Origin of the sequence: Microbacterium sp. NPDC056234 (assembly GCF_042267585.1) — a bacterium.
GTDB lineage: Bacteria > Actinomycetota > Actinomycetes > Actinomycetales > Microbacteriaceae > Microbacterium.
Genome location: NZ_JBHJTE010000003.1, coordinates 420,834 through 477,397, shown reverse-complemented (window position 1 = coordinate 477,397; position 56,564 = coordinate 420,834). Strand labels below are relative to the sequence as shown.

General features: G+C 68.1%; 50 protein-coding genes and 4 tRNA genes (1 of these 54 only partly in view). 31 read left to right on the top strand and 23 right to left on the bottom strand.

From position 1 onward, the window contains the following. Window positions 1-311 carry the 5' portion of an HNH endonuclease gene (locus tag ACFCYE_RS11615; protein ID WP_376178859.1) on the bottom strand. It extends 256 nt beyond the left edge of the window, so the window shows 311 of its 567 coding nt (coding positions 1-311); the start codon lies at window positions 309-311; the stop codon falls past the left edge of the window. Window positions 312-363: 52 nt separating this feature from the next. After that, complete coding sequence (locus ACFCYE_RS11610; protein WP_376178857.1) at window positions 364-1,119, bottom strand: AAA family ATPase; 756 nt, start codon at window positions 1,117-1,119, stop codon at window positions 364-366. A gap of 341 nt (window positions 1,120-1,460) precedes the next feature. Here ACFCYE_RS11610 and ACFCYE_RS11605 point away from each other — a divergent pair, with 341 nt between their 5' ends. Then, complete coding sequence (locus tag ACFCYE_RS11605; RefSeq protein WP_376178855.1) at window positions 1,461-1,682, top strand: helix-turn-helix domain-containing protein; 222 nt, start codon at window positions 1,461-1,463, stop codon at window positions 1,680-1,682. Further along, window positions 1,672-2,955: a HipA domain-containing protein gene (locus tag ACFCYE_RS11600; protein WP_376178853.1), complete on the top strand. Its 1,284-nt coding sequence runs from the start codon at window positions 1,672-1,674 to the stop codon at window positions 2,953-2,955. The genes ACFCYE_RS11605 and ACFCYE_RS11600 overlap by 11 nt, the downstream gene beginning before the upstream one ends. Before the next feature lie 207 nt (window positions 2,956-3,162). Here the strand turns inward: ACFCYE_RS11600 and ACFCYE_RS11595 are convergent. The 3 genes from ACFCYE_RS11595 to ACFCYE_RS11585 all read right to left on the bottom strand — a co-directional run bounded on the left by ACFCYE_RS11595 (window position 3,163) and on the right by ACFCYE_RS11585 (window position 3,486). Next, a tRNA-Phe gene (locus tag ACFCYE_RS11595) sits at window positions 3,163-3,235 on the bottom strand. Between the two features lie 72 nt (window positions 3,236-3,307). Next, window positions 3,308-3,381, bottom strand: a tRNA-Asp gene (locus tag ACFCYE_RS11590). 32 nt (window positions 3,382-3,413) lie between these two features. Next, window positions 3,414-3,486, bottom strand: a tRNA-Glu gene (locus tag ACFCYE_RS11585). A gap of 335 nt (window positions 3,487-3,821) precedes the next feature. Here ACFCYE_RS11585 and ACFCYE_RS11580 point away from each other — a divergent pair. Further along, window positions 3,822-5,135 (top strand): peptidoglycan DD-metalloendopeptidase family protein, encoded by a 1,314-nt coding sequence (locus ACFCYE_RS11580; RefSeq protein WP_376178851.1) that lies wholly within the window; start codon window positions 3,822-3,824, stop codon window positions 5,133-5,135. A gap of 66 nt (window positions 5,136-5,201) precedes the next feature. Here the strand turns inward: ACFCYE_RS11580 and ACFCYE_RS11575 are convergent, their stop codons facing one another. Continuing rightward, the gene (locus ACFCYE_RS11575; RefSeq protein WP_376178849.1) at window positions 5,202-5,693 is read right to left on the bottom strand and encodes an inorganic diphosphatase; all 492 of its coding nucleotides are present in this window, start codon (window positions 5,691-5,693) and stop codon (window positions 5,202-5,204) included. 100 nt (window positions 5,694-5,793) lie between these two features. On the opposite strand from ACFCYE_RS11575, the gene tilS reads away from it, so the two are divergent. Further along, entirely contained in the window at window positions 5,794-6,786 is a 993-nt protein-coding gene (gene tilS, locus ACFCYE_RS11570; protein ID WP_376178847.1) for a tRNA lysidine(34) synthetase TilS, read from the top strand. Between the two features lie 12 nt (window positions 6,787-6,798). Here tilS and ACFCYE_RS11565 read toward each other — a convergent pair whose 3' ends face one another. After that, complete coding sequence (locus tag ACFCYE_RS11565; protein WP_376178845.1) at window positions 6,799-7,335, bottom strand: DUF937 domain-containing protein; 537 nt, start codon at window positions 7,333-7,335, stop codon at window positions 6,799-6,801. Window positions 7,336-7,420: 85 nt separating this feature from the next. On the opposite strand from ACFCYE_RS11565, the gene hpt reads away from it, so the two are divergent. The 10 genes from hpt to ACFCYE_RS11515 all read left to right on the top strand — a co-directional run bounded on the left by hpt (window position 7,421) and on the right by ACFCYE_RS11515 (window position 16,271). Further along, window positions 7,421-7,972 carry a hypoxanthine phosphoribosyltransferase gene (gene hpt, locus ACFCYE_RS11560; RefSeq protein ID WP_376178844.1) on the top strand — a complete coding sequence of 184 codons (552 nt, stop codon included), beginning with the start codon at window positions 7,421-7,423 and terminating at the stop codon, window positions 7,970-7,972. A 161-nt stretch (window positions 7,973-8,133) separates the two neighbouring features. Beyond that, a complete protein-coding gene (ftsH, locus tag ACFCYE_RS11555) occupies window positions 8,134-10,149 on the top strand; it encodes an ATP-dependent zinc metalloprotease FtsH (protein ID WP_376178842.1) in 2,016 nt (671 codons plus the stop codon). A 2-nt stretch (window positions 10,150-10,151) separates the two neighbouring features. Continuing rightward, on the top strand, window positions 10,152-10,760 hold the full coding sequence (folE, locus tag ACFCYE_RS11550; protein ID WP_376178840.1) for a GTP cyclohydrolase I: 609 nt from the start codon (window positions 10,152-10,154) through the stop codon (window positions 10,758-10,760). After that, the gene (gene folP, locus ACFCYE_RS11545) at window positions 10,757-11,566 is read left to right on the top strand and encodes a dihydropteroate synthase (protein WP_376178838.1); all 810 of its coding nucleotides are present in this window, start codon (window positions 10,757-10,759) and stop codon (window positions 11,564-11,566) included. Before folE ends, folP begins: the two co-directional genes overlap by 4 nt. Next, complete coding sequence (gene folB / locus ACFCYE_RS11540; protein WP_376178836.1) at window positions 11,563-11,940, top strand: dihydroneopterin aldolase; 378 nt, start codon at window positions 11,563-11,565, stop codon at window positions 11,938-11,940. Before folP ends, folB begins: the two co-directional genes overlap by 4 nt. After that, window positions 11,940-12,509, top strand: a complete 570-nt coding sequence (gene folK / locus ACFCYE_RS11535) for a 2-amino-4-hydroxy-6-hydroxymethyldihydropteridine diphosphokinase (RefSeq protein WP_376178834.1) — start codon at window positions 11,940-11,942, stop codon at window positions 12,507-12,509. Before folB ends, folK begins: the two co-directional genes overlap by 1 nt. After that, on the top strand, window positions 12,506-13,000 hold the full coding sequence (locus ACFCYE_RS11530) for a DUF3180 family protein (protein WP_376178833.1): 495 nt from the start codon (window positions 12,506-12,508) through the stop codon (window positions 12,998-13,000). Before folK ends, ACFCYE_RS11530 begins: the two co-directional genes overlap by 4 nt. Next, window positions 12,951-13,547, top strand: coding sequence for a PH domain-containing protein (locus ACFCYE_RS11525; RefSeq protein ID WP_376178832.1), 597 nt, complete (start codon window positions 12,951-12,953; stop codon window positions 13,545-13,547). The genes ACFCYE_RS11530 and ACFCYE_RS11525 overlap by 50 nt, the downstream gene beginning before the upstream one ends. Further along, window positions 13,544-15,592, top strand: a complete 2,049-nt coding sequence (locus ACFCYE_RS11520) for a PH domain-containing protein (RefSeq protein ID WP_376178830.1) — start codon at window positions 13,544-13,546, stop codon at window positions 15,590-15,592. The genes ACFCYE_RS11525 and ACFCYE_RS11520 overlap by 4 nt, the downstream gene beginning before the upstream one ends. Then, window positions 15,582-16,271 (top strand): Rossmann-like and DUF2520 domain-containing protein, encoded by a 690-nt coding sequence (locus tag ACFCYE_RS11515; RefSeq protein WP_376178829.1) that lies wholly within the window; start codon window positions 15,582-15,584, stop codon window positions 16,269-16,271. Before ACFCYE_RS11520 ends, ACFCYE_RS11515 begins: the two co-directional genes overlap by 11 nt. Before the next feature lie 3 nt (window positions 16,272-16,274). On the opposite strand, the gene ACFCYE_RS11510 is transcribed toward ACFCYE_RS11515, so the two are convergent. Continuing rightward, window positions 16,275-18,077: a DUF2207 domain-containing protein gene (locus ACFCYE_RS11510; RefSeq protein WP_376178828.1), complete on the bottom strand. Its 1,803-nt coding sequence runs from the start codon at window positions 18,075-18,077 to the stop codon at window positions 16,275-16,277. Window positions 18,078-18,133: 56 nt separating this feature from the next. Here ACFCYE_RS11510 and lysS point away from each other — a divergent pair, with 56 nt between their 5' ends. Next, window positions 18,134-19,657 (top strand): lysine--tRNA ligase, encoded by a 1,524-nt coding sequence (gene lysS / locus ACFCYE_RS11505; protein ID WP_376178826.1) that lies wholly within the window; start codon window positions 18,134-18,136, stop codon window positions 19,655-19,657. A 13-nt stretch (window positions 19,658-19,670) separates the two neighbouring features. Here lysS and ACFCYE_RS11500 read toward each other — a convergent pair whose 3' ends face one another. Continuing rightward, window positions 19,671-20,795, bottom strand: coding sequence for a DUF4192 family protein (locus ACFCYE_RS11500; protein ID WP_376178824.1), 1,125 nt, complete (start codon window positions 20,793-20,795; stop codon window positions 19,671-19,673). A gap of 143 nt (window positions 20,796-20,938) precedes the next feature. Between ACFCYE_RS11500 and ACFCYE_RS11495 the strand changes: the two genes are divergently transcribed. The 3 genes from ACFCYE_RS11495 (at window position 20,939) to ACFCYE_RS11485 (ending at window position 23,403) form a co-directional block, all read left to right on the top strand. Then, window positions 20,939-21,115 (top strand): hypothetical protein, encoded by a 177-nt coding sequence (locus ACFCYE_RS11495; RefSeq protein ID WP_264155805.1) that lies wholly within the window; start codon window positions 20,939-20,941, stop codon window positions 21,113-21,115. An 82-nt stretch (window positions 21,116-21,197) separates the two neighbouring features. Continuing rightward, a complete protein-coding gene (cls, locus tag ACFCYE_RS11490) occupies window positions 21,198-22,652 on the top strand; it encodes a cardiolipin synthase (protein WP_376178822.1) in 1,455 nt (484 codons plus the stop codon). A 19-nt stretch (window positions 22,653-22,671) separates the two neighbouring features. Continuing rightward, window positions 22,672-23,403, top strand: coding sequence for a hypothetical protein (locus ACFCYE_RS11485; RefSeq protein ID WP_376178820.1), 732 nt, complete (start codon window positions 22,672-22,674; stop codon window positions 23,401-23,403). A 6-nt stretch (window positions 23,404-23,409) separates the two neighbouring features. On the opposite strand, the gene ACFCYE_RS11480 is transcribed toward ACFCYE_RS11485, so the two are convergent. After that, window positions 23,410-24,408, bottom strand: coding sequence for a diacylglycerol/lipid kinase family protein (locus ACFCYE_RS11480; protein WP_376178818.1), 999 nt, complete (start codon window positions 24,406-24,408; stop codon window positions 23,410-23,412). Window positions 24,409-24,480: 72 nt separating this feature from the next. Here ACFCYE_RS11480 and serS point away from each other — a divergent pair, with 72 nt between their 5' ends. The 4 genes from serS (at window position 24,481) to ACFCYE_RS11460 (ending at window position 28,056) form a co-directional block, all read left to right on the top strand. Beyond that, window positions 24,481-25,776 (top strand): serine--tRNA ligase, encoded by a 1,296-nt coding sequence (gene serS / locus ACFCYE_RS11475; protein WP_376178816.1) that lies wholly within the window; start codon window positions 24,481-24,483, stop codon window positions 25,774-25,776. Beyond that, the gene (locus ACFCYE_RS11470; RefSeq protein WP_376178814.1) at window positions 25,773-26,612 is read left to right on the top strand and encodes an HAD family hydrolase; all 840 of its coding nucleotides are present in this window, start codon (window positions 25,773-25,775) and stop codon (window positions 26,610-26,612) included. The genes serS and ACFCYE_RS11470 overlap by 4 nt, the downstream gene beginning before the upstream one ends. Window positions 26,613-26,686: 74 nt before the next feature. Continuing rightward, window positions 26,687-26,771 (top strand) — tRNA-Ser (locus ACFCYE_RS11465). Window positions 26,772-26,793: 22 nt separating this feature from the next. Beyond that, a complete protein-coding gene (locus tag ACFCYE_RS11460; RefSeq protein WP_376178812.1) occupies window positions 26,794-28,056 on the top strand; it encodes an LCP family protein in 1,263 nt (420 codons plus the stop codon). A 72-nt stretch (window positions 28,057-28,128) separates the two neighbouring features. Here the strand turns inward: ACFCYE_RS11460 and ACFCYE_RS11455 are convergent, their stop codons facing one another. Beyond that, the gene (locus ACFCYE_RS11455; protein ID WP_376178811.1) at window positions 28,129-29,136 is read right to left on the bottom strand and encodes a LacI family DNA-binding transcriptional regulator; all 1,008 of its coding nucleotides are present in this window, start codon (window positions 29,134-29,136) and stop codon (window positions 28,129-28,131) included. Window positions 29,137-29,305: 169 nt separating this feature from the next. Here ACFCYE_RS11455 and ACFCYE_RS11450 point away from each other — a divergent pair, with 169 nt between their 5' ends. From ACFCYE_RS11450 to rhaS, 4 genes are read left to right on the top strand one after another with little or no spacing between them, the layout of a single operon-like run. After that, window positions 29,306-30,823 carry a sugar ABC transporter ATP-binding protein gene (locus ACFCYE_RS11450; protein WP_376178810.1) on the top strand — a complete coding sequence of 506 codons (1,518 nt, stop codon included), beginning with the start codon at window positions 29,306-29,308 and terminating at the stop codon, window positions 30,821-30,823. Beyond that, on the top strand, window positions 30,820-31,845 hold the full coding sequence (locus ACFCYE_RS11445) for an ABC transporter permease (RefSeq protein ID WP_376178808.1): 1,026 nt from the start codon (window positions 30,820-30,822) through the stop codon (window positions 31,843-31,845). Before ACFCYE_RS11450 ends, ACFCYE_RS11445 begins: the two co-directional genes overlap by 4 nt. Further along, the gene (locus ACFCYE_RS11440; protein ID WP_376178806.1) at window positions 31,842-32,879 is read left to right on the top strand and encodes an ABC transporter permease; all 1,038 of its coding nucleotides are present in this window, start codon (window positions 31,842-31,844) and stop codon (window positions 32,877-32,879) included. The genes ACFCYE_RS11445 and ACFCYE_RS11440 overlap by 4 nt, the downstream gene beginning before the upstream one ends. Window positions 32,880-32,908: 29 nt before the next feature. After that, complete coding sequence (gene rhaS / locus ACFCYE_RS11435; RefSeq protein ID WP_376178804.1) at window positions 32,909-33,958, top strand: rhamnose ABC transporter substrate-binding protein; 1,050 nt, start codon at window positions 32,909-32,911, stop codon at window positions 33,956-33,958. Between the two features lie 95 nt (window positions 33,959-34,053). Here rhaS and ACFCYE_RS11430 read toward each other — a convergent pair whose 3' ends face one another. The 3 genes from ACFCYE_RS11430 to ACFCYE_RS11420 all read right to left on the bottom strand — a co-directional run bounded on the left by ACFCYE_RS11430 (window position 34,054) and on the right by ACFCYE_RS11420 (window position 38,346). Continuing rightward, a complete protein-coding gene (locus ACFCYE_RS11430) occupies window positions 34,054-35,463 on the bottom strand; it encodes a rhamnulokinase family protein (protein WP_376178802.1) in 1,410 nt (469 codons plus the stop codon). Beyond that, a complete protein-coding gene (locus ACFCYE_RS11425) occupies window positions 35,460-37,496 on the bottom strand; it encodes a bifunctional aldolase/short-chain dehydrogenase (protein WP_376178800.1) in 2,037 nt (678 codons plus the stop codon). Before ACFCYE_RS11425 ends, ACFCYE_RS11430 begins: the two co-directional genes overlap by 4 nt. An 88-nt stretch (window positions 37,497-37,584) precedes the next feature. Then, on the bottom strand, window positions 37,585-38,346 hold the full coding sequence (locus tag ACFCYE_RS11420; protein WP_376178798.1) for a DeoR/GlpR family DNA-binding transcription regulator: 762 nt from the start codon (window positions 38,344-38,346) through the stop codon (window positions 37,585-37,587). Between the two features lie 80 nt (window positions 38,347-38,426). Here ACFCYE_RS11420 and ACFCYE_RS11415 point away from each other — a divergent pair, with 80 nt between their 5' ends. Then, window positions 38,427-39,239, top strand: coding sequence for an SDR family NAD(P)-dependent oxidoreductase (locus ACFCYE_RS11415; protein WP_376178796.1), 813 nt, complete (start codon window positions 38,427-38,429; stop codon window positions 39,237-39,239). Between the two features lie 70 nt (window positions 39,240-39,309). Here ACFCYE_RS11415 and ACFCYE_RS11410 read toward each other — a convergent pair whose 3' ends face one another. Both ACFCYE_RS11410 and ACFCYE_RS11405 read right to left on the bottom strand, forming a co-directional pair. Continuing rightward, window positions 39,310-40,743, bottom strand: a complete 1,434-nt coding sequence (locus ACFCYE_RS11410) for an FGGY-family carbohydrate kinase (protein ID WP_376178794.1) — start codon at window positions 40,741-40,743, stop codon at window positions 39,310-39,312. Continuing rightward, a complete protein-coding gene (locus ACFCYE_RS11405) occupies window positions 40,740-41,807 on the bottom strand; it encodes an NAD(P)-dependent oxidoreductase (protein WP_376178792.1) in 1,068 nt (355 codons plus the stop codon). Before ACFCYE_RS11405 ends, ACFCYE_RS11410 begins: the two co-directional genes overlap by 4 nt. 65 nt (window positions 41,808-41,872) lie before the next feature. Between ACFCYE_RS11405 and ACFCYE_RS11400 the strand changes: the two genes are divergently transcribed. Beyond that, complete coding sequence (locus tag ACFCYE_RS11400; protein WP_376178790.1) at window positions 41,873-42,625, top strand: DeoR/GlpR family DNA-binding transcription regulator; 753 nt, start codon at window positions 41,873-41,875, stop codon at window positions 42,623-42,625. A gap of 44 nt (window positions 42,626-42,669) precedes the next feature. On the opposite strand, the gene ACFCYE_RS11395 is transcribed toward ACFCYE_RS11400, so the two are convergent. Both ACFCYE_RS11395 and ACFCYE_RS11390 read right to left on the bottom strand, forming a co-directional pair. Then, window positions 42,670-43,974, bottom strand: a complete 1,305-nt coding sequence (locus tag ACFCYE_RS11395) for an MFS transporter (RefSeq protein ID WP_376178788.1) — start codon at window positions 43,972-43,974, stop codon at window positions 42,670-42,672. Window positions 43,975-44,118: 144 nt separating this feature from the next. Beyond that, window positions 44,119-44,673, bottom strand: a complete 555-nt coding sequence (locus ACFCYE_RS11390) for a TetR/AcrR family transcriptional regulator (protein ID WP_376178786.1) — start codon at window positions 44,671-44,673, stop codon at window positions 44,119-44,121. Between the two features lie 63 nt (window positions 44,674-44,736). Between ACFCYE_RS11390 and ACFCYE_RS11385 the strand changes: the two genes are divergently transcribed. After that, window positions 44,737-46,107, top strand: coding sequence for a carotenoid oxygenase family protein (locus ACFCYE_RS11385; protein WP_376178784.1), 1,371 nt, complete (start codon window positions 44,737-44,739; stop codon window positions 46,105-46,107). Window positions 46,108-46,117: 10 nt separating this feature from the next. On the opposite strand, the gene ACFCYE_RS11380 is transcribed toward ACFCYE_RS11385, so the two are convergent. The 3 genes from ACFCYE_RS11380 to ACFCYE_RS11370 form a co-directional block, all read right to left on the bottom strand. Further along, a complete protein-coding gene (locus ACFCYE_RS11380) occupies window positions 46,118-46,948 on the bottom strand; it encodes an alpha/beta hydrolase (RefSeq protein WP_376178783.1) in 831 nt (276 codons plus the stop codon). A 69-nt stretch (window positions 46,949-47,017) separates the two neighbouring features. Continuing rightward, on the bottom strand, window positions 47,018-48,181 hold the full coding sequence (rhaI, locus tag ACFCYE_RS11375) for an L-rhamnose isomerase (protein WP_376178781.1): 1,164 nt from the start codon (window positions 48,179-48,181) through the stop codon (window positions 47,018-47,020). A 2-nt stretch (window positions 48,182-48,183) separates the two neighbouring features. Further along, complete coding sequence (locus ACFCYE_RS11370; RefSeq protein WP_376178780.1) at window positions 48,184-48,552, bottom strand: L-rhamnose mutarotase; 369 nt, start codon at window positions 48,550-48,552, stop codon at window positions 48,184-48,186. Between the two features lie 162 nt (window positions 48,553-48,714). Between ACFCYE_RS11370 and ACFCYE_RS11365 the strand changes: the two genes are divergently transcribed. Together ACFCYE_RS11365 and ACFCYE_RS11360 are read left to right on the top strand one after the other, a co-directional pair. Then, window positions 48,715-53,796, top strand: coding sequence for a lamin tail domain-containing protein (locus ACFCYE_RS11365; RefSeq protein WP_376178778.1), 5,082 nt, complete (start codon window positions 48,715-48,717; stop codon window positions 53,794-53,796). Between the two features lie 39 nt (window positions 53,797-53,835). After that, window positions 53,836-54,618, top strand: coding sequence for a nucleotidyltransferase domain-containing protein (locus ACFCYE_RS11360; RefSeq protein ID WP_376178776.1), 783 nt, complete (start codon window positions 53,836-53,838; stop codon window positions 54,616-54,618). Here ACFCYE_RS11360 and ACFCYE_RS11355 read toward each other — a convergent pair. Both ACFCYE_RS11355 and ACFCYE_RS11350 read right to left on the bottom strand, forming a co-directional pair. Next, a complete protein-coding gene (locus ACFCYE_RS11355) occupies window positions 54,615-55,526 on the bottom strand; it encodes a carbohydrate ABC transporter permease (RefSeq protein WP_376178775.1) in 912 nt (303 codons plus the stop codon). The genes ACFCYE_RS11360 and ACFCYE_RS11355 overlap by 4 nt on opposite strands. Next, window positions 55,523-56,419: a carbohydrate ABC transporter permease gene (locus tag ACFCYE_RS11350; RefSeq protein WP_376178773.1), complete on the bottom strand. Its 897-nt coding sequence runs from the start codon at window positions 56,417-56,419 to the stop codon at window positions 55,523-55,525. Before ACFCYE_RS11350 ends, ACFCYE_RS11355 begins: the two co-directional genes overlap by 4 nt. Between the last annotated feature and the right edge of the window lie 145 nt (window positions 56,420-56,564).

The following is a 56,564-nucleotide window of genomic DNA, read 5'->3' as shown; positions in this document are numbered from 1 at the left end:
GGCCCAAGGAAGAATAGATGCTCCGCCGGATCGTCAACGTATGGATTGATGAACTCTGAGCTTGCGTCGTACTTCGAAGACTTACGCTGGTTGCACCCAGAGCAGGCCAGCGTGAGATTGTTCCACGACACCACGAGCTCTGGAAACATACTCTTTGGGTAAATATGCTCGATATCGCCGAACGATACGGCCAACATCCGCGCCTCGCAATAGGCGCACTTTCCTGCAGTCTCAGCGATTAGAGCAGCTTTAATGTCCGCGTGGCTCCAGGGGAAGTCTTCTGGCCGGACGCTATGAAAGCCTCTGTCCATGTTTCGGCAGACCTTTCGAGAATTTCTGGAGGCTCGGATTTGGCCAATCGCTTCAACGGTCAATCCCGCTCTGACGCGACTCGATCGCTGTTGCGACGGCGTCCGTTACGTCGGGCATGCTGACCTTCAAACCCGCGGACTCTAGTCGAGAGAGCAGATCCTCAAGAGAAATCGGATGCTGGCCACTTGTGAACTCGGTGAGGATCTCTTCTAGATCGTGCTCGGCCCACACGGGTAGGGTGACTTCGACGCCGAGCACCTCGTTTAGGACTTCATCGGCGGTAAACGCCTGATCTTCAAGATTGATTCGCTGAGAGAAAACTGAGCCTTCCGTTGTCCGGCGGAGCGCGTAGACAACGGCCTCGCGTGTGGACGTGACTACGAAAGGGCTGTGTGTTGAGACGACGAAGCGAACAGTCGGGAATGCTTTGAGCAGATCTGGCACGAGCGTGCGCTGTAGGGATGGGTGCAGGTGGTTCTCGGGCTCATCGAAACACACGGTGAATGCTTCGGGATAGTCAACCGCGTGAAGGTATATCTGCCAACTCAGAGTCACTATCGCTGACAGGCCACCGGAAGCTCCCTCCAACGCGAAATCGCCACTTTGTGTATCAACGATCAGTTCACCCTGGTCAACGTAAAGTCGTTTGAAGCCCAGGCTTTGCGGAAACAAACGCCTGAGGATATCTTGAAAACCGACCCACACTGCGGCGGCCTGTGGATCCCCGACAACCGCCGAGTTACCTTCGCCGTACGTAGCAGCCGCAACAAGTGCTTCTTTGATGAGAGTGCTTGGCGGTTTAACCATCTAGTAGGCGTGGAGATGGTGAGGGGGAGACGAGTCCGCTGAGGAGCGCCCGGACCGCAGCGGAGCGAGGACCGGACGCACCGCAGGCGGGCCCGTCTCCCCTTCTACCGGCCGCTAGGCCGGCCTTGAATGAGTAAAAAAAGTTCTCACAGCTCTCGTCCGTGAGTTCTGAGCCGACCATGCCGGCACGTTGGTGGTCGCTCGCGGACGCCACGCAAGATCGAGTGGTGGGTGGTCGCGTGCTCGGCGACCCCAGAAGCGTGCGTTATAAGTCACTTCCCATTGTGTGCGTTATAAGTCACAAGTATGATTGTGCGTTATAAGTCACATGTGAGGTGAAGATGGAAGTACGCGCTGCATCCGACTTCGGGGCGCTCGTTGCTGATCGCCGCGAAGCTCTGAGTCTGTCTCAAGCTGAGCTCGCGCGCCGCGCCGGCGTCACTCGCGAGTGGGTCGTGCGGCTGGAGAACGGGTCCACGACCGTCACGCTCTTCCGGCTCATGCGCGTTCTCCGAGAGCTCGGCCTCGTCGTCGACGTCAGCGAGGTCGACGATGTCGAGTGAACTATTCGCGTATCTCGATGGCGAAGCGATCGGCGTCGTCGAGCAGTCGGCTGGCGGCGCCTTGTCCTTCACCTACGACGCTGACTACCGGTCCCGGCGCGACGCGACACCGCTCTCACTCTCCATGCCGCTTGTGCGCGCCGGGCACAAGAACAAGCCGGTGCGCGCTTTTCTGCAGGGGTTGCTTCCCGACAGTCCGGGCCGGCTCGCGGAGCTCGGACGCGAGTATCGTGTCAGCGCCAGCAATCCTTTCGCTCTGCTTTCTCACGTTGGTCGTGATGCGGCCGGTGCGGTGCAGCTGCTTCCGTCTGGAGAGGCGAGTGCTGACGCAGCCGAGCGTCACGGCGATGTGAGAGAACTCTCCGATACCGATTTCGCCGAGCTCGTGGCGGATCTTGTCCGCAACGGTGATACCTGGGGGAGGCGCACGGATGACGCCCGCTGGAGCCTTCCCGGTGCGCAGCCCAAAGTCGCGCTGTTCCGCACCGAGCAGGAGCGATGGGCGGTGCCGCAGGATTCGACACCGACCACGCACATACTGAAGCCAGCGGTCGCGCCCTATCCGGACCATCACATCAATGAGTTCATGACGATGGCTGCGGCGCGAGAGCTGAGGCTTCACGTCGCTGACGACTTCTTGGTGACCACCGAACGTGGACACGCGGTGTTCGTTTCCACGCGCTACGACCGCCGACTCGAAGACGGGAGTTGGCATCGACTCCATCAGGAAGACCTCTGTCAGGCGCTGAGCGTGCCGCCGGACATGAAGTATCAGTCCGAGGGCGGACCGGGAGTCGCCGCGATCGCCCGCCTCATCAACTCTCTGCCTGACGCCGAGGACCGACGAGGCAACGCAAGACAGTTCTACGAGGCTCTCGTGTTCTCGGTGGCGTCTCTCGGCATCGACGCGCACGCGAAGAACTACTCGCTTCTGCTGCGGCGCGATCGTGCCACGCTCGCCCCGCTCTATGACCTCGGCAGTTACGCTCCGTATCTCTCCGTCGACGGCGGTAACCCGAAGATGGCCATGTCGATCGAGGGCGAGTACAGCGCGCGGCGGATCACCCTCGATTCGCTGGTCAGGGTGGCGGCGCGGGTCGGCCTCGACCGCGATTGGGCTGAGGCGCGCGCCCATGAGATCGCGGACGGCATCGTGGGCGCCTACGCTGCGGCGGCGGATGCTGCGCGAGCGCAGCTCGGCGACGACCCGTTCGTCGGACGGATGGTCGACAGCATCCATGAGTACGCGTCGTCGCGTGGCTGGAACGCGTGAAGACCGGCACAAAACCGGCACAACCTCTCGGAGAGCGCGTCTTGTCCCGCCGTGCTTGCGCAGGGTCGGGAGTTCTGCTCTTCCAGCGACCGGGTCGGAACAGCCCAGGGGAGTGGCTGAAAACCAGCCCGCACCAGGGCAAAGCAAAACCCCCGCCATGTAGAAGCTAGGCGAGGGTTTCTAGGATCACTGTAATGATGACCCGTGTGGCTCCGACGGGCGTCGATCCCGTGACCTCACGATTTTCAGTCGTGCGCTCTACCAACTGAGCTACAGAGCCTCGCGGCACGTTCACAACCTGCCGCGTCTTAGACGACAGGCCCTCTTCGAAAAAAGGGCCTGTCGCTCAGAGCGACCCTGACGGGACTTGAACCCGCGACCTCCGCCGTGACAGGGCGGCACGCTAACCAACTGCGCTACAGGGCCATAACTATTCAATTGTATCGGATCCGCAGGAGTGACCCCAACGGGATTCGAACCCGTGCTACCGCCGTGAAAGGGCGGCGTCCTAGGCCGCTAAACGATGGGGCCGAAGTCTGTCCCGGAGGACTTCCTTGCCGACGCTCAAGCATAAAGGATGCTTTGACGAAAACGCGAATCGAGGGCGCGCCCTCTTACCGATCGGGCGTGTCGGGAGGACGATGGATGCCGTGAGTCGTGTCGCTTCAGGCGAACCCGCGCCGCAGGTGAACGTGCGCGACCACTGTTGCAGATGTGACACTTGTTGTTAGTGTGACATCTGTGAAACCGGCGGAAGGAGCCGTGTGAACGAGAAGGTTGCGGACGATGCTGCCCGAGCGGCGTCCGAAGACTGCGACTGCGCGCCCAACGCAGCCGAACGCACTGCCCTGTGGCAACGCGGCTCGATGACCCGACGCGCGGCGATCGGCGTCGGCGCGCTCAGCGTCGTCGCCCTCAGCGCTTTCGGCATCACCAACGGAGTGAACGCCGCGCACGCGGCCGAGTACCCGAGCTGGGACGACGTCCAGCGGGCGATGCAGAGCGAGGCGGCCAAGGCCGGCGAGGTCAAGCGCATCGAGGGGCTCATCGCCGCCCTCACGCAGAAGGTCGCGGAGACGCAGGCCGCGGCCGAAGCGGCATCCAACGAGTTCTACGAGGCGCAGCAGGCATTCTTCGACGCAGCCATCGAGGCGGACGAGCTCCAGGCGCAGGCCGATGAGCAGTCGGAGGCCGCCGACGCCGCCGCCACGAAGGCCGGACAGGTCGCCGCGCAGCTGTACCGCAACGGCGGAGACGACACCGCCCTCCAGCTCTTCTTCGCCGGCTCCGCCGCGGATGCCGATCAGCTTCTGTCCAAGCTCGGCACGATGGACAAGCTGCTCGAGTACAACCAGACCGTCTACGACGACGCCGTCGCAGCGCGCAACTCCGCGCAGCAGCTCAGCGATCAGGCCGTCGTCGCCCGCGAGGAGCGCGATCGTCTCCAGAAGATCGCCGAAGAGAAGATGGTCGCCGCGCAGAACGCCGCCGACGCGGCGCAGGCCGCGCTCGATGAGCAGTCCGCGAACCTCGACACTCTCCAGTCCCAGCTTCTTGCTCTCAAGGAAGCCACGGCAGCGACCGTCGCCTCCTACCAGAAGGGCGTCGAAGAGCGCCGCAAGGCCGAAGAGGCACGCAAGGCCGAAGAAGCGCGCAAGCGCCGCGAGGCCGAAGAAGCCGCTCGACGCGCTGCCGAAAGCGGCGGTGGAGGCGGCGGTGGCGGTGGAGGCGGCGGCGGTGGCGGTGGAGGCGCGCCGACCTCGAGCGGCTGGGTCCGTCCGCACGGCGGCTACCGCTCTTCCGGTTACGGCCGACGCCCCGTGAAGTGCTCGAACGGCAACTGCTCCTCCAGCTTCCATCGCGGCGTCGACCTCGCCAACGGCTGCGGCGCACCGATCTACGCCGCCGCATCCGGCGTCGTCGATGCGGCCTTCTACAACGGCGGCTACGGCAACTACATCCGCATCCAGCACGGTGGCGGCAGCGCCACGGGCTACGCGCACATCCGCTCCGGCGGCTTCGCGGTGCGCAGCGGTCAGCACGTCTCGGCCGGACAGATCATCGCCTACGCCGGCAACACCGGCAACTCGCTGGGCTGCCACCTGCACTTCGAGGTCTACATCGGCGGCTCTCCCATCAACCCGATCGGATTCATGGCGGACCGCGGCGTCAGCGTCTGACCCCGCCCACGAGAAAACCCCCGGTCCGCGTCAGCGGAACCGGGGGTTTCTTCTACCGGCTGAGGGTCAGTGACCCTGTTCGCCGAAGCGGACGATCGCCTCGTCGAGAATGCGCTGCGCTTCCGCGGCGTCCCCCCAGGCGTCGACCTTGACCCACTTGTTGGGCTCGAGGTCCTTGTAGTGCTCGAAGAAGTGCTCGATCTCCTTCTTCGTGTAGTCGGCGAGGTCGCCGATGTCCTGGATGTGCGCCCAGCGTGGGTCCTTGGTCAGCACGGCGACGAGCTTGTCGTCGCCACCGGCCTCGTCGCTCATCTTCAGAACGGCGACGGGACGCACGTTGACGACGACGCCCGGGTAGATCGCGTGGTCGAGCAGGACCAGGACGTCCAGCGGGTCGCCATCCTCTCCGAGCGTGTTGTCGAAGTAGCCGTAGTCGGCCGGGTAACCGAACGTCGTGTACAGGACGCGGTCGAGGTGCACTCGTCCGGTCTCGTGGTCGACCTCGTACTTCACGCGGCTGCCGCGCGGGATCTCGATGACGGCGTCGTGTGCGCCCATGCGTGTGCTCCTCAGAAAAGACGGTTGGATGCCGCGGACAAGCCTACTTCGCGAAAACCGACTCGCGTGAGATCGGGTGGACGACGGCTACCGTGGAGGTGTGCCCTCGCTGAATCCCGCCGTCGCAGAGATCCGCCTCGCCGTCCGAGCCGCGCTCGCCGAGCTTGCGGACGGATCGACCGTGATCGTGGCGCTGTCGGGCGGCGCCGATTCGCTCGCGCTCACCGCGGCGACGGTGTTCGAAGCGCGCTCGCGCGGGATGAACGTCCTCAGCCTGACGGTCGATCACCAGCTGCAGGAGGGGTCCGACCGAGTGGCGGCGACCGCCGCTGTGACGGCGGAGCACATCGGAGTGGACGATGCGCTGCAGACCAAGGTCGACGTATCCGGGCGCGGTGAAGGTCTGGAAGCAGCGGCGCGCGCCGCCCGATACGCCGCCATCGGCGGGATCGCGCGCGCCGAGCGTGCGGACGCGGTCCTGCTCGGACACACCCTCGACGACCAGGCGGAGACCGTGCTGCTGGGACTCGCCCGCGGGTCCGGAGCGACGAGTCTGCAGGGCATGGCCCCGTCTCGTGAGGACGAGGACGGCATCCGCTGGATCCGTCCGTTGCTCGCAGTGCGCCGGGCGACGACCAGGGCGTTCTGCGCGGCCTCCGAGCTGGAGGCCTGGGACGACCCGCACAACACCGAGGCGCGCTTCGCGCGGGTGCGGGTGCGCGACCGGGTGCTTCCCGTGCTCGAGTCGGAACTCGGACCGGGCATCGCGCAGGCGCTGGCTCGTACGGCCGAGCAGCTCCGGGAGGATGCCGAGGCCTTCGACGAGATGATCCACGAGACCATCGAGGACATCGTCGAGCATGCCGAGGCCGGCATCTCCGTCAGCGCCGCGGCCCTTGCCGCCAATCCGGCGGCGCTGCGCAACCGCATCATCCGCCTCGTGGTCGACAGCGAGTTCGGTGCGAGCCTGACCCGCACGCAGACGCTCGAGGTCGCGCGCCTCGCCACCGACTGGTCCGGTCAGGGCCCGATCGACCTGCCGGGGTGCGCGGCGCAGCGCCGCGGCGGGCGGATCGTGTTCACCGCGCGCTGACCGCGCGCCGACCTACTTCTTGCCGCCGAACAGGCCGCCGAGGATTCCGCCCAGGTCGATCCCGCCGCCGGTGCCGCCCTGCGCGCCGCCGCCCAGGATCCCGCCGATGATGTCGCCGAGTCCACCGCCGGACGCCTCGCCGGATGCGCCGGTCTTGTCCGACTTGCTCTGGGTGGCGTTCGCGATGAGGTTCATCACGATCGGAGCCAGGATCGGCAGGAGCTTGCCGAAATCGATGCCCGCGGTCTCCTTCGACTCGGTGAGCTTCGTGGTGACCTCGGTCTGCTTGTCGCCCAGCACGTGCTCGACGATCTTGTCGCCGTCGGCCTGATCGATGTCGTCGACCTTGGCGGGCGTCGCACCCCCGTGCTTCTGCAGGGCCTTCTGGATCGCCGCTGACCCCTCCGAGCTCTCGGCGTTCTTCGCCAGACCGGTCAGCAGGACGGCACCGCCCTCCTCGACCGCCTTCTTCGCCTCGTCGGGTGACACCCCCAGCTTCGCGGCGATGTCGTCGATCGGAACCTGCTTGAGGATGTCATCGAGAGCCATGCGAAATCCTTCCTTCGGGGCGTTCGCCCTGGTCACGGCTCACATTAGTGCCGATGCGCCCGCATCCGTCACATAAAATCGATCCATGCGCGCCGCCGAGATCCAGGACGACCTTGCACAGATCCTCGTCACAGAGGAGGAGATCCAGGCCAAGCTCGCCGAGCTGGCGGCCAGGGTCGCCGAAGACTACGCCGGCAAGGACCTGCTGCTCGTCGGCGTCCTCAAGGGCGCGATCATGGTGATGGCCGACTTCGCCCGGGCGCTGCCGTTCCACGCACCGATGGACTGGATGGCCGTGTCGAGCTACGGCTCCAGCACCAAATCCAGCGGTGTCGTCCAGATCCGCAAGGACCTCGACACCGACCTGCACGACAAGCACGTCCTGATCGTCGAGGACATCATCGACTCGGGCCTGACGCTCAGCTGGCTGCTGGAGAACTTCGCGTCCCGCGACCCCGCCTCGATCGAGGTGCTGGCGCTGCTGCGCAAGCCGGAGGCGGCGAAGGTCGAGATCGACTGCAAGTACGTCGGCTTCGACATCCCGACGGAGTTCGTGGTCGGGTACGGGCTCGACTACGACGAGCGCTACCGCAACCTGCGTGACGTCGCCGTGCTCGCACCGCACGTCTACTCCTGACGACATCCTGATCGCAGGTCGCACCTCGGCCTCGGCATCCGACGTCCTCTGCGAGCTCCGGGGAGCGGCGCCGCATCCTGTGAGCCGCACCGGCGTGCGGCTGTCCGCCGTGGGCGAATCACAGCGGCCGCCAAGCGGTCGGGCGGTACGCTGAACCCATCATGGATGTGAAGAAGATCACCCGGAATCCCCTGATCTACGTCGCGCTCGTCGGCGTGCTCCTGTTCAGCGGATTCCTGCTGATCTCGAATCTCGGGGCGCCGAAGCAGATCACGGTGCAGCAGGGGCTCGAACTGCTCGCGGGCGATACGGTCACCGAGGTGACCAACACCGACGGCGATCAGCGTGTCGACATGACGCTCTCGAAGGAGTTCGAGGGCGCCAAGGACGTGCAGTTCTACTACGTCGACGCACGAGGCGACCAGATCGTCGAGGCCATCGACGCGGCAGACCCCAAGGACGGCTTCACCGACGTCGTGCCCCGCGCCACGTGGTTCGACAGTTTCCTGTCGCTGCTCATCCCGCTCGTCCTGCTCGGCCTGCTGTTCTGGTGGCTGCTGAGCTCGATGCAGGGCGGCGGCGGCAAGGTCATGCAGTTCGGCAAGTCCAAGGCCAAGCTCGTGAGCAAGGAGACTCCGACGGTCACCTTCGTCGACGTCGCCGGTGCCGACGAGGCCATCGAAGAGCTCCAGGAGATCAAGGAGTTCCTGCAGGATCCCGCGAAGTTCCAGGCCATCGGTGCCCGCATCCCCAAGGGCGTGCTGCTGTACGGCCCTCCTGGTACCGGAAAGACTCTGCTCGCCCGTGCCGTCGCAGGCGAGGCCGGCGCCCCGTTCTACTCGATCTCGGGATCCGACTTCGTCGAGATGTTCGTCGGTGTCGGTGCCTCGCGCGTGCGAGACCTGTTCAACCAGGCCAAGGAGAACGCCCCGGCGATCATCTTCATCGATGAGATCGACGCGGTCGGGCGCCACCGCGGCGCAGGCATGGGCGGCGGCAACGACGAGCGCGAGCAGACCCTGAACCAGATGCTCGTCGAGATGGACGGCTTCGACCCGAACGCCAACGTGATCGTGATCGCCGCGACGAACCGCCCCGACATCCTCGACCCTGCCCTGCTGCGTCCCGGACGCTTCGACCGGCAGATCGGAGTCGACGCCCCCGACCTCAAGGGTCGTCTGCACATCCTCGAGGTGCACGCGAAGGGCAAGCCGCTGTCCAATTCGGTCGACCTCGAGGTCGTCGCACGCAAGACACCCGGCTTCACGGGTGCCGACCTCGCGAACGTCCTCAACGAGGCGGCCCTGCTCACCGCGCGCTCGAACGCGCAGCTCATCGACAACCGTGCGCTGGACGAGGCCATCGACCGCGTGATCGCCGGCCCGCAGCGTCGTACGCGCGTGATGAAGGACCGCGAGCGTCTGATCACCGCGTACCACGAGGGTGGCCACGCCCTGGCCGCGGCAGCGATGAACTACACGGACCCGGTCACCAAGATCACGATCCTGCCGCGCGGCAGGGCACTGGGATACACCATGGTGCTGCCGCTGGATGACAAGTACTCCGTCACCCGCAACGAACTGCAGGACCAGCTCACCTACGCCATGGGCGGCCGCGTCGCCGAGGAGATCGTCTTCCACGACCCGACCACCGGAGCGTCGAACGACATCGAGAAGGCGACCAGCATCGCGCGCAAGATGGTCATCGAATACGGCATGACCACCGATCTCGGGCCGGTCAAGCTCGGCTCAGAGGGTGGCGAGCCGTTCGCCGGACGCGACATGGGTCGCGGACGCGAATACTCCGAGACGGTCGCGGAGCGGGTCGACACCGAGGTGCGCGCGCTCATCGAGCAGGCGCACAACGAGGCCTACCAGGTGATCAGCGACAACCGCGACGTTCTCGACCGCCTTGCGCTCGCCCTGCTCGAGGAGGAGACGCTCGATCACAACCGGATCGCCGAGCTCTTCCACGACGTGCGCAAGCTCCCGGAGCGTCCGCTGTGGCTGTCCAGCGAGGACCGTCCGGTGTCGACCAGGCCGCCGATCGAGGTCCCCAAGCGGCTCGTCCCGGCGGATGCCGCCGCATCCGAAGCGGCGCCGGCGGATGCGGCGGCGACCAGGGGCACAGCCGATTCCGCTCCTGCGTCCGGACACACGCGTCCGGCGACCGCCTGATCGTGACCGTCGACATCCAGCGGGTCGCAGCTCTGACCCGCGAGCTGCTCGAGGCGATCGGCGAGGATCCCGAACGACCGGGGCTCAAGCAGACCCCGCAGCGCGTCGCCGACCTGTATGCCGAGTTCTTCGCCGGTGTCGGTGAGGATGCCGCCGCGCCGCTCGCCCACACCATCAGCGTGTCGCGGGGGCCGGCGCCGGAGACCATGCCCAGCGGCGCGGTCGTGCTGCGCGACATCCGCTTCCGCTCGGTGTGCGAGCATCACCTGCTGCCCTTCGCCGGACGGGCGCACCTCGCGTATCTTCCCGGCGAACAGGTCGTCGGCCTCGGTGCTCTCGTGAAGGTCGTCGAGACCCTCGCGACCCGCCCGCAGGTGCAGGAGCGCCTCGGCGAGCAGATCGCCGACACGATCGATGCGCACCTGGACACCCGCGGAGTTCTGGTCGTGCTGGATGCCGTGCACGGCTGCGTCACGATGCGGGGCGGACGCCAGCCCGAGGCATCCACGCTCACCATCGCCGCCCGCGGCGCATACCTGGACCCCAGCGCCCGCGCCGAGATCATCGCCCTGATCGCGGCGCCCTCTGCACACGGAGCCGATCAGCCGTGACCGTGATCTGGGGCATCGTGAACGTCACGCCCGACTCCTTCAGCGACGGCGGGCGCTTCCTCGACGCGACGCGCGCGATCGAGCACGGTCTTCAGCTGTGGCGCGACGGCGCCGACGTGCTGGACGTCGGCGGAGAGTCGACCCGTCCTGGCGCCGAGCGCGTGGATCCTTCCATCGAGCAGGAGCGCGTGCTGCCGGTCGTCACCGCGCTCGCCGCCGAGGGCGCGACGGTCAGCATCGACACCCTCAACGCCTCGACGGCCGCCGCCGCGGTGTCAGCGGGTGCTCGGATCGTCAACGACGTCTCCGGCGGCCTCGCCGATGAGCGCATGCTGGCAGCCGTCGCCGACACGGACGCCGACTATGCGCTGGGCCACTGGCGCGGACCGTCCTCCGACATGTACGCGAACGCCGCCTACCGCCGTGCGGCGCGCGAGGTCGCCGGCGAGCTTCGCGAAGGCGTCGGCAGGGCGGCGGCCGCCGGGATCGCCCCATCGCGCCTCATCCTCGACCCCGGCATCGGATTCGCGAAGGCGGGCCGGACGAACTGGGACGTCCTGCGAGGGCTGGACGAGATCACGGCCCTCGGTCACCGTATCCTCATCGGAACATCACGCAAGAGGTTCCTCGCCGAGGTCCTCCAGGATGCCGCAGATGGCGAGGTCGCGCTCGACCGGCGCGACCTCGCCACCGCCGTCACCAGCGCCCTCGCCGCACGCGCCGGGGCCTGGGGCGTCCGCGTCCACGATGTCGCCGCGACCCGCGACGCGCTCGCCGTCGCGCGGGCCTGGGAGGGCTCAGCATGAACCCCATCGATGAGATCTTCCTCGCCGGACTCACGGCGTTCGGCCGCCACGGCGTATACGAACACGAGCGCGAGAACGGCCAGGAGTTCGCCGTCGATCTGCGGCTGAACCTCGACCTCGCGGATGCCGCGGCATCCGACGACGTCGCCGACACCGTGCACTATGGGGAACTCGCCGACAAGGTCGTCGAGATCATCGAGGGCGAACCCGTCAATCTCATCGAGACGCTCGCCGAGCGGATCGCCGACGTCGTCCTCGCCGACGAGCGGGTCCTGTTCGTCGCTGTCACGGTCCACAAGCCGCACGCGCCGATCGCGCATACGTTCTCGGATGTCTCCGTGACCGTCCGCCGCGGGCGTCAGGAGGCGCGCTGATGGTCCGGATGCCGCCGCTGCCGCCGATCGACCCCCGGCCCGGCCGCGATGCGGCGGTCGCCGTCGTGGCGCTCGGGGCGAACCTCGGCGACCGACGTGAGACCGTCGAGCGCGCAGCGGCGCGTATCGCGCGACTGCCGCTGGTCGACGACGTGCGGCTGTCGCCGCTGCACGAGACGGTCGCCGTGCGGTGGGACGGCCCTGACCCCGATGCGCCGAGCTATGTCAATGCGGTCGCGCAGGTGACGACGAGGCTGGCACCGCAGGTGCTGCTGGGCATGCTGCACGCCATCGAGGAGGAGCACGGGCGACAGCGCCGTGAGCGATGGGGCGACCGCACGCTCGACCTCGACCTCATCGTGTACGGCGACGTCACGTCAGACGCGGAGCACCTGCTGCTGCCGCATCCTCGTGCCGCCGAGCGACTCTTCGTGCTCGAACCCTGGCTGGATCTCGATCCGGATGCCGAGATCCCCGGCCGCGGGCGCGTGGCCGACCTCGTGGCATCGCTCCGGGCGGACGCCGACGGCGATAACGACGGCGACGAGCAGGGCGGGCTCAGCGGATGAAGCGCACCTCCGCCCTGGTGCTGTTCGTCCTGGCATTGCTCGGCGCCGCCGGCGGTTTCGGGCTCGACCACCTGCTGACCGTCAGCGGCCGGGCGACGTTCACGCCGTCCGCCTGGTTGCCGGTGCTTCTGCTCCTGCTCCTGCTCGCGGCAGCGTGCCTCGGGCTCGCGTGGCCGGTGCGTCGCAGCGTTCGCGGTCGATCCGGCAAGCGCATCGACCCGTTCAGCGCCCTGCGCGCCGCGACGCTGGCGCGTGCCTCCAGCCTGCTCGGTGCGCTGCTCGCCGGCTTCGGCGCCGGCATCCTGGCGTTCCTGCTGTCCCGTCCGGTCGGGCCGCCGGTAGGGTCGATGGTGGCGATGGTCGCACTCGTTGCGAGCGCCATCGTCCTCGTGGCGGCCGCGCTCGTCGCCGAACAGTTCTGCACCCTGCCGAAGGATCCTGATGACCGACAGCCAGACGACCCCTCCCCAGGAGCCGACGCCGGGCGCTGACCCCGGTCCGACGCAGAGCCCCGCGCTCGACCAAGGCACCTACACCGGCATCCGCGAGCCGCGTGGCGAAGGCCGCCTCGCCCTCGACGGACAGTGGCATCAGATCTCGCCGCGCTATGTGACGTCCCAGTTCGTGCAGAACGCGATCTTCATCGCGGTGGTGGTCATGGCCGCGCTCGTGCTGAGCCTGGTGCTGCATCAGGCGTGGGCGTGGATCCCCGCCGGCGTGATCGTCGTGGTCACGCTGATCACACTCGTCGTGCTGCCCCGGCAGGCCAAGGCGATCGGCTACATGCTGCGCACCGACGACATCGTCTTCCGCAAGGGCATTCTGTGGCAGCGGATGATCGCCGTGCCCTACGGGCGGATGCAGCTCGTCGACATCACGCACGGTCCGCTCGATAGGGCATTCGGAGTCTCGCAGCTGAAGATGGTGACGGCCGCGGCGACCACCGGTGTGCAGATCCCCGGCCTGAGCCAGGCAGCGGCCGAGGCGCTGCGCGACACGCTGATCGAGGTCGCCGAGACCCGCCGGACCGGCCTGTGAGCGTCCCGTCCTTCGGCCAGCCCGGCCCGCCGGCGCCCTCGATCTCGGCGCCTCAGACTCTCGGTGAGGACACCCTCGCCGACGGCGAATGGCACCGCCTGCACCCGCTGACTCCGCTGTTCAAGGGCGGGCTGGTGCTCATCGTCGTCGCGGGCATCGTCATCAGCAACTTCCGGGATCGGTTCATCTACTGGCTCGTGAACCTCTTCGCCCCACCAGGCGAGCTCGAGGACGACGCGGTCGATTACGCCCAGGCCGACCCGATCGACTGGATCCTCACCAACAACCTCATCCTGGTCGCCCTGCTCGTCACGCTCGGCCTCGTCCTCGTCCTGTGCGCGGCGTTCTGGCTGGTCTGGCGATTCCAGGAGTTCCGCATCACCGACGACCACGTCGAGGTGCGCAAGGGGATCATCTTCCGATCGCACCGCCGTGCCCCTCTGGACCGCGTGCAGGGGGTCAACCTGACCCGGCCCTTCCCCGCGCGGCTCATCGGCATGGCCAAGCTCGAGGTGGTCGGTGCCGGCACCGACGCGAACGTCCCGCTCGAGTACCTGTCGACGCCCAAGGCCGAGGCCGTCCGCGCCGACATCCTGCGCCTCGCGTCCGGCGCCAGGGCCGCGAGGGAGGCAGCCCGCACCGGACAGCCGGCACCGGCGGCGAGCAGGCGTCAGCAGGTCGCCGGCACCGTCAGCCACGGCATCAACGATCTGATCGACGGCGTCGACCTCGCAGACGTCGCCCCCGAGAGCGTCGTGAAGATCCCGACCGGACGCCTGGTCGGCTCGCAATTGCTCAGCGGAGTGCTGTGGCTGGTCTTCTTCGGCGTGCTGTTCGCGATCATGATGGCGTTCGTGGTTCCGGTGGTGCTCGCGGACGAGGGGGACGGGGCCGGATTCGCGATCCTCGGGATCAGCCTCGGCACCGGCATCCCGTTGGTGATCGCCACCGTGGCGATCACGTGGGCCCAGATCTCCAAGTCGCTGCGCTATTCGATCGCGCCGACTCCTGACGGTGTGCGCATCACCTACGGACTGTTCACGACGGTCACCGAGACGATCCCACCGGGACGCATCTTCGCCGTGGAGGTCACGCAGTCGCTGCTGTGGCGTCCGTTCGGGTGGTGGACGATCAAGATCAACCGGATGAGCGGCAAGAGCGCGGCGCAGCAGCAGTCGGGCAGCGCGCAGCAGTTCAGCATCGTGCTCCCGGTCGGCAAGCGCGCCGACGTCGAGCGGGTGCTCGGGCTCATCCTGCCCGACCTGCCTGCGTCCGATGTTCCGCTGGTCTGGGAGCACGGCATCCTCGGTCCGCAGCAGGACGACCCGTACGTACGCATGCAGCCGCGCGGGTGGTGGCGCCGTCCGGTGTCCTGGAAACGGCACGGCCTCGCGCTCACCGACTTCGGACTGATCCTGCGTCGTGGCGTGATGTGGCGCAAGCTCGCGGTCTTCCCGCTGGCCCGCATGCAGGGTGCCTCGGTCTCGCAGGGCCCCATCGACCGCGCGCAGCGGGTCGCCTGGATGAAGGCGCACAGCGTCACCGGCCCTATCCTCGGCGAGATCGTCGGTATCGACAGCGCGCAGCTCATGGCCGTGTTCGACGACATGGCCCGGCGCACCTCGGCCTCCGTCGGTCGCGACCGTGGCCACCGCTGGGCGGAGCAGTCGGATGCCGCAGCTCCGGACGCTGTGCCGCCCACCTGGCCCGCGCCCGCGGTCCCGCCGCCCGCGCCCGGCTTCACTGTGCCGGCGTTCGGAGCCCCGCCGACTGGCGGTGGGCCGGTTCCGCCGGTCGGGCCGCCGGCGCCTCCGACCGTCGTGCCGCCGCCTCCGGTTCCGCCGCAGCCGGCGCCGCCGGTGATCACGCCGCAGCCGGCGCCTCCGGTTCTGCCGGCAGCACCGCCTGTTCCGCCGGCAGCGCCACCCGTTCCGCCAGCAGCGCCGCCCGTCCAGCCGGCGTCGCCGCCTGCTCCGCCGGCAGCACCGCCTGTTCCGCCGGCGGCGCCACCCGCCCCACCGGAGGAGCCTTCGCGTGAATCGTGAGGGCCGTCTCGGCGTCGGCATCGTCGGCGCCGGTAGGGTCGGACCCGTGATCGGCGCGGCGCTCGCCGGCGCGGGGCACGCGATCGTCGGCATCACGGCATCCTCGGACGACGAACGCGCGTCCGCCGTGCTGCCGGACGTCCCCGTGCTCGAGGCCCCCGAGGTGCTGCGCCGCAGCGAACTCGTGATCCTCGCGGTTCCGCATGACGACCTCTCCGACATCGTCGCCGGTCTCGCGCAGTTGGGTGCCTGGCAGCCTGGCCAGCTCGTGCTGCACACCGACCCCGCTTACGGCATCGGCGTGCTCGAGCCGGCGCAGCGTGCAGGGGTCATCCCGCTGGCGGTGCATCCGGCGATCACGTTCACCGGCACGACGATCGACCTGCGTCAGCTGCAGGCGTCGTTCGCCGCCGTGACCGCGCCGGCGCCGGTGCTGCCGATCGCGCAGGCGCTCGCGGTGGAGCTGGGCTGCGAGCCGGTCGTCATCGCCGAGGAGGACCGGCCGGCGTACGCCGAAGCGATCGCCACGGCATCCGAGTTCTCCCGGTCGATCATCGCCCAGGCGACCGGCCTTCTCCGAGGGATCGGGGTCGAGAACCCCGGTGGCTACCTGTCGGCACTGGTGCAGTCGACGGTCGAGCGTGCGCTGCGCGACGCATCGGATCCGCTGCTGCCCTGAGGGTCAGCGCCCTCCGGAGAAGCCTCCGCCTCCTCCACCGCCCGAGAAGCCGCCCCCGGTCGAACCGCCGAAACTCGACGAGCTCCCGCTGCTCGGTGAGGTGTATGTCGACGAGCCGGCCGTCGCGGTCGAGAAGCCGGCCAGCCGGAGGGAGAGCCCGACAGCCGCGCCGTCGACCCACACCGGCGTCCGCTGGTCCTGCGCGTATGCGGTTTCGAGGACTTCGCCCCATTCGCGTTCCTGGCCGAACAGGACGGCGTAGGGCAGCAGCAGCTCGTACAGGTGGATCACGTCGATCGTGCCGTCGGAGCGGCGTTCCGCTCCGGTGTACGACTGCAGCATCCGCAGTCGGTCTTCCTCGGCCACGCGGATGAACTCGCGCACGCCCTCGAGATGCTCGAGGGCCAGTGCGCCTTCCGGCGTCGGCACTGTGCGCGCCGACAAGGCGGCGATGAGCGAGACGACCACGGCCGCGCCGAGGAACGCCGACAGCAGGATGCCGGGGACAGCGCTCTCCCGACCCAGAACCGCACCCCAGATCCCGAGGCCGAGACCGCCGGCTGCCACGCCGAGCGCGACCCAGCACAGCACGGCGGCCGTGTGGCTGCGGGCCTTCGTGGTGAGTCCTCGTTCCTCGGCCGCCTTCTTCCCGGCCCTGATGAGGCCCTGCATGCGCTTCGCGAACGCGGAGCTCTCCTTCGGGATCGTCATGACGACATCCGGTTCGTCGTTGCTGAACACGGCCTTCAGCGCGCGGTGATCGAGCGGATCGGGAATCGGAGCGGACAGCCGGCGAAGCCGCGGCCGGGTCTGATCCTTCGTTCCTTCCGGCAGCTCTTCCAGGCGGAGGAGTCCGCGCACGGCGAGATGGATGATCTGCGCGGTGATCGGGTTGCGTGCACGAGGCACGATCGCGTTCGCGAGGAGCGGCGGCATCGAGGTGGCCACGTCGTACTGGGCGACGACCACGCCGGTCGCACGGCGTCGGGAGCGGACCATCGCCGAAGTCGCGATCCATCCGCCGGCGGCGAGCGCTGCTGCCGCACCGCTCGTCACGACCGGCACGACATCGGTGATGGGGTTCGGCTGCCGGGTGTCGGGCTGGACGACGGCGCCTGGTTCGAGACCGATCGCGACGGACACGCCCTCGCCGGCGGAGAGGCCCGTCCCGGCGACCGTGGCGGTGTCGCCGTCGACGGTCAGATCGCAGGGATCCTTGGAGCCCTGTTCGCCCCTGTAGCAGGCCGAGTCGCCGGTCAGCCGCGCACTCAATTCCGGGGCGAACACGATGTCGGCGGTGAACTCGTCGATCGGCTGCGTGCTGTCCAATGGCAGCAGGTCCCAGTAGAACTCGTCCAAGCCGTTGCGGGCGGCCAGGATGACGTCGCGCATCTCGTAGGTGATGACGTAGGTGGTCGGCCCGTGCACGTACTCGTCGGTGCCCGTGAGGATGTAGAGGACGTCGTCGTCTTCCTCTGTCTCGTACGGGACCGAGGAGCCGCCGGCATCCTCGACCGAGATCACTCGGGGGTCGGTCGAGGCGCCTTCGTAGCCCATCGGCAGCCCGCGCACGATGCCGCGGTTCTGGTCGAACTCGGGGAATGCGGCGGTCAGCGTCTCGGTGACCTTCATGGTGGCGCGGCCCTCGTCGTCTGTGCCGAGTTCGTACTCCGCATCCCACGATGCATAGGAGAAGTCGTTCACATCGCCGGTGACGGATGCCGAGGCGACCGTCGCAGGCAGGGCGGACGCCACTGCGGCGAGGACGAGTGCGGCGAGCAGGTGGAGTCCTCGACGAGCGCTCATGGCTTCCACGCTACCCGCCCACGATAAACTGGCCGCTGACTTCCAAGGAGCCCCGCATGACGAACGCGCCTGACGCGCCCGCCCCCGTCCCCCACGAGGACGAGGACATCCACGAGCAGAAGGCCGTCCGTCTCGCCAAGCGCGAGCGCCTGATCGCGAAGCGTGCCGATGCATCTGGCGGGGCGTTCCCGGTCGGTGTGCCGGTGACGCACACCATCCCGTCGCTGCGGGCCGACTACGGCGACCTCGAAGCGGGCGCCGAGACCGGTGTGGTCGTCGGCGTCGCCGGGCGCGTCGTGTTCAGCCGCAACACCGGCAAGCTCTGCTTCGCGACGCTGCAGGCCGGTGACGGTTCGCGCATCCAGGCGATGATCTCCCTCGCGAACGTCGGCGACGAGTCGCTGGCGGAGTGGAAGGAGTATGTGGACCTCGGCGACCACGTCTTCGTGCACGGTGAAGTGATCTCCAGCCGTCGCGGCGAGCTGTCGATCATGGCGGACGGCTGGGCGATCGCGTCGAAGGCGATCCTGCCCCTGCCCAACGCGTACTCCGAACTCAGCGAGGAGGGCCGCGTGCGCAGCCGCTACCTCGACCTGATCGTCCGCGAGCAGGCGCGCACCACTGTCCGCGCCCGCGCGGCCGTGAACGCGAGCCTTCGCGCCACATTCGCCGGCCACGACTACCTCGAGGTCGAGACGCCGATGCTGCAGGTACAGCACGGCGGGGCCTCCGCTCGGCCTTTCATCACGCACTCGAACGCGTTCGACACCGAGCTCTACCTGCGCATCGCGCCGGAGCTGTATCTGAAGCGCGCCGTCGTCGGCGGCATCGAGCGCGTGTTCGAGATCAACCGGAACTTCCGCAACGAGGGCGCCGACTCGACGCACAGCCCCGAGTTCGCGATGCTCGAGGCCTACCAGGCTTACGGCGACTACGACCAGATGGCCCAGTTGACACAGGAACTCGTGCAGCAGGCCGCGATCGCCGTCGCCGGTTCGACGACCGTGACCTGGGCCGACGGCACCGAGTACGACCTCGGCGGTGAGTGGGACCGCATCTCGATGTACGAATCGCTGTCGGCGGTTTCCGGTCGCACCGTGACCCCCGGTGACTCGGTCGAGGACCTGATCGCGTTCGCCGAGGCGAACGGGGTGGACGTCCCGCCGCAGGCCACGCACGGCAAGCTCGTCGAAGAGCTCTGGGAGCACTTCGTCAAGGGCGATCTCGTGCGCCCGACGTTCGTGATGGATTTCCCTCTCGACACCTCGCCCCTCGTACGCGAGCACCGTTCCATCGAGGGCGTCGTGGAGAAGTGGGACCTGTACATCCGCGGGTTCGAACTCGCGACCGGATACTCCGAGCTGGTCGACCCCGTCATCCAGCGCGAGCGCTTCATCGAGCAGGCCAAGCTCGCCGCCCGTGGCGACGTCGAGGCGATGCGCGTCGACGAGGAGTTCCTCCGTGCGCTCGAGCACGGCATGCCGCCGTCCGGCGGCATGGGTATGGGGATCGACCGCCTGCTGATGGCGATCACCGGGCTCGGCATCCGCGAGACCATCCTGTTCCCGCTGGTGAAGTGACGACGACGCGGCATCATGCCGCGTCGTCGACACGACGGTCGAACGCCCACTCCGGCAGCGGCCGAGTCCTGATGAGCTCGCTCAGAAGGTTCCCGAAGCTGTAGCCGGGGTCGATGTCGTGCACCGCCTCGAGGTACTTCTCGGAGTGCGACGGGCGTCCGATCGCCCAGGACAGCCACGCCGCCAGTGCGAGCGGACCGAGCCGTCGTCGGCGTGGTGCGAGGGCGGCCACTGCGCGCGCGGTGCGGAGCGCGGCGTGCAGCCTGGGGATATCAGGGCGCGGACCAGAGCCGACCATGACACGGCAGCTGTTCTCGGGCGGCAGCGTGCCGGCGCGGTGGTGCGTCAGCTGCGAGGCCAGTGCATCGTGCCCGTCGCGCAGGTCGCCGGCCCACTGCATGAGAGCGACGTCGCGATAGAGCGGCCGCTCCAGCAGCCAGATCAGCGCCGCGCAGATCTGGGGCGACGGATCATCCGGGAGGTTCACGGCGGCCTCGAACAGTGCCGGCACGTTCTCGATGAGCATCGCGGCGGCGAATGCTTCCGGGTTCGCGCGCTCCGCCTCGCTCTCCTGTCCCATGCGAGTGCGGCAGATCACCTGCTCCAGCGCGACCAGCGCCCGACCCACCTTCTCCGTCTTCATCAGGCCGTAGTTCGGCAGTGCGGTGCCGGCTGACTGATCACCGCGGATGTCGGACGCCTCCGGCGGACGCGCCGCGGACCGGATGGTGTCGAGCGGATGCAATCGGGGCTCCTCATCCAGGTAGCGAGCCCAGCCGTCCGGCATCACGCACAGTGCGTCGACGATGCCCAGCCGCTGTTCTTCTGCGGCCGCGATCACGGCATCGACGACCACGCCGTGGGGGAGGACGAGTCCGTCCCTCGTGGACTGGGCGGCCTCGTCGCAGTACACGACCAGCGCTATGGAGTCCGTGCGCTCGACGCGGCCGACCAGCGCCACGGCACGTTCGGCGAACCCATTCGGGTCGTCGTCCGGCAGATCCATGCGCAGAGCGCCGTAGGTCCGTCTGCCCTCGAACGGGGTGAGGACGATGCTCTGCGTCGGCGTGAAGCCGGCGAGAGCGGGGACGAGCCCGAGGAATTGGGCGGAGCCGTTGGCTTTCATCACTGTTGTCATCACGCGAGTGTGGCAACGCGCGGACGGCCCACAGGGGCGGAATCGTCGATTGTGGATGGATTTCCGCGGATTCGCAGTTGTGCAGGGCGAGTGGGCTGACTCCGGCACGGCACGCCCCCAGGCGAGCGGCGTACGATGGACCCATGGAGAGCATCTGGACCGCGGTCGCCTGGTCGATCCTTCCGACCCTCGCGGTGTGCGTGGTGTTCTTCTTCGTGCTGCGCGGCATCCTGCGCTTCGACCGCACCGAGCGCAAGGTCCACGCCCGCATCGAGGCCGAGGAGCGCGCGGCGCGCGGTCTGCCGCCGAAGGCGTCCTGACCGGGTCTTGTCCGGCCCACCCACTACGCTGAGTCCAGGACCGGCGTGAGGCGATGGTCCCGACATCACGGGGGTGACGCGCATGGATGCCTGGCCCTGGTGGGTGCTCACGGGTCTCGCCATCATCGACATCGCCATCCGCATCACGGCGATCATCGTCGTCCCGCGCAACCGCCGCCCCACGGCGGCGATGGCGTGGCTGCTGGCGATCTTCTTCATCCCCTTCTTCGGGGTCTTCCTGTTCCTGTTGATCGGGAATCCGCGTCTGCCGCGCGCCCGGCGCCGCAAGCAGCAGCAGATCAACGACTACATCGCCGAGACCAGCGAGCACCTCCATTTCGGCACGCTGCGCCCCGATGCCCCCGACTGGTTCGGCCCGCTCGTGCGCATGAACCAGCACATGGGGGCGATGCCGCTCTCGGGCGACAACGGCGCCCATCTGATCTCCGACTATCAGGAGTCGCTCGATGCGATGGCGGACGCCGTGCGATCGGCGACCGGCTACGTCCACGTCGAGTTCTACATCCTGCAGTCGGACGCGGCCACCGACAACTTCTTCCGCGCGCTCGAAGAGGTCGCCGCCCGTGGCGTCTCGGTCCGGGTGCTGCTGGATCACTGGGCCAATCGATACAAGCCTCGCTATCAGCACACCATCGACCGGCTGAATCGGATGGGCGCGGATTGGCATGTCATGCTGCCGGTCCGACCGCTCAAGGGGCACATGCAGCGCCCCGATCTGCGCAACCACCGCAAGCTCCTCGTCGTCGACGGCAGCGTGGCGTTCATGGGTTCGCAGAACATCACCGACTCCACCTACAACCTGCCCAAGAACATCAAGCGCGGACTGCACTGGGTCGACCTGATGGTCCGCCTCGACGGTCCGATCGTGGCGAGCGTCAACGCCATCTTCTTGAGTGACTGGTACAGCGAGACCGATCAGGTGCTCTCGGACATCGACATCGCCCACGCGACGCAGGGCACCGGAGACCTCGACTGCCAGGTCGTGCCCTCGGGTCCAGGGTTCGAGGTCGAGAACAACCTGCGCCTCTTCCTGAGCCTGCTGTACTCGGCCAAACGCAAGATCATGATCGTGAGCCCGTACTTCGTCCCTGATGAGGCGCTGCTGCTGGCCGTCACCGCGGCATCCGATCGCGGCGTGGCCGTCGAGCTGTTCGTCTCCGAAGAGGGCGACCAGGCGATGGTCTACCACGCGCAGCGCAGCTACTACGAGGCGCTGCTCCGAGGCGGAGTGCGGATCTGGATGTATCCGAAGCCCTACATCCTGCACACCAAGAGCCTCACGATCGACGACCAGGTCGCCGTGATCGGCTCGAGCAACATGGACATGCGCTCGTTCGGTCTGAACCTCGAGATCTCGCTGCTCGTCCGCGGGGAGGAGTTCGTGCGCGAGATGCGCGACGTCGAGGACGAATACCGTCGCCTCAGCCGCGAGTTGACCCTGGAGGAGTGGATGCAGCAACCGCTGCGTTCGACCGTGCTCGACAACCTCGCACGGCTGACCTCCGCACTGCAGTGATCACGGCTACTCTGGGGCAATGATCAGGATCTCCCGCGTCGTCATTCCGCTGGCCGGCCTCGTCGCGGTCGGGATGCTCGCCGTCGGCTGCGCCGGCACCCCAGCGGGCACGAGCCCGACCAGTTCGAGTGGACCGGAGCGGAGCTCGTCACCAGCGCCGGAGCCGGAGGACGGCTTCGAGGCGGCGTGGCTCGATGACGGGCGCATGTTCGCGGTGGTCAGTTGGGGCTCGTCGACGTGCATCCCGCAGGTCGAAGAGGCCACGGCGTCCGGTCAGCAGGTCACGGTCTCGCTCGTGGACGTCGATGCGGATGCCGTGTGCACCGCGGACTTCGCCCCGCGCGCGAGCGTCGGTGCCTTCCCCGAAGGGGTCGACCCGACCAAGGAGGTCGAGCTGATCGTGACGTACAAGGACGCCACCGACGACGTGGATCTGGATGGCGACCCCGCCTTCACCGGCATCCCCGGCACTTCGACCGAGTACACCCCCAGCGCGGGATGGTTCGACGACGAGAGCCTCGTGCTGCTGACATGGGGGTCGTCGTCCTGCCCGCCGATCGTCGAGTCGGTCGAAGGCAGCGGTGCCACCGGGACCGTCACGTTCGCGGCTGACGAGGAGAAGGCCTGCACGATGGATATGGCGCCGCGCGCCACGATCATCGCGTTCGAGGACGACCAGGTCGAGGACGACGGCTTCCAGCTCACGCTGGTCGGCGCGAACCTCGACGCCACGATCCCCGTCCGCGGATAACGACCGTCAGAGTGATTCGGTCGACACCGAATCGGGGATCGCGAGGGTCAGGGCGCCGGGATCCGCATGGCAATGCAGGCGGACGGCGGTACCGAACTCATCGCCGTCCAGCTCGATCGGCGTCGGGTGGGTGCCTGCGGCCTCGGCCGAGACCCCGCGCAGATACCGCACGGAAGCATCGCGTCCTCGGCGCTCGAGAACCAGACGACCGGCGCGGAAACGCCGCAGCACGGAGTTGTCCCACCAGATCTTGCGCCACACACCCAGCCAGCCGAACGGCCCCGACGGCTGGATGATCGCGACATCGAGCGTGCCATCGGTGATCGAGGCGCTGGGGATGAGGGAGATCCCCGCAGGGAGCATGCCGCAGTTCGCGAACAGCATGCTGTACACCTTGGTCGAGTGCAGTCGCGACTCGTCCAGCTGATACACGATGCGGAACGGCTTCGCCGCGGCCAGCGACCGTGCGGCGCCGTCCACGTACGCCACCCATCCGACGGACTTCTTCAGGTCGGGACGCGTGTTGGCGATCATGTCGGCATCCAGGCCCATCCCGGCGAGCACGACGAACGCGTGGGTCTCGGACGAGCCGTCCTCGCGAGTCAGCGTCGCCCAGCCGAGGTCGACGGGCAGGGTGCGGCCCGCGAGCGCAGCACGGACGATGGATGCCGGATCGGTCAGCGGCAGACCGAGGTTGCGGGCGAACAGGTTGCCGGTGCCGCTGGGCAGGATCCCGAGCGGCACATGGGTGTCGGCGATGGCCTCCGCCACGGCGCGGACAGTGCCGTCGCCGCCGGCGACCAGCACCGCCGACACTCCTTCGGCGAGTGCCTGGCGGGTCACGCCCTGTCCGGCATCCTCGATCGTGGTCGGAAGATACAGCGGAGGAGACCAGCCGGCCTCCTCGGCGATCGAGGCCACCAGCGACTTCAGCTGGGTCTCGTTCACCTTGATCGGGTTGTACACGAGGGCGACCCGGTGCATGGCGGCCGCGGTCGTCATCATGGCCATACTCTAAGGCCTCCGTCCGCTCGGCCCCCTCGCGGCGGCACCGGTGCCACGCCATAGACTTGACGAATGATCGACCTCGCACTTCTCCGCGACAACCCCGACGTCGTCCGCCGTTCGCAGATCGCACGCGGACACGATGCGTCCACCGTCGATGCAGCGATCGAGGCCGACCGATCGCGTCGTGCCGCGCTGACCTCCTTCGAGGAGCTGCGCGCGGAGCAGAACGCGTTCGGCAAGCAGGTCGCGAAGGCTCCCAAGGAGGAGAAGGCGGCGCTCGTCGCTCAGGTCAAGGAGCTCGCCGAGCGGGTCAAGCAGGCGCAGCAGGCTGCGAGCGAAGCGGCGGAGGCCGCGGCATCCGCTCTGGCTCGTATCGAGAACGTCGTGATCGACGGGGTCCCGGCCGGCGGCGAGCAGGATTTCGTCGAGCTGCGTCGTGTCGGTCAGGTGCCGACGTTCGATGCGGCCGAGTATCCGAACGGGCCGCGCGACCACCTCGAGATCGGTGAGATCCTCGGTGCGATCGACATGGAGCGCGGCGTGAAGGTCTCCGGCTCGCGCTTCTACTTCCTCCGAGGAGTGGGTGCCCGACTCGAGATCGCCCTCATGAACCTCGCCCTCGACAAGGCATTGCAGCACGGCTTCGTGCCACTCATCACGCCCACGCTCGTGCGCCCCGAGATCATGCAGGGCACCGGCTTCCTCGGCGAGCACGCCGACGAGGTCTACCACCTCGACAAGGACGACGACCTGTACCTCGTCGGCACCAGCGAGGTCGCGCTCGCCGGATACCACAAGGACGAGATCGTCGACCTGAACAAGGGGGCCCTGCGCTACGCCGGCTGGTCGACCTGCTACCGCCGTGAGGCCGGTTCGTATGGCAAGGACACCCGCGGCATCATCCGCGTGCACCAGTTCAACAAGCTCGAGATGTTCGTGTACACGACCCCGGAGGATGCCGAGGCCGAGCACCTGCGCCTCGTCGCGCTGCAGGAGGAGATGCTGACCGCCCTCGGGTTGTCGTACCGGGTGATCGATGTGGCGGCGGGAGACCTCGGCTCCAGCGCCGCGCGCAAGTACGACATCGAGGCGTGGGTGCCGACGCAGGATGCGTTCCGCGAACTGACCTCGACGTCGAACTGCACGAGCTTCCAGGCGCGACGGCTCGACGTCCGGTACCGCCCTGCGGTCGACGAGGGGCAGTCCAAGACGCAGCACGTCGCGACGCTGAACGGCACGCTCGCGACCACGCGCTGGATCGTCGCGATCCTCGAGACGCACCAGCAGCCGGACGGCTCGGTGATCGTGCCGGAGGTGCTGCGGCCGTACCTCGGCGGACTCGCCGTCCTGGAGCCGGAGGCGTGACCGCCGCCTCGACGGACCCGCGCTGGCTCGTCGCCCTCGACGTCGACGGCACCATCCTGCTGCCGGACGAATCGATGAGTCCCGGTGTGCCGGAGGCCGTCGGGCGCGTGCGCGATGCCGGTCACGTCGTCACGATCGCGACCGGTCGCAGCTGGATGGCGACCCACCGTTACGTCGACGCGCTCGAGATCACTCCCGAGTTCGTCGTGTGCTCGAACGGCGCGGTCACCATGCGCAGGGTCGACGGCGAGTGGACGCGCTGGCATGTCGAGACCTTCGATCCTCGGACCGTGCTCAACCTCCTCGGCGACCGCCTTCCTGAGGCGCGCTACATGGTCGAGCTGGCCTCCGGTCAGCGGCTGTACACGGCCCAGTTGGATGACTGGACGCTGGACGGCGGACGCCAGGTCTCGTTCGACGAACTGGGGGAGCACCCCGTCTCGCGCGTCGTCGTGGTCTCGCCGGGGCACGACGAGGAGGACTTCCATCGACTCGTGACCGAGGCCGGACTCAACGAGGTCTCCTATGCGATCGGCTGGACCGCCTGGCTCGACATCGCCCCTCAGGGCGTCGACAAGGGCACCACGCTCGCGCGGGTTCATGCCGAACTGGGTATGAACCCGGACCAGGTGCTCGTCGCCGGCGACGGACGAAACGACATCGGCATGTTCGGCTGGGCGCTGCGCGTCGGAGGGCGGGCGGTCGCGATGGGGCAGGCGCCGGACGAGGTCAAGGATGCCGGCGGCGAAGTCACCGAGGATGTCGCCGACGGCGGTCTGGCGCTCGCCCTGGACACGCTGCTTACAGGGTCTCCCCAGGTCATCGCGGGAGAATGAGGTCGGCGTGGCCGGCGTTCGCCCCGAACTCGGCTAGACTCGACGCCTGTTCGAGAAGGTGCATTCCTGCTCGAGGAGGGTTGTCCGAGCGGCCGATGGAGCTGGTCTTGAAAACCAGTGGGCAGAGATGTCTCGTGGGTTCGAATCCCACACCCTCCGCAGTATTCCCGAAAGGCCCCGAGTGAGCGATAAGACCCCCCGTCGTCGCACCGTCGCCCGTCATGGTCAGTTGCGCAGCCCGAGCGCGGTGTCTCAGATCATGAAGATCGTCGGCATCGCGATGGCTGTCGTGCTCGTCAGCGGAATCGGTGTCGCCGCCTACGTCGGTACGACGCTCTTCAGCAGCTTCTCCGCGAACGCCGTGGAACTCGAGGGCCACGAGTCGATTCCGCCGGACATCGCGGAGTTCGAGGGCGGCTTCAACCTGCTGCTCACCGGCGTCGACACCTGCGAGCCCGAGTACGCGCACTTCTTCGGCGAGCGCTGCGAGGGCGACGACGCCAACGGCACGCTCAACGACGTCAACCTGCTCCTGCACGTCTCCGACGAGCCTCGCCGGATCACCGCGGTGAGCTTCCCCCGCGACACGATGCTGCCGATCCCGTCGTGCACCGACGAGAACGGCAACGAGACCTCATCGATGAGCAAGCAGCAGCTCAACACCGCGTATTCCTACGGCGGTCTGAACTGCGTGGCGCAGACGATCACAGAGCTCACCGGACAGGAGATCCAGTTCGCCGCGTCCGTGACCTTCGGCGGCGTGATCGAGATCACGAACTCCGTCGGCGGGGTGGAGGTGTGTCTCGCGAACGGCATCAAGGACCGCCACACCGGCCTGGACCTGCCCGCCGGGACGCACACGGTCGAAGGGCTGCAGGCGCTGCAGTTCCTGCGCACCCGCCACGGCGTCGGCGACGGCAGCGATCTGGGGCGCATCGGCAATCAGCAGCAGTACATGTCGTCCCTCGCGCGCAAGCTCATCAGCTCCGAGGTCCTGGGCGATGTACCCACGATGCTCAAGCTCGCCGACACGGTGCTGAGCAACGTCACGCCGAGCACGTCGCTGCAGAACCCGATGATGCTCGCCCAGATCGCGCTCGCGGTGAAGAACGTGCCGTTCGAGGACATCGTCTTCCTGCAGTATCCGACCCTCGAGGACCCGAACAACGCGAACAGGGTCATTCCCGATCGCGACTCCGCTCAGCTCATGTGGGACGCGATCAACGCGAACCAGCAGCTGCAGGTGACGCATCAGAACACCGCGAACGACGGCGTCATCGTCGAGACACCAGAGCCCACCGAGCCCACCGAGCCCACGGAGCCCACGGATCCGGCCGTGACCGAGACCCCCGTGCCTTCCGAGACGGTGGCAGCCCTTCCCGATACGATCAGGGGAAACTCCGCCGCTCAGGCGACCTGCTCGAACGGCAACGTCCGGGAGTAGTCGGGCGCGGGGTCGTCGAGGGGCCCGACCCTGATCGGACCATCGGCAGGGTCCGCGACTGATCGCTCTCCCTCAGCCGGTGGTCGAGCGGCGCACCACCAGCTCGGGCGGGAACACGGTCTGACGAGGGATGCTGGTCGGATCGCCGGCCTCCTCCAGCACGATCCGCAGCGCCGTGCGCCCGATCATGCGGCTGGGCTGACGGATCGACGACAGCGGGACGGCCGCCGCAGCAGCGAACGGGATGTCGTCGAACCCGATCAGGGCGATCTCGTTCGGCACCAGCATCCGCCCGCCGGATACCAGTGACTGCAGCAGACCCAGTGCGACGAGGTCGTTGGCGGCGAACAGCGCGTCCGGCCACTCGCGTCGGGGACGCTGGAGCAAACGCGCTCCGGCAGCGGCTCCCTCTTCGACGGTCATGGCCGACGTGGCGATCACCTCGAGATCGACGCGCACCGCGGCGTTCTCGGCTGCGGCCCTCGCCCCTGCGAGCCGGTCGGTGACCTGCCGCATGTCGAACGGCCCGCCGACGAACGCGATCCGGCGTCGACCGGCTTCGATCAGGTGGTCGATCGCGAGGCGCCCACCGGACACGCTGTCCACCGACACCGAGGAGAATCCGCTGTCCGCGCTGAAGCGGTCGACCAGCACCGTCGCGATGCCGCTGGATCGGAATCGGCGCAGCTGCGTCATCACATCGCCGTATGGGGCGATGAGCAACCCGCGGACCTGCTGCTCGCGAAACAGGTCGAGGTAGACCTTCTCGCGAGACGGGTCCTCGTCCGTGTTGCCGTAGAGGATCGCGATGCCGTGACTCGACGCTTCGTCCTCCGCACCGCGGACCACGTCGCTGTAGAACGGGTTCTGGCCGTCGAGTACGACGAAGCCGACCGTCGTGCTGACCCCGGCCCGCAGTTTTCTGGCGGCGTCGTTGCGCACATAGCCGAGTTCCTCGATCGCGCGGGTGACGCGCTCGACGGAGTCGGCTGAGACCTCGTCCGGACGATTCAGGACGTTCGACACCGTGCCGACCGAGACTCCGGCGCGCAACGCGACATCGCGGATGCTGATCGGCACCTGGTCTCCTCTCGCCATCGGGTGGGTCACAGTTCGGTCGCGAGGGTGTTGTTCGTCGACCGGTCTCACATACACTAGCTGAAACGCACCTGAATCGATTCATGTAGGTTCATCCCATACGAACCATGCGACGGTACGACCGTTCGACCTCGAAGGAGAGGACACCCCAGTGGCCGCAGAAGTCCCACCCGGCGCCGCGCTCGAGCTGCATCGCGTCGTCAAGTCCTTCGGTCCGGTGATCGCGCTCCGCTCCGGCAGCCTCACGCTGCATCCGCACTCGATCCACGCGCTGATCGGCGAGAACGGGGCGGGCAAGTCCACTCTCGTGAAGATCATGGCAGGGCTCTACCGTCGAGACTCCGGCGACTTCCGCCTGCACGGCGAGCCGGTCGACTTCACGAGCACGGCGCAGTCGAAGGCCGCAGGCATCGCGGTGATCTACCAGGAGCCGACGCTCTTCCCCGATCTGTCGGTCACCGAGAACATCTTCATGGGCCGCCAGCCCGTGAACCGCTTCGGCCGCATCGATCGCAGGGCCATGCGCACCGAGGTCGAGCAGATCTTCCGACGGCTCGGCGTCACGCTCGATCCGGACCGCATCACCGACGGGCTGTCCATCGCCGACCAGCAGATCCTCGAGATCGCGAAGGCGATCTCACTGGATGCCAGCGTGCTCATCATGGATGAGCCGACAGCCGCCCTGAGCGGCGTCGAGGTGGAGCGGCTGTTCGCCGTCGCGCGGAGCCTGCGCGACGAGGGGCGGGCCGTTCTGTTCATCTCGCATCGCTTCGACGAGGTCTTCGCTCTGTGCGACACCGTCACCGTCATGCGCGACGGCGCCTACGTCGCGACCACTCCGATCGTCGAGACCACTGTGGACGAACTGGTCCGTCAGATGGTCGGCCGTGACATCACCGAGCTCTTCCCGAAGCAGGACGCCGTCGTCGGCGATCCGCTGCTCGAGGTCGAGGGCCTCACGAGCCCCGGCATCTTCCACGACATCTCCTTCACGGTGCGCTCGGGCGAGATCGTCGCCCTCGCCGGACTGGTCGGCGCAGGACGCAGCGAGGTGGCCAGGGCCGTCTTCGGCGTCGACGCCTACCGGGAGGGGCGTGTTCGGATGCTGGGCAAGACGGTGCCTCATCGCAACCCGACCGAGGCGATGAGAGCGGGGCTCGCCCTCGTTCCGGAGGACCGCCGCAGGCAGGGCCTCGTGATCGACTCCGCGGTCGGCGGCAACATCACGCTCGCGATCCGGCGCCGCCTCGCGAAGTGGGGTCTCATCACCACGGGGATGGAGAATCGGGCCGCTCGGGAATGGGCATCCAGGCTCGAGGTCAAGACGCATGCCCTCGACACCGTGGCGGCGACCCTGTCCGGCGGCAACCAGCAGAAGGTGGTCCTCGCCAAATGGCTGGCCACCGACCCGAAGGTTCTCATCATCGACGAACCGACGCGCGGCATCGATGTCGGCACGAAGTCCGAGGTGCACCGGCTGCTCTCTCAGCTGGCGGGAGAGGGCAGGGGGATCCTCATGATCTCGTCCGAGCTCCCCGAGGTCCTCGGAATGGCCGACCGCGTCCTCGTGATGCGGGAGGGCCGCATCACCGCGGAGATCGACCGGATCGACGCCACCAGCGAGAACGTCATGTTCGCCGCCACCCACTCCTCGGAGCTGAACTCGTGACCACCATCACCCCCGCACCCGCCTTCGCCGTGCGAAAGAGCTTCGGCGGCGTCGGCCGCGCGCGCGAACTCGGCATCCTGGCCGCGCTCGTGCTCGTCGTCGCCGCGGCGACCGTCAAGAACCCGAACTTCCTGTTCTCCAGCGACGGCTGGCGCGACCTGCTGCTGACGCCGTCGATCCTCGTGCTGGTCGCGGTCGGCCAGACGATCGTCATCATCACGCGCAACGTCGACCTGTCGGTCGGATCGGTGATGGGGCTGACCGCGTATCTCACCGGGCGTCTGTTCATCGACATCCCCGGTATTCCGATCATCCTCGTAGTCATCGCGGCGGTCGTGTTCGGCGGACTGCTCGGGCTCATCAATGGAGCGCTGGTCGCCTTCGCGAAGGTGCCGGCGATGGTGATCACGCTCGGCACGCTGTACGCCTACCGCGGCATCAACGTGCTGTGGACCGGCAGCGACCGGGTGAATCCTTCGGACATGCCGAAGGAGTTCCTCGCTCTCGGCACCCAGCAGATCCTGACCATCCCGGTGCTCACGATCGTCGCCGTCGTCGTGCTGGCCGCGGCGGCCTGGTACATGCGCAACACCCGCGGCGGGCGGGAGTACTACGCGATCGGATCCGACCCGGCGGCCGCCGAGCTGTACGGTCTCCGGGTCACGCGGCGCGTGCTCACGGCGTTCATCCTGTCCGGTGCGCTCGCCGGCCTCGCCGGCGTGTTCTACGCGGCCCGTTACGGCTCCATCAGCTCGCAGGCCGGCTCAGGGTGGGAACTGGATGCCGTGGGCGCCGCCGTGATCGGCGGCATCGCGATCACAGGCGGCGTCGGGTCGGTCTGGGGCGCGGCCATCGGCGCCATGCTCCTCATGACCATCAACAGGGCGCTGCCGATCCTCGGCATCCCGGACTTCTGGCAGCGCGCCGTCGTCGGCGTGCTCATCATCGGAGCGATCGTGCTGGACCGCGTGCTCGCCGTCAGACAGAAACGCCGGCTCATCGAGGCGAGGGACGAATCATGACCGCCACCACGACGACGACGCGCGTCATCCGCGACCACGAGCGGCCGCTGTGGCGGCGCGTGCTGGTCACTCGAGAGTTCGCGATCATCGGGCTGCTCGCCCTCGTGATCATCGTCGCCTCGGCGACCATCCGCGGCTTCGGTCAGCCGATCACCTACAACTACCTGCTGCTGGATGTCGCACCGATCCTGCTCATCGCGCTGCCGATGGCGCTCGTGATGGTCACCGGCGAGATCGACCTGTCGGTCGGCTCGATGGTGGGCCTGGCCAGCGTCGTCACCGGCGTGCTGACCCAGGCCGGTGCGCCGTTCGGCGTCGCCGCGCTCGCCGCACTCGCGGTGGGCCTGGTCGGCGGGGCGTTCAACGGGTTCCTCGTCACGGTGGTGGGGCTTCCGTCGCTCGCCGTCACGATCGGAACGCTCGCGCTGTTCCGGGGGCTCGCGGTCGGTCTTCTCGGTACGACGGCAGTGACCGACTTCCCCGAACTGTGGACCGACCTCGCCAAGGCGAAGATCGCCGGCACCACGATCCCGTACATCGTCGTGCCGTTCCTGATCCTGCTGGTGCTGTTCGTCGTGCTGCTGCACTTCACGCCCTTCGGGCGCGGTATCTACGCGATCGGTCTGTCGAAGGACGCCGCGCGCTTCTCGGGCGTGCACGTGGAGCGGACGAAGTTCATCCTCTTCATGCTCGCCGGCCTGGTGGCCGCGTTCGCTGGCATCTTCTACACGTTGCGATTCGGCAGCGCGCGCGGCGACAACGCGACGGGGCTCGAACTCCAGGTCATCGCGGCGGTCGTGCTCGGTGGCGTGTCGGTGTTCGGCGGTCGGGGACACCTGCACGGGGTCGTCGCAGCGGTGCTGCTGATCGGGGTGCTCTCCAGCGCTCTGCGGCTGGCGGGCGTGACCAGCGATGTCATCAACATCATCACGGGCGGTCTGCTGATCTTCTCGGTGGTCGCCGCCAGCATCCTGTCCTGGGCCGAGCGCGTGCGCGCGAGGGGCGGGCCATCCCGGTTCGCAGCCACGTCCTGAAATCACCCACACAACAGTTAGGAAGAACAATGAAGTTTTCACGCAAGCGAGCCTCGGCGCTCGCCGCCGCGGCTGTCGCCGCAGCACTGGTGCTCACCGGCTGCGCCGACACCGGAGGCGGTTCCGGTTCCGAAGGCGACGGCGGCGGAGCCGGTGGAGGGTCCGACAACCTGACCATCACGTTCCTGCCGAAGAACCTCGGAAACCCGTACTTCGACACCTCGAGCACGGGGGGCAAGGCGGCCGTGGAAGAGCTCGGCGGCACGTTCGCCGAGGTCGGCCCTGCCGAAGCGACGCCCGACGCGCAGGTCAGCTACATCAACACCGCGACCCAGCAGGGCGTCGGCGCACTCGTCGTCTCGGCGAACGACCCGCAGGCGATCTGCGATGCCCTCAACGAGGCGAGGGATGCCGGAGTCAAGGTCGTGACCTTCGACTCGGACACCAACCCGGACTGCCGCGACCTGTTCATCAACCAGGCCGACGCCGAGGGCATCGCCAAGGTGCAGGTCGACCTGATCGCCGAGCAGATCGGCGGTGCGGGCGAGATCGCGATCCTGTCGGCATCCGCCAACGCGACCAACCAGAACGCCTGGATCGAGATGATGGAGGAGTACCTCGCCAGCGACTACCCCGACATCACGCTCGTCGAGACGGTCTACGGCGACGACGACGACCAGACCTCGTTCGACAAGACGGCAGCGCTGCTGCAGACGCACCCGGAGCTGAAGGGCATCGTCTCGCCCACCACGGTCGGCATCGCAGCGGCCGCGCGCTACCTGTCCACCTCGGACTACAAGGGCAAGGTCGCGCTGACCGGCCTCGGCACACCCAACCAGATGCGCGACTACGTCGAGGACGGCACCGTCACCGCGTTCGCGCTGTGGAACCCCGAGGACCTGGGCTACCTGTCGGCGTACGCGGCGGCGGCTCTCATCCAGGGCGACATCGCCGGCGAAGAAGGCGACACCTTCGAGGCGGGCGAGCTCGGCGAGTACGAGGTCGGAGCCGACGGCGTCGTTCTGCTGGGCGACCCGTTCGTGTTCGACGCAGACAACATCGGCGACTTCGACTTCTGAGTCGCGGCACGATCTTCGCAGAACACCACGAACCTCGCAGAGAATCCCAGGATTCCTGCGAGGTTCGTGCGTTCGTGAGCGATGCGTGCTGGCAGTCAGCGCGGATCGAACCGCGTCGGCTGATGCGTCAGAGCCACGAGTGCGCGCAGCTCCTCCAGCGTCGCCGGAGCGGCACCGAGCGCCCGCGCCTGCACCAGCACGTTGCCCAGCGCGGTCGCCTCGACCGGGCCGGCGAGCACGGGCAGCCCAGAGCGATCAGCGGTCGCCTGACACAGCAGCCGGTTCAGCGACCCGCCGCCCACGAGGTGGATGGCGTCGAGCTCCCGACCGGAGAGATCACCAGCCGTCCGTACAGCCTCCGCGAAGGCCTGCGCGATCGATTCGATGATGCTGCGTGCGAAGGCCGCGCGGCCTTCCGGCACCCGGGTGCCGGAGGAGGCCAGCACCGCCGCGATACGCGCGGGCATGTCGCCGGGGGCGCTCAGTGCCGGGTCGTTCGCATCGAACAGCGGGATGTCACCCGTGACGGCGCCCGCGGCATCCAGCAGGTCTGGCAGACCGATCGGCGCACCGTCCTCGGCTTCCCAGGCCCGAACGGTCTCGCTCAGCAGCCAGAGACCGGTGACGTTGTGCAGGAACCGGAACCGGCCATCCACACCCCGCTCGTGGGTGAAGTTCGCATCGCGCGCGGCATCCGTCAGCACGGGCTCTGCGAGCTCGACGCCCACCAGACCCCACGTGCCGCAGGAGATGTACGCCGAGTCGGCCGTCGACAGTGGAACGGCGACGACGGCGGACGCCGTGTCGTGCGAGCCGACCGCGACGACGGGCAGGTCCTTGCCGATGCGCTCGGCGAGTTCCGGCCGCAGCGTCCCGATCGCGGTGCCGGGGTCGACGAGCGGAGGCAGGATGCCGGACGGGATGCCGAGACGTCCCGCCAGCTCCAGGTCCCACTCCGACGACTCGACGCCCAGCAACCCGGTCGTCGACGCGTTCGTGCGCTCGGCCACGCGCGCGCCGGTCAACAGGTATGCGAGGAGGTCGGGGATGAGGAGCGCGACATCGGCGTTCGCGAGTCGGCCGTCCACGCGGTACTGGTAGAGCGTGTTGAACGGCAGGAACTGCAGACCGTTGCGCTGGTACAGCTCGGCGAAGCGTGCGATCGCGTGCACCTCGGACACACCGCGCTCGGTGCGGTCGTCGCGGTAGTGGAACGGCTCGGCGAGCAGTTCTCCTTGGCGGATCAGCCCGTAGTCGACGGCCCACGAGTCGATGCCGATGCTCTCGACAGACGGGTCGCGTCGTACGGCCTCGGCCAGGCCATCGACGACGTGGCCGTACAGGGCCTCGAAGTCCCAGTGCAGGCCGTCCTCGCGCTCGACCGGGCCGTTCGGGAAACGGGAGACGAGCTCGAGCTCGAGCACGTCGCCCGAGACCCGTCCGATCACGACGCGTCCGGACGTCGCTCCCAGATCGACCGCGGCGACCGAGCGGACCTCGCTCATCGCAGGAACGCGGCCGCGACGCCGGAGTCGACCGGGATGTGCAGCCCTGTGGTGCGGCTCAGCTCGGGACCGGTCAGCACGAACACGGCGTCGGCGACGTTCTCGGGGACGACCTCGCGCTTGAGGATCGTGCGGTTCGCATAGAACTGGCCCAGGTCCTCCTCCGCCACGCCGTAGGTCGCGGCACGATTCGCGCCCCAGCCGGAGGCGAAGATGCCGGAGCCGCGCACGACGCCGTCGGGGTTGATGCCGTTGACGCGGATGCCGAATTCGCCCAGCTCGACCGCGAGCAGCCGCACCTGGTGCGCCTGATCGGCCTTCGTCGCGGAGTACGCGATGTTGTTCGGGCCGGCGAAGACGGAGTTCTTCGACGAAATGTAGATGATGTCGCCGCCGAGCTTCTGCTCGATCAGGACCTTCGCCGCCGCCTTCGAGACCAGGAACGAGCCCTTGGCCATGACGTCGTGCTGCAGATCCCAGTCCTTCTCTGTGGTCTCCAGCAGGGGGCGCGACAGGGACAGGCCGGCGTTGTTGACGACGAGGTCGACGCCGCCGAAGGCCAGCACGGCCTCGTTCAGCGCGGCCTGTACGGCATCGGCATCCGCGACGTTGGCGGCGACGCCGATCGCGACGTCCGTGCTGCCGAGCTCGGCAGCTGCGGCCCGCGCCTTCTCGAGGTCCAGGTCGGCGACGACGACGCAGGCGCCCTCGGCCGCGAGGCGAGTGGCGATGGCCTTGCCGATACCGGATGCCGCGCCGGTGACGAACGCGATGCGGCCCTGGTGCGACTTCGGCTTCGGCATCCGCTGGAGCTTGGCCTCCTCGAGGGCCCAGTACTCGATGCGGAACTTCTCGGCGTCCGAGATGGGGGAGTAGGTCGACAGCGCCTCGGCGCCGCGCATGACATTGATCGCGTTGACGTAGAACTCGCCGGCGACGCGAGCGGTCTGCTTGTTGGCGCCGTATGAGAACATGCCGACGCCGGGGATCAAGGCGATGAGCGGGTCGGCGCCGCGGATCGCGGGCGACTCCGCCGTCGCGTGCGCGTCGTAGTACGCCTGGTAGTCGGCGCGGTACTCCTCGTGCAGCTCGTGCAATCGGGCGATCTGGTCCTCGAGGGATGCCGTCGCTGGGAGGTCGAGGATCAGCGGCTTGACCTTCGTGCGCAGGAAGTGGTCGGGGCAGCTCGTGCCGAGCGCTGCGAGCTCGGGTGCGCGCTCGGACGCGAGGAAGTCGAGCACGACGTCGGAATCCGTGAAGTGGCCGACCATGGGCTTGTCGTGCGAGGCGATGCCGCGGATCGTGGCGGCCAACGATGCCGCGCGTTCGCGTCGCTCGGCATCCGGCAGTGCCTCGAAGCCGGCGCGTACGGGGCCGAAGGGCTCCGCCTTGCCGTGCTCGGCGATGTAGGCCGCCGCGGTGTCGATGATCCACAGCGAGTTGGCCTCGGACTCTTCGGACGTGTCGCCCCAGGCGGTGATGCCGTGGCCGCCGAGGATGCAGCCGATCGCCTGCGGGTTCGCCGTCTTGATCTCGGCGATGTCGAGGCCGAGCTGGAAGCCGGGGCGGCGCCACGGCACCCACACGACCTTGTCGCCGAAGATGGTCGCGGTCAGCTCTTCGCCGTCCGCCGCCGTGGCGATCGCGATGCCGCTGTCGGGGTGCAGGTGGTCGACGTGCGCCGCGTCGACGAGACCGTGCATCGCGGTGTCGATCGACGGAGCGGCGCCGCCCTTGCCGTGCAGGCAGTAGTCGAACGCGGCGACCATCTCGTCCTCGCGGTCAAGACCCGGGTACACGTCGACGAGCGCGCGCATGCGGTCCAGACGCAGCACCGCGAGGCCGGACTCCTTCAGCGTGCCCAGGTCGCCGCCGGAGCCCTTGACCCACAGCAGCTCGACGGGCTGGCCGGTCACCGGATCGGTCTCGGTGCCCTTCGCGGAGGTGTTGCCGCCCGCGTAATTGGTGTTCTTCGGGTCGGCGCCGAGGCGGTTCGACCGTGCGATGAGTGCGGCGGCGGTGGATTCAGACATGCGTGGTGGGCTCCCGTCCAATGTTTCTTCTTGTCCAGTATGACAAGAAATAACATCACGTCAAGTGCGCGACTCCGGTCCGTGGTCTTCAGCGCAGCTCGACCAGTTCGCGATACGCGTCCAAGCGGGTGTCGGCGGGGTCGAGCTCTGTGATCAGCACGCTGACCGAGCTCCACGAGAAGCAGCGCGCGACATCGTGCTGATCGAGCTTGGTCGAATCCGCCAGCAGCACGGTCTCGCCCGCGGCCTTGGCGAACTCGTGCTTGACCTGCACCTCGGCGAGTGAGACCTCGCTCGAGCCGTGGGCGGCATCCACAGCGCTGGCCGATGTGAAGAAACGGCGGTACAGCAGAGCGGATGCGGCCGTGCAGGCCAGGGGGCCGACGAAGCTGCCGGTGAGGGCCTCCGGCTCGCCGCCGATCAGCACGGTCGCCGCACCCCCGCCCTGGCGTGCGGCGAGGAAGTTCTCGTAGGAGTTGCTGACGATCGTCAGGCCTTCCTTCCCGCCGATCATGCCGGCGAGCTTTCCCACCGTGGTCGAGGCGTCCAGGGCGATCGCGCCACTGGCGGGGACGAGAGCCGTGGCCTTCGTGGCGATGATCGACTTGGCCCGTGACCGCGAGGCGCTGCGCTCGCTGAACGAGCGGGGTCCCAGCGGCGGCATCGCACCGCCGCGGACCCGGCGCAGCAGGCCATCGGCCTCCATGTCGAGGAGGTCCCGTCGGATCGTCATCGCGGATACCGCGAGCTCGGTCGCGGCCTGATCGAGGCGGATGACGCCGTCGCGCGTGAGCATGAGGCCGAGCTGGTCCCTGCGGGATTCGGCATCCAGGGTTCCGGTCGTCGCCATCCCTGCCCTCCTCGGGGTAAGTGGGTGTGAAGTCAATGATAGTTCTCACACGATCTCACACGGTGAGGTACGCTCCTGATATGTCTCACACGTTCGAACAAGATCTGACAAACCGTGTCGCGGTCGTCACCGGTGGTGCTCGCGGACTCGGATACGCGATGGCGCAGGCGCTGGCCGGCCACGGAGCCGCAGTCGTGCTGCTGGACCGCCTCGACGCCGTCGTCGACTCGGCAGCCGCACTGGCGGCCGAGACCGGCGTGCAGACCGCCGGCATCACGGTCGACGTCACCGATGAAGCATCCGTCGTCGCCGCCTTCGATGCGATCGGCGAGCGCTTCGGCACGGCCGACGTCCTCATCAACGCCGCCGGCATCACGCTGGACTCGCCAGCCATCGAGACCTCGGTGGAGGCCTGGAACCGGCTGATGGGCGTGAACCTGACCGGCACGTTCATCGTGAACCGGGAGTTCGCGCGCCGCTACACCGCCGCGCACCCGGCGGAGCCGGCCGCCGCACTGGCGACCACGCACAAGGCGAGCATCATCAACGTGTCGTCGATGTCGGCGTTCGCCGTGAACATCCCGCAGACGCAGGCGGCCTACAACACCTCCAAGGCCGCGGTGTCGATGCTCACCAAGAGCTTCGCGGTCGAGTGGCTGCCGCTGGGCATCCGCGTCAACGCGATCGCTCCCGGGTACTTCGCCAGCGATATGACCCGTGACTTCGTCGCGGAGAACCCCGAGATGGCGGCGGACTGGGTCAGCCGCATCCCCGCGGGGCGCATGGGGCAGCCGGAGGAGCTCGGCGATCTGATCGTCTACCTGGCCGGCGACCGGTCCGACTACGTGGTCGGCCAGAGCATCGTCATCGACGGCGGGTACACGATCGTCTGACCTCGGAATACGAGTGTGCGGATGCCGGTGAAGAACCGGCATCCGCACAGTCGTTTGTGCGCCTGAGATGTCAGCGCGAGGTGTTCAGCGCCGTGAGCTCGCGATACCGCTCGAGCTTGGCCACGTACGCGGCGTGCCGATCGGCATCCGGGGCGTACTCGGCCTCGATACCCGCCGACAGCGCGCGCAGCGATTCGACCGAGGCATGCACCCCGACCGCGAGCCCGGCCAGGTACGACGCGCCTTGAGCCGCGCCGTGTCCGCTGGCCGGGCGCTGGACCGGGATGCCGAGGGCGTCGGACTTGATCTGCAGCCACGCCGGCGACGTCGAACCGCCGCCCGTGCCCAGCATCCGGTCGATGGTGTAGCCGTGAGCGCGCAGGGACTGGACGTCGGTCGCCAGCGCGAGCGCGTTGCCCTCCATGACCGCGAGCATCAGCTCGGTGCCGTCCGTGGCCAGGTCGATACCGTCGATGATGCCGCGGGCGTTCATGTTCCAGCTCGGGGTGCGCTCGCCGGCGAGGCTCGGGACCATGGTCAGCCTCGACGGGCGACTGCGCGCAAGGATCGCGTCGGAGTCACGCAGATCGGCGGTCGAGTCCAACCCGTTCATCCAGTCGACGGTCGCACCGGCGGTCACCTGAGCCGTGATCAGCAGGTCCACACCCTCCACGGCATGGCGGGCGTGGATGAAACCGGGCACGCTCACGCCGGCGGGGGCCGCGAGGATCGTGACGCTGGAGAATCCGGTCATCTCCACCAGCGGATCGCCGACCGCGAGAGTGCCGGCTTCCAGCGCCGAACCCACCGAGTCGATGCCACCGGCGACCACCGGCGTCCCCGCCGGCAGGCCGGTCGCCTGCGCGGCATCCACGGTCACGGTGCCGACGATCGCCGCCGCACGCACGATCGGGGGCAGCAGATGGAGCCCGAGGTCTGCCGACATCAACTGCTCGTCGAACGCGTCGGATGTCTCGTCGAATCCCTGCATCAGGGAGGCGGAGGTGTCATCCAGCGTGGCGACGCCGGTGAGACGCTGCACGATGAAGCCGTTGGCGGAGAGCACATGAGCAGTGCGAGCCGCGATGGACGGGCGCTCGGCGAGCAGCCAGGGCAGCTTCGCGGTTCCGAAGAACGGGTCGGCGCCGTTGCGGCTCTCCGGGACGATCTCACCGATGCGGCGTGCCTCCGCGATCGCGCGGCGATCGAGCCAGGTCAGCGCGGGGCCGGTGGTGGAGCCCGCGGCGTCCACGGGCACCAGGGTGGGGGCCTGGCTGGTCACGGCGACGGCTGCGACCTTCGCGTCGCGGACGACCGTCGGGGTGATGGCGGACACAGCGGCCCACCAGGCCTCGGCATCCTGTTCCGCACCGCCGGCGAGATCGGTCATGGTGGGGTAGCGCGTCGACGCCTCGGCCACCAGGCGCCCGTCGAGGTCGGTCGCGACGACCTTGACGGAACTGGTGCCGACATCGATGCCGACGACGACGTTCTGCCTGCTCATCGTGCTGCGATCTCCTGTCCTACCGTGTTCAGCGGGTGCAGCGGTGCCGCGCCGTCGATGTGACGGGCGACCTCCTCAGCAACACCGGCCGCAGCGCGGATCGCGGTCTGACGGCTCGCCCCCGCGATGTGCGGGGTCATCACGATGTTCGCACCCTCGGCCAGCAGCGTGAAGAGGCGGTGACCGAAATCGACCGGCTCGGTGGGGAACACGTCGAACGCGGCACCGGCCAGGTGGCGGGAGTCGACGGCATCCGCGACGGCGTCGTAGTCGACCAGGCCGCCCCGCGCGGCGTTCACGAGGAATCCGCCGGACGGCATCATGGCCAGACGCTCGGCGGACACGGCGTGCCGGGTCTCGGGGGTCAACCGCGCGTGGACGCTGATGAGATTCGAACGGCGGAACAGCTCGTCGATGTCGTCGATGCGCGTGATGATGCCGTCCAGTCGACCGGCCGGAAGATAGGGGTCGAAGACGAGGACCTCGGCGCCCATGGCGTGCAGCACCGTCGCGACGTGGCCGCCGACGGCTCCGGCGCCGAGGAGTCCGACCGTCGAGCCGGCGATCTCCATGCCGACCTCGTCGGCCCGATAGAACTCGCCATGCCATTCATGAGCGGCCAGCGTCTGATGCGTCTGGGGGATGCGGCGGGTGACGGCCAGGATGAGGCCGAGCGTCATCTCCGCCGTGGCGATTCCGTTGCGCCCTGGAACGTTCACGACCTGGATGCCGAATCGCGTGGCCGCATCGACGTTGACGTTCGTCGGTCCACCGCGGGATACCCCGATGATCCGCAGGTCGGGACTTTCACGCAGCACGCGCTCGGTGAGCGGGGCGAGCTGCGTGACGATGGCCTGCTTGCCGGCCAGCGCGGCGATGAGCGAGTCCTCGTCGCCGGAGGCCTCGTCGACCTCGCCGACGGCACCGAACGGTGCGTCGGGCCATTCGAACTCCAACTCCTCCACGGCGACCCGGTCGCCCAGTCGATCCTCGAGCTCGCTGCGGAAGAGCCCGGCGCGGATGAAGCGGTCGCCTGCGGCGAGAACACGGAACGGTGCGGTCATTGGGGGAAATCCCTTCGTGGGGGTGTGCGGGCGGCGGGTGCGCCCGGCGAATCTAGGATGAAGAGGTGAAGAGTCTTGCTGCGGAGGAGCGCATCGCCTGGCTGCTCACCGAGTTGCGTGCCGTCGGATCTGTGAGCCTGGCCTCGGCATCCGAACGTCTCGGTGTCAGCGAGATGACCATCCGACGCGACCTGCGTGCCATCGAAGACGACGGCCAGGCCCGCCGGGTGCGCGGCGGGGCGGTGTTCGTCGGGCCGGTCAGCTTCACAGGCCGCGACCGCAGCCACGGCGAGCAGAAGCAGGCGATCGCGGCGAAGCTGCTGGACCTGGTCCCGTCGTCCGGGGTGATCGCGCTGGATTCGTCGACGACCATGTATCGGCTGGCCACTCTGATGCCCTCGGCATCCGATCTGACGATCGTGACCAACAGCATGCTCACGTTGCAGGTGCTGCAGGACAAGCCCGGCATCACGGCGCTGCTCACGGGCGGACGCTTCGACCGGCGCAGCGATTCGCTCGTCGGAACCATGGCGACATCGAACATCGCGGACTTCACGTTCGTACGCTTCTTCGCTTCGGCATCGACGATCGACGAGCCGTCCGGCTGCTTCGAGGCGACCATCGAGGAGGCGGAGATCAAGCGCGCGTTCGCTCGCTCGGCGGAGCAGGTCATCGTCGGCGTCGACACAGCGAAGCTCGATCGCCGGGCTGCGGCGGCGTCGGTGCGGCACGGCCAGATCGGCGTGCTCGCGACCGAGGTGGACCCGGAGGACGAGAGGCTGCGGGCGTACCGCGAGGCGGTGCCGGTCCTCATCTGACCGGCACCGCGCGCAGTGCTCGACAACCCTCTCATCACGTCGGATCAGGCCGCAGCGTCGGCCCTGGTGCGCTCGGCATCGACGGCTTCGAGCTCTGAGGTCAGAGCCGACTGGTCGACCTTCATCTTGAAGCTGAGCGCGAAGCCCAGCAGGTAGATCGCGGCGAGCACGATGACGGTTCCGGCTGTGCCCAGCCAGCCCCAGCAGATCGTGACGATCAGCGACCCGACGAACTGCGACAGGCCGGCGGAGAGGTTCAGAAGAGCGACGGCTCCGCCGCGATGGTTGGGTTCGAGCGCGGGCATCAGCGCCGACAGCGGCACATACGCCGCGATCGCGATGCCGAAGAGCACGACAGCGGCGCCGGTGAGCCAGGCATTCGGGCCGAATGTCGCGGGCAGGAAGTAAAGCAGCAGGGTGGACACGGCCATGCCGATGCTGCCGAACCAGCGCACGGTTCTGACCCAGCCGATCCGGTCGCCGAGAACGCCCCACATCAGGTTCGTGAAGACGGTGACGAGGTATACCAGGCCCCACAACTGAAGCCAGGTCTCCTGGCTGAATCCGATGTCGCGCACGAACACGATCGGCATCATCACGATGAAGGCGTAGAGCGAGATCTGGTTGATGATCCGCTGCGTCATGCCGTAGGCGAGCTGCACGTTCTTGAACGGCAGCGCGATGGTGTGCGCCAGCGTCCGGCCGAGTCCGGCGAGCGTGCGCGGCCCCTCGATGTCGGGACCCTTGCCGCTGACCAGGAACCCGGCGAGGATGCCGCCGATCGCGATGAAGATGATCGATCCCCACATCGTGATGACCGGTCCGATGGCGGGGATCAGGTAGCTGGGGAGGTAGGAGCCGAAGACGCCGACGCCGATCGAATAGGCGGCCCAGAACCAGCCCATCGCCGAGGAGAGCTTGTTCTGCGGGGCGGCGTACGAGATCCACACGACGAATCCGTAGACGAACAGCGGGTACGCGATCGCGCGGATCGCGTACATCAGCATCATCATGGCGAAGTTGTGCGACATGACGCCGAACGCCATGAACCCGGCATGGAAGACGATCCACATGATCGTCGCGGCGACCATCACGCGTTTCGGGCCGAAGTACTCCGCGAGGACACCGGAGGCGAAGGCGGCGATCGCCACGACCAGTCCGTAGACGGTGAACAGGCTCGAGACCTCGCCGGTGGAGAAACCCTGCTCGGTGACGAGGAAATCGGAGAGGAAGGCCTGTTCGAGGCCATCGCCCGTCATGAAGAAGGCGATCGCGACGTAGCCCCAGATCAGGGCGGGGGCGAGCCCGAAGAAACTGCGCTGCGGCGATGGGGCGACTGTGGCCATCATGTGGATGAACTCCTGTGTTTCCGACGTGGCGCGCGGGAAGGAATCACCGAGCGCTGTGACAGTCTGTCATAGTTTGTCAGATCATGATAATTCTGTCGGGCGCGACGGAACACCCCTGCCGTGTCTGTCAGGGGTGATGCGGCGTCAGCGCAGTGCAGCGATGGCCCGCAGGCCGGCGACGACATCATCCGCGATGGGGGCGCGGTCCGGGTCGACCAGGTGCTGGATCATGACGCCCGTGACGAGCGCGAACTGGATCGCCCCGGCGGCTCGCCCCGCGTCGCCGCCTGCGGAGGTGAACGTCTCACCGAAGCCGACGCGCCCGCGCTCCTGCGTGTCCGCGAGTCGCTCGCGCAGTTCGTCGTCGTGCAGAGTCTGGGTGAGGATCTCGAGATTGGCCTTCCAGAGGGCCCGATCGCGGCGGAAGGAGTCGATCATTCCCGCCCAGAACGTGCGCAGGCGCTCTTCGGCGCCTGCGGCATCGGCTCCGCCGCCGACCGGGATCATCTTCTCGGCCAGGTCGCCGGACAGCTCGACCATCGCCTGGAGCAGGAGCTTGTCCTTCGTTCCGTAGTGGTAGCCGATGGATCCGAGATTCGTGTTCGAGGCCTCGACGATGTCGCGGGCGGTCGTCCGGCTGTAGCCGCGCTCGATCAGGCAGCGCTTGGCGCCTTCGAGGAGGTCCTCCCGGTGTCCCATGCTCCCGATCCTATGCGACTCTCTCACCATTTATACAAACGTATGATACGTTCGTATAAATCAATGAAAGGAGCCACCGTGCGGCTCGAGCGATACACCCGCGGCAACTTCGCCCCGGTGACCGAAGAGATCACCGCCTTCGATCTGCCCGTCACCGGCAAGCTCCCTGACGACCTGGACGGGCGCTACCTGCGCATCGGACCCAACCCGCTCGGACTCGAGGATGCTTCGGCTCACATCTGGACTCTCGGCGAGGGCATGGTGCATGGCGTCCGCCTTCGTGACGGCCGTGCGGAGTGGTACCGGAACCGGTGGGTGCGTTCGGCATCCGTGGCGGACCGTCTGGGTGAGCCGCGTCGCGGGCGACCGGTCGACGAGCGGTTCGACTTCGCGCCGAATGTGCAGGTCGCCGGGCACGGCGGACGCTTCTACGCCCTCATCGAGGGCGGGCTCGCACCCTACGAGCTGACGGGTGAACTCGACACCGTCGGTGCATGCGATCTGGGCGCGACCCCGGAGGGCTTCAACGCCAACGCGCACACGAAGTACGATCACCGCACCGGCGAGATGCACTCGCTGGCTTTCCAGTACGGCGTCGACGTCATCCAGCACATCGTCTTCCATCCGGGCGGGGGTGTTCAGCGAACGACGAACATCCCGGCCCCTCAACTCCCGTATCTGCACGACTTCGGACTCACTGACAACTTCGTGCTCATCTACGCCTCGCCGATCGTGTTCAACCCCGAGCTGTTCGCCACCGGCGTGCCGTTCGGGTGGAACGACGACGCGCCCACGCAGCTCGGCGTCATGCCGCGCTCAGGCGGAACGGTGCGGTGGATGGACCTGCCGCCCGGCATGGTGGGGCACACCCTCAACGCCTACGAGGAGGCCGGCCGAATCGTCGCCGACGTGATCGTCCATCTGGGCAGGTTCAGCCTTCTCGACATCGGAGCCGGTCGCCCGATCCTGGAGCGCTGGACGGTCGACCTTGCGGCGGGGAAGGTGCGCACCGAGCTGCTGCACGATCGGCCGCAGGACTTCCCGAGGCTGAACGGTCGGTATGCGGGCCGCTCGTATCGCTACGGCTACTCCGCCGCCACCGAGCTGTACGCGCCGACCAGCCGGACCGAACCGGACCGGCCGGATGAGGGATTCTCGAACGCCGTGCTCAAGCACGATCTGGTCAGCGGCACGACCGAGGCGCACGAGTTCGGGCGCGACGCCGCGGTCGGCGAGACGGTCTTCGTCCCAGCTGCGAATGCGAAGAGCGAGGACGACGGGTACAACCTGCTCTACGTCCACGACCCCGAACGCGGCGCGGCCGATCTCGTCGTGCTCGCCGCCCATGATTTCGCCGGCGAGCCGCTCGCACGCGTCCATCTCCCGGCGCGCGTTCCGCTCGGCCTCCACGGCAACTGGATCCCCGAGCACTGAGGGGCAGCGGCTACGCCACCAACGCGGCCAGTCTGGCGGCGAACCGCTCGATCGTGCGGGTCGCCGCCGGCTCGTCCGGTCGATTGAGGTGGCCGTGCCGGGTGCCGGGCTCGGTGAGGACCTCGACGTCGCGGCCGGCCTCGGCGAGCGTCGCGGCGAAGTGCTCGCCTGAGACGCGCAGCTCGTCGACGTCCCCGTTGACGATGAACGTCGGCGGATACTGCGCCAGGTCGGATGCCGTGGCGCTTCCGGGTACAGCAGGCAACGGCGCATCGTCGACGGACCCGCCGAGGTAGTTCTCGTACATCCTCAGGACGGATGCCGGCCCGAACCGGTCTGCATCGGGGTCGGCGTCCAGGGCGGCGCGCAGCTCGGCATCCGGAGCGGGCTGGACCGCGAGCAGGGTCGGGTAGGCGAGCACGGCGAGTGCCGGGGCCTCGTCGGTTCCGGCGAGCCGGAGCGCGGCCCCGGCCGCCAGGTTGCCACCGGCGCTGGTTCCGCCGATCGCGAGGGCGGACGGCGAGATGCCGAGCTCGTCCGCGTGGGCGAGCGTCCACCGCCAGGCCGACACCATGTCGTCGGACCCTGCCGGATAGACGTGCCCCGGCTCTGCCGTCACTCCGGGATGGAAACCCTCGGGTTTCGGCGCGAGTCGGTAGTCGACCGACACGACCGTCGTCCCGCGGGCGGCGAGCTGACGGGCCACCCAGTCGGACTCCGGCATGTCGATGTCGCCGAACAGGAAGCCGCCTCCGTGGGCCCAGACGAGTCCTGTGCCGTTCGGCGTCTCGGGCGGGTAGACGCGTACGAGTCCATCGGCGGCGGCATAGGGCGTGGTCATTCGTGTCCTCTCACGGTGAACGCCGGGGGCGCGGAGATCGGCATCCCGCGCCCCCGGCGAGTCTGTGGGTCAGGCGCCCCAGCCGGCCTGGACGCCGCCGACGCGCTCTTCGGCGATCTTCTGCTGGTAGCCGGATGCCGCGTACGCCGCCATGGGGTCGGCGGCCAGGCCCCGGCTCTCGCGCCACTCTGCCAGAGCGGGGCGGACATCCGTGTAGAACGCGTCCATGAACACGGCGTTCGCGGCCAGCACGTCGCCCGACTTCTGGGCGGCGGTCAGAGCGTCACGGTCGACGAGCAGCGCGCGTGCCGTCATCTCCTGGACGTTGAGCACGGAGCGGATCTGGCCGGGGATCTTGTCCTCGACGTTGTGGCACTGGTCGAGCATGAACGCCACGTCCGGGTTGTTCAGACCGCCACCGCGGACGACCTCGAACAGGATGCGGAACAGCTGGAACGGGTCCGCCGCACCGACGATGAGGTCGTCGTCCGCGTAGAAGCGGGAGTTGAAGTCGAAGGAGCCGAGCTTGCCCAGGCGCAGCAGCTGCATGACGATGAACTCGATGTTCGTTCCCGGCGCGTGGTGGCCGGTGTCCAGGCAGACCATCGCCTTCTCGCCGAGGGCGCTGACCTGGGCGTAGGAGGTGCCCCAATCAGGGACGTCCGTGTGATAGAACGCGGGCTCGAAGAACTTGTACTCCAGCACGAGGCGCTGGTCGTCGTCGAGGCGCGCGTAGATCTGCTCGAGTGAGTCGTGCAGTCGGTCCTGGCGTCCGCGCATGTCCGCCTGGCCAGGGTAGTTCGAGCCCTCGGCGAGCCAGATCTTCAGATCGCGCGAGCCGGTCTCGTCCATGACGTCGATGCACGCGAGGTGGTGGTCGATCGCCTTCTGGCGCACCGCGGCATCCTCGTGCGTGAGCGCACCGAACTTGTAGTCGTCGTCCTGGAACGTGTTGGAGTTGATCGTGCCGAGCTCGACGCCGAGGTCCTCGGCGTGCTTGCGCAGGTCGGCGAAGTCGCACATGTCCCACGGGATGTGAAGCGCGACGGACGGGGCGAGCCGGGTGTAGGCGTTGACCTGCGCGGCATCCGCGATCTTCTCGAACGGATCGCGCGGGGTGCCGGGCGTGCCGAACACCTTGAATCGGGTGCCGGAGTTGCCGAACGCCCAGCTGGGCAGCTCGATGCCCTGCTGCTCGAGCGCGGCAAGGTTCTCTGTGGAGAGGGCGGACATGATCACTCGCTTTCTGCGGATTCGGATGCTGCGGCGGAGAGCTGATCCGCCAGATTGAAGACTTCGGTGAGCGGCGCGGCCGCCTGGTCGGGGCGGCCTTCGAGGCCGACGAAGAAGCGGGCCATCTCGGCCTCCCAGCGGCCGGCGATCTCGGACGAGGCGAGATACGCCTGCGCTGCCGCGTCGTCATCGGTCTCGTAGTAGCCGATGAGCGTGCCGCGCTCGCCGAGGAACAGCGAGTAGTTGCGCCGGCCGGATGCCGCGATCTCGGCGAGCATCTCCGGCCACACGGGGGAGTGGCGTGCCAGGTACTCGTCCAGCAGTTCGGGGCGGACCTGCAGCTGGAAGCAGACCCGGGTGGGGGAGGTCATCGTCGACATGCTCCTCGATCGGTGGATGAATCGTTTCAAGATTAGAGTGCGGTCGCCGATCGTGCAACATCGACGCGCTTCAGTCGCGAGCCACCTCCGGTTCACCCTCTGTTTCCCGCGGCAGGGGGAACGGTTCAGCCGTTCGCGATTCGCTGATCTCTCGTGACCCACCCCGCTTTCACCCGTCTTCGTGCTGCCCTCGCCGGCGCGGCCACCCTCGCCATCGCAGCGACCGGCGTCGGCATCGCCGCGCCCGCGGCCGCCGCCGAAGCGCTCCCCGAGCTCGTGATCACGGAGATCATGCCCGACAACGCGGGCACGCCATCCGATCAGGACTACTTCGAGTTCTTCGAGGTCTCCAACACCACCGACGCGCCGATCGACTTCGCGGACCACGCCCTGCGCTACAACACGGGCGCGTGGCTGACCGTGGTCGAACCGGGCACGGAGAACGCACTCGCCGATGTCACGATCCCCGCCCGGGGCTCCGCCGTGTTCTGGCTGCGGTACGCGGTCGGAACCGGAGACGCCGCCGTCGAGCAGTGGCAGCTCGCCGAGGCGGACTTCCGCACGCACTACGGCGACGCCGCATCCACCTACCCGCTGTTCCATGTGATCGGCCAGGGCGGATTCGCCAACTCCGGCGCGCGCGAATTCCGGCTGTTCCAGGGTGACCGATCGACGCTGGTCTCCGGTGTCGACTACGACCGGGCATCCGGCAGGGGCATGTCAGAGCAGTACACCGTGCCGGCGTCCGGCGCAGTGTCGTCCGATCGCGTCATGTCGGCTCCGACGCCCGGCCTCGTCGATCCGGCGCAGCTGGTGCGTCCTGGCGGAACGGAGGAGCCGAATCCAGAGGATCCGGTCGGCCCGGACCCGGATCGCCCCACCGATCCGGCGCTGACGGCCCCCCTGCTGCAGATCACCGAGCTCGCTCCTGACACCGCGAATGTGGACGGCGCCGACGCCTTCGAGTTCGTCGAGATCTTCAACGCCTCGGACGCGCCGGTCGACTTCAGCGACTACACGCTCAGCTACCTCTACACCGACAATGCGCTCACCACACCGGTCACGCTCAACGCGACCCTGTGGCCGGCGTCGCCGGACGACGTCGTGATCGCCGCCGGCGGCACCCTGGTGGCGTGGATCGTGAACCCGGCCGGTGTCGCGAGCGAACTCACCGTCGCCGACTTCAACGAGGCGTTCGGCACCGAGCTCGTGCTCGGCGAGGACATCGTCCAGCTCTTCAACGGCGGCATGGCGAACGGCGGGTCCCGCGGCATCCAGGTCGCCACCGACACCGGCCATGACGTGAGCCGCGCCTACTACTTCGACAACGACCAGACCACGGCCGACACGGCGATCCAGTACGGATGGAACCCTGGCGAGGGTGCGCACCTGTGGACGCCCGAGGCTCCGGACGGTGCCATCCAGACCATGATGGCGCTTGCGGCACCCACGCCCGGTTTCGTCAGCGCCGACCAGGTTCCGGCATCCTTCGTGGCGGCCCCGGCGGCTGGCACCGCACCTGCCATCGCGGATCTCACCGGCGGGTCGGACGTCCCGGACACCTCGGCTCTCGACCTCGGATTCACGATCACGGACGACGTGCTCGTCCGCTCGGTCACCCTCGAGTTGGTCGACGACCTCGGCGCGACCCAGCGACGCGACCTCACGGTCGAGGCCGCGGACCGGTATTCCTACTCCGTGCCGGCGGCCGACCTGTTCGGCAAGCGCTGGATCGAGTACACCGTCACGGCGAGCGACGGTCTGCAGCAGAGCGCGCTCGGACCTGTGCGCGTCGAGCTCGTCGACGGCGAGCCGGATCCGGTGCGGCTGAACCTGACCGACGGGCAGTTCGTCGCGGGCTCCGTGCGGGTCTCGGCGACGGGCGATGACGTCCGGCTCGAGATCGACGGCACCGAGGTCGACGACGCCGTCGCGTCGCTCGAGACCGGCCCCGTCTTCGCGTTCGAGGCGACCAACACCGACGCCTTCTTCCGCAACGGCGTCAAGCTCGGCGACGAGGTGCTGCGCATCTTCGACGAGGGCTTCTATGCCCGCATCGTCACCGTCGACGCGGCGGTCCCGGTCGAGCGCGTCGCGCCGGGGGAACAGGTCACGCTGTCGATCACTGCCGGAACCAAGGCGTGGCCGAACGCCGACGTCAACGAGAACAACGACGACTTCGCGGCCCAGAATCTGCGCCTGGCTCTGCCGGACGGCCGGGTGCTGCGGCCGGATCGCTGTGCGACGACGAAGGAGGAGGGCGGGCAGGTCACCGCGCCCGCGTTCACGGACTGCCCCGCCCCGTCCGATCGGATCGCCTTCAGCGACGCGACGCTGGTGTCGTTCCTCGCGACGTTCACGATTCCGGATGACGCGTTCACGTCCGTGTCGACCGTGTGGGACACGACGTCGGTCGAGGACGGCGATCACGCCATCACCGCCCGCGCGGGTGCAGACGAGGCGACCAGGACCGTGATCGTCGACAACACCGCGCCGGTCATCGAACCGACGGTCGTCGACGGCGAGAAGTACCGGGGGCACCTCGTCGTGGACGCCGCGGCGACGGACGCCGGATCCGGTGTCACGGAGATCTCGGGGGTGCTGGACGGTGTTCCGATCGCCCTGCCGCTCGCGACGTCCTCGCTCGCGCTCGCGCCGGGTGCGCACATCGCCGAGTTCACCGCCGCGGATGCCGTCGGCAACGCGGCGACCACCTCGGTCGCGTTCGAGACGGCCGACGAGCAGCCGGCGATCCGCCTCGACGGTCCCGCCGACGGTGAGATCCTCGAGGGCGACACCGCCGAACTCATCGCCACCCCGGCGTCTGCCGAGGACGACGCGCTCGATGTGAGCTTCCGTGTCGGACAGGGGTACGCCCCCGGTGACGACGGTCTTACCATCAGCCGCGGGATCGTCTCCGATTCGCAGGCGACGGACCGCAGCGCCGGCGAGGCTCTGGGCGAGGCGGATCTCGCCGCGCTTCTGGGAACCGACGGTGTGAGCGTCGAGACCACCGCGGCGACCGGTCTGCCGTACCAGCTGTACACGATGGCGGTGTCGGAAGAGGTCGGCGCCGGCGCGCTCGCGCGCGTCGACTGGCGCGGCAGCGCGAACGCCGGCGCGAAGGTGATCCTCTACGTCCGCACGGTCGACGGCGCCTGGGAGCAGGTCGCCCAGCACATGACGACGGCGGAGGCGCCCGAATTCACGCTCGAAGCGCTGGTCCCGGTCGACGGGCACGTCGTGGACGGCGTGCTGACCGCCCTCGTCCAGCACTCGGACGGGTTCTCCGCCGATGACCTGTCGCCGCGGGCGAACGAAGCGGCGCCGTACCACCCGGAGGCCACGCCCCGCGACGCCTACGACTTCACGATCGCCATCGAGAGCGACACCCAGTACTACAACGAGACCGACGACTACTATCCGCACCAGCTCGCGATCCACGAGTTCCTGCTGGAACAGCGGGAGAACCTCAACCTGCAGTACATGATCCACAACGGCGACATCGTGAACGTCCACACCGATGCCCGCCAGTGGGACAACGCGAACGCGGCGTACACGATGCTCGACGAGGCGGGTCTGCCGTACGGGGTGCTGGCGGGAAACCACGATGTCGGCGGTCACGCCGCGGACTACACCCAGTACTCCCAGCACTTCGGTGAGGAGCGGTACGCGGGCAACCCCTGGTACGGCGAGTCGTACAAGGACAACCGTGGACATTACGACCTCGTATCGGCCGGCGGCATCGACTTCCTGATGATCTACATGGGCTGGCCGACGCCGAACGATGTGACGGACAACAGCGAGGACATCGCCTGGCTGAACGAGGTGATCCAGCGCTACCCCGAGCGCAAGGTCTGGATCAACCTGCACGAGTACATGCTCACCACCGGCGGACTCGGGCCCTTCCCGCAGCGCGTGTTCGACGAGGTCGTGACACCCAACGCCAACGTCTTCGCGGTGAGCTCGGGGCACTACCACGACGCCTACACGCGCACCGACGAGATCGACGACGACGGCGACGGAGTCGCCGATCGCACGGTGTACTCGATGCTCTTCGACTACCAGGGCCTGCCGGAGGGCGGCCTGGGATACCTGCGCCTGGCGCACTTCGACAATCAGGGCGAGCGCATCATCATCCGCACCTACTCGCCGTCGCTGGAGGACTTCGACTCCGACGAGCCGTCTCTGAACGACCCGGCGGGGATGCAGGAGTTCGAGATCCCGTACGCGGCCGCGGGCATCGTCCCCGGCGCGAAGACGCTGGCCGCCGACTCGTTCCGGGCCGAGATCCTCACCGCTCAGGAGATCGGCGCGCAAGCCGCAGTCGCCTCCGGAACGCAGACATCGGCCACGTGGAGCGGCCTGACCGAGGGCGAGCACGGCTGGTACGTCGTCGCCACCGGCCCGCACGGCGGGACCGAGTACTCCGAGGTGCGCACCTTCCGCACGGCTGCGGCCGGCGGGGGGACACCGGGTGAGCCGGGTGAGCCGGGTGAGCCGGGGGAGCCCGGAGAGGGTGATGCCGACGGCGATCCTGGCGAGCCAGGGGGCGGCGACACGGGAGCCGACCCGGGTGACGCCGACGCCGGTGGAACTCCGGGGGAGCCGGGCGGCGGAGATTCCGGCGGCGGGGAAGCCCCGGGAGAACCGGACGGCGGCACCGACGGCGGCCAGCCCGGTGGGGGCGACAGCTCCGGCGCGCCGGGCGGCGGCGGGGCCGACGCCGGTGCCGATGGTGCGGCCGCCGGTGGTTCCGACGGCGGTTCGGAGAGCGGCGCCGACGGTTCCGAAGGTGGTAGCGATGGCGGAGACCCCGAGGACCCCGCGGTTCAGCCGCACGGCACGGTGACGGCCGCGCCAGGATCGTCGCTCGTCCCCGGTGGGCGGATGCAGGTCGCGTTCACGGGTTTCCAGGCGGGCGAGCAGGTGCGGTTCGTTCTGCACTCCACCCCCATGCCGCTGGAGGAGACGCTCACCGTGGCGGCCGACGGCACGCTGGCAGGCATCCTCGACATCCCCGAGGATGCGGAGATCGGTGCGCACGAACTGGAAGCGATCGGCGCTTCGGGCCTGTCGGTGCTGTCCGAGCCGTTCACGATCGCGAACGCGCCGGCCGGCGGCACCCTGCCGATGACGGGCGTCGACGTGACGGTCGGTGTCGTGATCGGTGGGGTGCTGCTCGCGATGGGTGGTGTGCTCCTCGTCGGAATCCGGCGGCGTCGCATGCGCTGAGGCGGTGATCTGCGCGACCAGGCGCTACGGTGTGGCGTTATGGAGCAACAGCTGCGGGCGCTCGACGCCTACGTCGCGCAGGTCGCCGAGGACCCGGAGACGATCGGGGTCGTCGCCATCGGGTCGGTCGCACGCGGAACCGCGCGCGAGGATTCCGATGTCGACGTGTATCTCGTGGTCACGGCGGAGGCGTTCGCCAGGGCGACGGCCGAGGACCGCTGGGCCTGGGTGGACCGCCGCGGCCTGGACTATCCGGGGTCGTACATCGACGTGAAGCTCGCCGACCTCGCCTACCTGCGCACGGCCGTCGAGCGCGCCGACGATCCTACGCGTGCGTCGTTCGCCGGCGCGCGGGTGGTGCTCAGCCGGTCCGAGGAACTCGCGCCGCTCGTCGACGCGATCAGCACGCTCGGCGACGAGGTCTGGGCGGGCCGCATCCGCTCGCACGTCGCGCAGGCGCACCTGCACGGCGGGTACTTCCTGCGACAGGCGGCGGAGCACGGCGACCCGTTCCTGCTGCAGCACGCTTCGGTGCACCTCGCGCTCGCCGCAGCGAGGGCCGCGCTCGCGAGCGCCCATCGGCTGATGCCCGGACCCAAGTACATCCATCGGCTCGTGCGCGAGGTCCGCAGCCCCGACGGGTTCGTCGCGGCGTGGGATGCCGTGGTCGCCGACCCCGGCATCCGAACCGCGAACGCACTGATCGAGATCCTCGACGAGTGGCTCGGCCGGGATCAGTCCCGCGACGAGTCGTTGTCGGTGTTCATCCGCGACAACGAGCTCGCCTGGCTGCGGGGCACGATCCCGGCCGAGTACTTCTAACCCTTGACGGCTCCGCTGGTCATGCCGGCGACGATCTGACGCTGGAAGAAGATGTACATCACCAGCGGTGGCACCGTGATCAGCAGGATGTTCATGAACAGCAGGTTCCACTGGCTGAGGCTCTGACTCTGGAAGTTGTACAGCGTCAGCTGCACGGTGGCGTTCGCGTCTCCGGGCAGGAAGTACAGCGGCCCGGTGAAGTCGTTGAACACCGCGACCGACTGCACGACGATCACCGTCACCGCCACCGGCTTCAGCAACGGCATGACGACCTGGAAGAACAGCCGCAGCGGCCCCGCGCCGTCGATCACCGCCGCCTCATCCAGCTCGCGCGGGATGGTCGACACGAACGCTCGGAACAGCAGGATGCAGAAGCTCAGACCGAACGTCGCCTCGATGAGGATCATGCCGGGCATGGTCTTGAACAGGCCGATGCCCTGCAGCACCCAGATCGTCGGGACGACCGCAGGCGGGACGATGAGCCCGGCGAGGACGAAGATGTTGATGACCGCGTTCCACTTCGACTTCCGTCGCTGCAGGATGTAGCCGACCATCGCAGCGAACACGACCATGATCGCGACGCTCGCCACCGTGAGGACGGTGGAGTTGATGAACGCCGTCACGAGCATCCAGTCCCTCGCCTGCATCACCGTGACGATGTTCTCCCACAGGTACCAGCCCTGCGCCGGGAGGGAGAATTCGAAGAGCGACGCCTCCTGCGGGTTCTTCACCGCCGTGAGGAAGATGAACGCGAACGGGACGATGAACACGACGACCGACGCGATGATGGCGATGATGCCGATGACGTAGCGGGTGAAGAACAGCCGAGGCGTCATCGGACGCCGGTCGGATCGGGCGATCTTCGCCCTGGAGGAGCCTGCCGTGGTGAGGGTGCGGGTGAGCGTCATGATTCCACCTGCCTCTTGTTGAGGATGTACTGGATGGGCACGATGATCGCCGTCACCACGATGAACAGCACGACGTTACCGGCGGTGGACAGACCGTAGAAGCCGGCCTGGTACTGCTTGTAGATGACCGAGGCGATCACGTCGCTGGTGAATCCTGGTCCGCCCCTGGTCATCGCCCAGATGAGCTCGAATGACCGAAGACCGCCGATGAGCGACAGCAGGACGACCGTCGCCGTGGCGGGCTGCACCAGCGGCAGCGTGATGTTCTTGAACCGCTGCCAGGCGCTGGCGCCGTCGACCTTCGCTGCCTCGAAGTACTCCTGCGGGATGGCGACGAGACCGGCGATGAAGATCAGGGTCGCGATGCCGACGCCCTTCCAGACATCCACCAGTGCGACCGAGATGAGCGCCCACGCCGGGTCGGTGAGCCAGCCGGGTCCCTGGACGCCAATCTGGGCCAGGGTCTGGTTGATGAGCCCGTCGAACGGGTCCATCAGCACCTTGAAGGTGATGCCGATGCCGACGGTCGACACCAGAACAGGGAAGAAGATCGTCGACCGGAGGTAACCGCGGCCGAGGATGGAGCCGGTCAGCAGCAGGGCGAGGGCGAGACCGAAGACGACCTTGAGCGCGCTGGTGACGAACCCGTAGACGAACGTGTTGACGAAGCCCTGCACGAGCATGGGCTCGGTGAAGAAGGTGACGTAGTTGTCGAAGCCGATGAACTCGATGTCGAAGAGCGACCATCGGGTGAGGCTGAAGTAGAACGAAGCGAAGGTGGGGATGGCGAACAGGATGATGTAGAGCACCGCGGACGGGATGTAGAACCACGTCGGGTAGGAGCTCTTGATGCCTTTTCGCTTCCCAGGGGGTGCTGAAACAGCAGCGGTCATGGTGTCTCCGTCGAAGTCGATGGTGGTGGGGGGCCCCCCGGGGGGGCCCCCCCCGGGGGGAGAGGGGCGAACCCCCCCGCCAGGAAGCGCGGGCGGGGGGGGGGGTTGAACGAAAGGGCGTGGTTCGCCGCGCCCCACGCGGCGC

Excerpts from the sequence above, each read along its gene's own strand:
- ACFCYE_RS11420 (WP_376178798.1), bottom strand. The coding sequence starts at position 38,346 with ATGGCGACGACCGGAACCCTGGATGCCGAATCCCGCAGGGACCAGCTC.
- ACFCYE_RS11405 (WP_376178792.1), bottom strand. The coding sequence starts at position 41,807 with ATGACCGCACCGTTCCGTGTTCTCGCCGCAGGCGACCGCTTCATCCGC.
- ftsH (WP_376178842.1), top strand. The coding sequence starts at position 8,134 with ATGGATGTGAAGAAGATCACCCGGAATCCCCTGATCTACGTCGCGCTC.
- ACFCYE_RS11480 (WP_376178818.1), bottom strand. The coding sequence starts at position 24,408 with ATGATGACGACCGCGGCCGCCATGCACCGGGTCGCCCTCGTGTACAAC.
- folB (WP_376178836.1), top strand. The coding sequence starts at position 11,563 with ATGAACCCCATCGATGAGATCTTCCTCGCCGGACTCACGGCGTTCGGC.
- cls (WP_376178822.1), top strand. The coding sequence starts at position 21,198 with ATGGATGCCTGGCCCTGGTGGGTGCTCACGGGTCTCGCCATCATCGAC.
- ACFCYE_RS11525 (WP_376178832.1), top strand. The coding sequence starts at position 12,951 with ATGACCGACAGCCAGACGACCCCTCCCCAGGAGCCGACGCCGGGCGCT.
- ACFCYE_RS11415 (WP_376178796.1), top strand. The coding sequence starts at position 38,427 with ATGTCTCACACGTTCGAACAAGATCTGACAAACCGTGTCGCGGTCGTC.
- ACFCYE_RS11370 (WP_376178780.1), bottom strand. The coding sequence starts at position 48,552 with ATGACCTCCCCCACCCGGGTCTGCTTCCAGCTGCAGGTCCGCCCCGAA.
- folK (WP_376178834.1), top strand. The coding sequence starts at position 11,940 with ATGGTCCGGATGCCGCCGCTGCCGCCGATCGACCCCCGGCCCGGCCGC.
- ACFCYE_RS11355 (WP_376178775.1), bottom strand. The coding sequence starts at position 55,526 with ATGACGCTCACCCGCACCCTCACCACGGCAGGCTCCTCCAGGGCGAAG.
- ACFCYE_RS11565 (WP_376178845.1), bottom strand. The coding sequence starts at position 7,335 with ATGGCTCTCGATGACATCCTCAAGCAGGTTCCGATCGACGACATCGCC.
- ACFCYE_RS11510 (WP_376178828.1), bottom strand. The coding sequence starts at position 18,077 with ATGAGCGCTCGTCGAGGACTCCACCTGCTCGCCGCACTCGTCCTCGCC.
- ACFCYE_RS11410 (WP_376178794.1), bottom strand. The coding sequence starts at position 40,743 with ATGAGCAGGCAGAACGTCGTCGTCGGCATCGATGTCGGCACCAGTTCC.
- ACFCYE_RS11430 (WP_376178802.1), bottom strand. The coding sequence starts at position 35,463 with ATGAGCGAGGTCCGCTCGGTCGCCGCGGTCGATCTGGGAGCGACGTCC.
- rhaS (WP_376178804.1), top strand. The coding sequence starts at position 32,909 with ATGAAGTTTTCACGCAAGCGAGCCTCGGCGCTCGCCGCCGCGGCTGTC.
- ACFCYE_RS11500 (WP_376178824.1), bottom strand. The coding sequence starts at position 20,795 with ATGACAACAGTGATGAAAGCCAACGGCTCCGCCCAATTCCTCGGGCTC.
- ACFCYE_RS11385 (WP_376178784.1), top strand. The coding sequence starts at position 44,737 with ATGAAAGGAGCCACCGTGCGGCTCGAGCGATACACCCGCGGCAACTTC.
- ACFCYE_RS11605 (WP_376178855.1), top strand. The coding sequence starts at position 1,461 with ATGGAAGTACGCGCTGCATCCGACTTCGGGGCGCTCGTTGCTGATCGC.
- ACFCYE_RS11380 (WP_376178783.1), bottom strand. The coding sequence starts at position 46,948 with ATGACCACGCCCTATGCCGCCGCCGATGGACTCGTACGCGTCTACCCG.
- ACFCYE_RS11360 (WP_376178776.1), top strand. The coding sequence starts at position 53,836 with ATGGAGCAACAGCTGCGGGCGCTCGACGCCTACGTCGCGCAGGTCGCC.
- ACFCYE_RS11610 (WP_376178857.1), bottom strand. The coding sequence starts at position 1,119 with ATGGTTAAACCGCCAAGCACTCTCATCAAAGAAGCACTTGTTGCGGCT.
- lysS (WP_376178826.1), top strand. The coding sequence starts at position 18,134 with ATGACGAACGCGCCTGACGCGCCCGCCCCCGTCCCCCACGAGGACGAG.
- ACFCYE_RS11390 (WP_376178786.1), bottom strand. The coding sequence starts at position 44,673 with ATGGGACACCGGGAGGACCTCCTCGAAGGCGCCAAGCGCTGCCTGATC.
- hpt (WP_376178844.1), top strand. The coding sequence starts at position 7,421 with ATGCGCGCCGCCGAGATCCAGGACGACCTTGCACAGATCCTCGTCACA.
- ACFCYE_RS11440 (WP_376178806.1), top strand. The coding sequence starts at position 31,842 with ATGACCGCCACCACGACGACGACGCGCGTCATCCGCGACCACGAGCGG.
- ACFCYE_RS11530 (WP_376178833.1), top strand. The coding sequence starts at position 12,506 with ATGAAGCGCACCTCCGCCCTGGTGCTGTTCGTCCTGGCATTGCTCGGC.
- ACFCYE_RS11350 (WP_376178773.1), bottom strand. The coding sequence starts at position 56,419 with ATGACCGCTGCTGTTTCAGCACCCCCTGGGAAGCGAAAAGGCATCAAG.
- ACFCYE_RS11485 (WP_376178820.1), top strand. The coding sequence starts at position 22,672 with ATGATCAGGATCTCCCGCGTCGTCATTCCGCTGGCCGGCCTCGTCGCG.
- ACFCYE_RS11395 (WP_376178788.1), bottom strand. The coding sequence starts at position 43,974 with ATGATGGCCACAGTCGCCCCATCGCCGCAGCGCAGTTTCTTCGGGCTC.
- ACFCYE_RS11425 (WP_376178800.1), bottom strand. The coding sequence starts at position 37,496 with ATGTCTGAATCCACCGCCGCCGCACTCATCGCACGGTCGAACCGCCTC.
- ACFCYE_RS11580 (WP_376178851.1), top strand. The coding sequence starts at position 3,822 with ATGACCCGACGCGCGGCGATCGGCGTCGGCGCGCTCAGCGTCGTCGCC.
- ACFCYE_RS11575 (WP_376178849.1), bottom strand. The coding sequence starts at position 5,693 with ATGGGCGCACACGACGCCGTCATCGAGATCCCGCGCGGCAGCCGCGTG.
- ACFCYE_RS11600 (WP_376178853.1), top strand. The coding sequence starts at position 1,672 with ATGTCGAGTGAACTATTCGCGTATCTCGATGGCGAAGCGATCGGCGTC.
- ACFCYE_RS11495 (WP_264155805.1), top strand. The coding sequence starts at position 20,939 with ATGGAGAGCATCTGGACCGCGGTCGCCTGGTCGATCCTTCCGACCCTC.
- rhaI (WP_376178781.1), bottom strand. The coding sequence starts at position 48,181 with ATGTCCGCCCTCTCCACAGAGAACCTTGCCGCGCTCGAGCAGCAGGGC.
- serS (WP_376178816.1), top strand. The coding sequence starts at position 24,481 with ATGATCGACCTCGCACTTCTCCGCGACAACCCCGACGTCGTCCGCCGT.